This is a genomic window from Streptomyces sp. NPDC004542 (assembly GCF_040610035.1).
Lineage (GTDB): Bacteria > Actinomycetota > Actinomycetes > Streptomycetales > Streptomycetaceae > Streptomyces.
In genome coordinates, this window is record NZ_JBEXLP010000064.1 from 1 (window position 1) to 42,480 (window position 42,480).

General features: G+C 69.9%; 36 protein-coding genes and 12 pseudogenes. 22 read left to right on the forward strand and 26 right to left on the reverse strand.

Going from position 1 to position 42,480, the window contains the following annotated elements:
* Nucleotides 1-963 (forward strand): IS256 family transposase (locus ABZX30_RS27435; RefSeq protein ID WP_355938037.1); only part of this gene is annotated, 963 nt, incomplete at its 5' end.
* Here ABZX30_RS27435 and ABZX30_RS27440 read toward each other — a convergent pair.
* The 3 genes from ABZX30_RS27440 to ABZX30_RS27450 all read right to left on the reverse strand — a co-directional run bounded on the left by ABZX30_RS27440 (nt 944) and on the right by ABZX30_RS27450 (nt 3,860).
* Nucleotides 944-1,339: a transposase gene (locus ABZX30_RS27440; RefSeq protein ID WP_355938039.1), complete on the reverse strand. Its 396-nt coding sequence runs from the start codon at nt 1,337-1,339 to the stop codon at nt 944-946. The two genes, ABZX30_RS27435 and ABZX30_RS27440, sit on opposite strands and share 20 nt — an antisense overlap.
* A 161-nt stretch (nt 1,340-1,500) precedes the next feature.
* Nucleotides 1,501-2,943 carry an MFS transporter gene (locus ABZX30_RS27445; protein ID WP_355938041.1) on the reverse strand — a complete coding sequence of 481 codons (1,443 nt, stop codon included), beginning with the start codon at nt 2,941-2,943 and terminating at the stop codon, nt 1,501-1,503.
* A 155-nt stretch (nt 2,944-3,098) separates the two neighbouring features.
* Nucleotides 3,099-3,860: a glucose 1-dehydrogenase gene (locus ABZX30_RS27450; protein WP_355938043.1), complete on the reverse strand. Its 762-nt coding sequence runs from the start codon at nt 3,858-3,860 to the stop codon at nt 3,099-3,101.
* A gap of 283 nt (nt 3,861-4,143) precedes the next feature.
* Between ABZX30_RS27450 and ABZX30_RS27455 the strand changes: the two genes are divergently transcribed.
* From ABZX30_RS27455 to ABZX30_RS27465, 3 genes and pseudogenes are all read left to right on the forward strand, one after another.
* Complete coding sequence (locus tag ABZX30_RS27455; protein ID WP_355938045.1) at nt 4,144-4,716, forward strand: TetR family transcriptional regulator; 573 nt, start codon at nt 4,144-4,146, stop codon at nt 4,714-4,716.
* A gap of 505 nt (nt 4,717-5,221) precedes the next feature.
* Complete coding sequence (locus ABZX30_RS27460; protein ID WP_355938102.1) at nt 5,222-8,008, forward strand: SpoIIE family protein phosphatase; 2,787 nt, start codon at nt 5,222-5,224, stop codon at nt 8,006-8,008.
* 287 nt (nt 8,009-8,295) lie between these two features.
* A pseudogene (locus ABZX30_RS27465) lies at nt 8,296-8,429 on the forward strand (short-chain dehydrogenase); the annotation flags it as partial.
* Nucleotides 8,430-8,735: 306 nt separating this feature from the next.
* Here the strand turns inward: ABZX30_RS27465 and ABZX30_RS27470 are convergent.
* A pseudogene (locus tag ABZX30_RS27470) lies at nt 8,736-9,080 on the reverse strand (nuclear transport factor 2 family protein); the annotation flags it as partial.
* A 19-nt stretch (nt 9,081-9,099) separates the two neighbouring features.
* Here ABZX30_RS27470 and ABZX30_RS27475 point away from each other — a divergent pair.
* A pseudogene (locus ABZX30_RS27475) lies at nt 9,100-9,282 on the forward strand (hypothetical protein); the annotation flags it as partial.
* A gap of 248 nt (nt 9,283-9,530) precedes the next feature.
* Here ABZX30_RS27475 and ABZX30_RS27480 read toward each other — a convergent pair.
* The 4 genes and pseudogenes from ABZX30_RS27480 to ABZX30_RS27495 form a co-directional block, all read right to left on the reverse strand.
* A pseudogene (locus ABZX30_RS27480) lies at nt 9,531-9,761 on the reverse strand (transposase); the annotation flags it as partial.
* Nucleotides 9,762-10,085: 324 nt separating this feature from the next.
* Nucleotides 10,086-10,589: pseudogene (locus ABZX30_RS27485) on the reverse strand (DUF6207 family protein); the annotation flags it as partial.
* Between the two features lie 58 nt (nt 10,590-10,647).
* Nucleotides 10,648-11,766 (reverse strand): acyl-CoA desaturase, encoded by a 1,119-nt coding sequence (locus tag ABZX30_RS27490; protein WP_355938047.1) that lies wholly within the window; start codon nt 11,764-11,766, stop codon nt 10,648-10,650.
* Nucleotides 11,767-11,773: 7 nt separating this feature from the next.
* Complete coding sequence (locus ABZX30_RS27495) at nt 11,774-12,829, reverse strand: ferredoxin reductase (protein ID WP_355938049.1); 1,056 nt, start codon at nt 12,827-12,829, stop codon at nt 11,774-11,776.
* Between the two features lie 87 nt (nt 12,830-12,916).
* Here ABZX30_RS27495 and ABZX30_RS27500 point away from each other — a divergent pair, with 87 nt between their 5' ends.
* Both ABZX30_RS27500 and ABZX30_RS27505 read left to right on the forward strand, forming a co-directional pair.
* Complete coding sequence (locus tag ABZX30_RS27500; protein WP_355938051.1) at nt 12,917-14,056, forward strand: helix-turn-helix domain-containing protein; 1,140 nt, start codon at nt 12,917-12,919, stop codon at nt 14,054-14,056.
* Between the two features lie 347 nt (nt 14,057-14,403).
* Nucleotides 14,404-14,861 (forward strand): annotated as a pseudogene (locus ABZX30_RS27505) (ATP-binding protein); the annotation flags it as partial.
* 86 nt (nt 14,862-14,947) lie between these two features.
* On the opposite strand, the gene ABZX30_RS27510 reads toward ABZX30_RS27505, so the two are convergent.
* The 3 genes from ABZX30_RS27510 to ABZX30_RS27520 all read right to left on the reverse strand — a co-directional run bounded on the left by ABZX30_RS27510 (nt 14,948) and on the right by ABZX30_RS27520 (nt 16,965).
* Nucleotides 14,948-15,682 (reverse strand): HAD family hydrolase, encoded by a 735-nt coding sequence (locus tag ABZX30_RS27510; RefSeq protein WP_355938053.1) that lies wholly within the window; start codon nt 15,680-15,682, stop codon nt 14,948-14,950.
* A gap of 231 nt (nt 15,683-15,913) precedes the next feature.
* The gene (locus ABZX30_RS27515) at nt 15,914-16,345 is read right to left on the reverse strand and encodes a YeeE/YedE thiosulfate transporter family protein (protein WP_355938055.1); all 432 of its coding nucleotides are present in this window, start codon (nt 16,343-16,345) and stop codon (nt 15,914-15,916) included.
* Nucleotides 16,330-16,965 carry a YeeE/YedE thiosulfate transporter family protein gene (locus tag ABZX30_RS27520; RefSeq protein WP_355938057.1) on the reverse strand — a complete coding sequence of 212 codons (636 nt, stop codon included), beginning with the start codon at nt 16,963-16,965 and terminating at the stop codon, nt 16,330-16,332. Before ABZX30_RS27520 ends, ABZX30_RS27515 begins: the two co-directional genes overlap by 16 nt.
* Nucleotides 16,966-17,543: 578 nt before the next feature.
* On the opposite strand from ABZX30_RS27520, the gene ABZX30_RS27525 reads away from it, so the two are divergent.
* Complete coding sequence (locus ABZX30_RS27525) at nt 17,544-17,723, forward strand: hypothetical protein (protein ID WP_355938059.1); 180 nt, start codon at nt 17,544-17,546, stop codon at nt 17,721-17,723.
* Between the two features lie 276 nt (nt 17,724-17,999).
* A complete protein-coding gene (locus ABZX30_RS27530) occupies nt 18,000-18,533 on the forward strand; it encodes a GNAT family N-acetyltransferase (protein ID WP_355938061.1) in 534 nt (177 codons plus the stop codon).
* A gap of 274 nt (nt 18,534-18,807) precedes the next feature.
* On the opposite strand, the gene ABZX30_RS27535 is transcribed toward ABZX30_RS27530, so the two are convergent.
* From ABZX30_RS27535 to ABZX30_RS27545, 3 genes and pseudogenes are all read right to left on the reverse strand, one after another.
* Nucleotides 18,808-20,250 carry a cytochrome P450 gene (locus ABZX30_RS27535; protein ID WP_355938063.1) on the reverse strand — a complete coding sequence of 481 codons (1,443 nt, stop codon included), beginning with the start codon at nt 20,248-20,250 and terminating at the stop codon, nt 18,808-18,810.
* A 228-nt stretch (nt 20,251-20,478) separates the two neighbouring features.
* Nucleotides 20,479-21,039, reverse strand: a complete 561-nt coding sequence (locus ABZX30_RS27540) for a TetR/AcrR family transcriptional regulator (RefSeq protein ID WP_355938065.1) — start codon at nt 21,037-21,039, stop codon at nt 20,479-20,481.
* A 197-nt stretch (nt 21,040-21,236) separates the two neighbouring features.
* Nucleotides 21,237-22,139: pseudogene (locus tag ABZX30_RS27545) on the reverse strand (IS3 family transposase); the annotation flags it as partial.
* Between the two features lie 104 nt (nt 22,140-22,243).
* Here ABZX30_RS27545 and ABZX30_RS27550 point away from each other — a divergent pair.
* Nucleotides 22,244-22,378 (forward strand): annotated as a pseudogene (locus ABZX30_RS27550) (ISAzo13 family transposase); the annotation flags it as partial.
* Between the two features lie 136 nt (nt 22,379-22,514).
* Complete coding sequence (locus tag ABZX30_RS27555; protein ID WP_355938067.1) at nt 22,515-23,894, forward strand: hypothetical protein; 1,380 nt, start codon at nt 22,515-22,517, stop codon at nt 23,892-23,894.
* A gap of 343 nt (nt 23,895-24,237) precedes the next feature.
* Here the strand turns inward: ABZX30_RS27555 and ABZX30_RS27560 are convergent, their stop codons facing one another.
* Nucleotides 24,238-24,999, reverse strand: a complete 762-nt coding sequence (locus ABZX30_RS27560; RefSeq protein WP_355938069.1) for a pentapeptide repeat-containing protein — start codon at nt 24,997-24,999, stop codon at nt 24,238-24,240.
* Nucleotides 25,000-25,405: 406 nt separating this feature from the next.
* Here ABZX30_RS27560 and ABZX30_RS27565 point away from each other — a divergent pair, with 406 nt between their 5' ends.
* A complete protein-coding gene (locus ABZX30_RS27565) occupies nt 25,406-25,600 on the forward strand; it encodes a hypothetical protein (RefSeq protein ID WP_355938071.1) in 195 nt (64 codons plus the stop codon).
* 323 nt (nt 25,601-25,923) lie between these two features.
* Nucleotides 25,924-26,265 (forward strand): hypothetical protein, encoded by a 342-nt coding sequence (locus tag ABZX30_RS27570; protein ID WP_355938073.1) that lies wholly within the window; start codon nt 25,924-25,926, stop codon nt 26,263-26,265.
* A 9-nt stretch (nt 26,266-26,274) separates the two neighbouring features.
* Here ABZX30_RS27570 and ABZX30_RS27575 read toward each other — a convergent pair.
* From ABZX30_RS27575 to ABZX30_RS27590, 4 genes and pseudogenes are all read right to left on the reverse strand, one after another.
* Nucleotides 26,275-26,463, reverse strand: a pseudogene (locus ABZX30_RS27575) (transposase); the annotation flags it as partial.
* A 20-nt stretch (nt 26,464-26,483) separates the two neighbouring features.
* A pseudogene (locus ABZX30_RS27580) lies at nt 26,484-27,422 on the reverse strand (alpha/beta hydrolase); the annotation flags it as partial.
* 106 nt (nt 27,423-27,528) lie between these two features.
* Nucleotides 27,529-27,957 (reverse strand): helix-turn-helix transcriptional regulator, encoded by a 429-nt coding sequence (locus tag ABZX30_RS27585; RefSeq protein WP_355938074.1) that lies wholly within the window; start codon nt 27,955-27,957, stop codon nt 27,529-27,531.
* 34 nt (nt 27,958-27,991) lie between these two features.
* Nucleotides 27,992-28,144, reverse strand: a pseudogene (locus ABZX30_RS27590) (ATP-binding protein); the annotation flags it as partial.
* 365 nt (nt 28,145-28,509) lie between these two features.
* On the opposite strand from ABZX30_RS27590, the gene ABZX30_RS27595 reads away from it, so the two are divergent.
* A complete protein-coding gene (locus ABZX30_RS27595; protein WP_355938076.1) occupies nt 28,510-28,872 on the forward strand; it encodes a zinc-binding dehydrogenase in 363 nt (120 codons plus the stop codon).
* 239 nt (nt 28,873-29,111) lie between these two features.
* Here the strand turns inward: ABZX30_RS27595 and ABZX30_RS27600 are convergent, their stop codons facing one another.
* Nucleotides 29,112-29,714: an XRE family transcriptional regulator gene (locus ABZX30_RS27600; protein ID WP_355938078.1), complete on the reverse strand. Its 603-nt coding sequence runs from the start codon at nt 29,712-29,714 to the stop codon at nt 29,112-29,114.
* Nucleotides 29,715-29,794: 80 nt separating this feature from the next.
* On the opposite strand from ABZX30_RS27600, the gene ABZX30_RS27605 reads away from it, so the two are divergent.
* The 3 genes from ABZX30_RS27605 to ABZX30_RS27615 all read left to right on the forward strand — a co-directional run bounded on the left by ABZX30_RS27605 (nt 29,795) and on the right by ABZX30_RS27615 (nt 31,760).
* A complete protein-coding gene (locus ABZX30_RS27605) occupies nt 29,795-30,730 on the forward strand; it encodes an NAD(P)/FAD-dependent oxidoreductase (protein ID WP_355938080.1) in 936 nt (311 codons plus the stop codon).
* Nucleotides 30,731-30,819: 89 nt separating this feature from the next.
* The gene (locus tag ABZX30_RS27610) at nt 30,820-31,068 is read left to right on the forward strand and encodes a hypothetical protein (RefSeq protein ID WP_190152145.1); all 249 of its coding nucleotides are present in this window, start codon (nt 30,820-30,822) and stop codon (nt 31,066-31,068) included.
* On the forward strand, nt 31,065-31,760 hold the full coding sequence (locus ABZX30_RS27615; protein ID WP_355938082.1) for a DUF4386 domain-containing protein: 696 nt from the start codon (nt 31,065-31,067) through the stop codon (nt 31,758-31,760). The genes ABZX30_RS27610 and ABZX30_RS27615 overlap by 4 nt, the downstream gene beginning before the upstream one ends.
* Nucleotides 31,761-32,271: 511 nt before the next feature.
* Here the strand turns inward: ABZX30_RS27615 and ABZX30_RS27620 are convergent.
* The 4 genes and pseudogenes from ABZX30_RS27620 to ABZX30_RS27635 form a co-directional block, all read right to left on the reverse strand.
* Entirely contained in the window at nt 32,272-32,604 is a 333-nt protein-coding gene (locus ABZX30_RS27620) for a DUF296 domain-containing protein (RefSeq protein WP_355938084.1), read from the reverse strand.
* A 137-nt stretch (nt 32,605-32,741) separates the two neighbouring features.
* Nucleotides 32,742-33,361: pseudogene (locus tag ABZX30_RS27625) on the reverse strand (peptide deformylase).
* Nucleotides 33,362-33,473: 112 nt separating this feature from the next.
* Complete coding sequence (locus ABZX30_RS27630; RefSeq protein WP_355938086.1) at nt 33,474-33,623, reverse strand: hypothetical protein; 150 nt, start codon at nt 33,621-33,623, stop codon at nt 33,474-33,476.
* A 51-nt stretch (nt 33,624-33,674) separates the two neighbouring features.
* Nucleotides 33,675-34,298, reverse strand: a complete 624-nt coding sequence (locus ABZX30_RS27635) for a helix-turn-helix transcriptional regulator (protein ID WP_355938087.1) — start codon at nt 34,296-34,298, stop codon at nt 33,675-33,677.
* Between the two features lie 607 nt (nt 34,299-34,905).
* On the opposite strand from ABZX30_RS27635, the gene ABZX30_RS27640 reads away from it, so the two are divergent.
* The 5 genes from ABZX30_RS27640 to ABZX30_RS27660 all read left to right on the forward strand — a co-directional run bounded on the left by ABZX30_RS27640 (nt 34,906) and on the right by ABZX30_RS27660 (nt 40,618).
* Nucleotides 34,906-35,145: a hypothetical protein gene (locus ABZX30_RS27640; protein ID WP_355938089.1), complete on the forward strand. Its 240-nt coding sequence runs from the start codon at nt 34,906-34,908 to the stop codon at nt 35,143-35,145.
* Nucleotides 35,142-35,303, forward strand: a complete 162-nt coding sequence (locus ABZX30_RS27645) for a hypothetical protein (protein ID WP_355938090.1) — start codon at nt 35,142-35,144, stop codon at nt 35,301-35,303. The genes ABZX30_RS27640 and ABZX30_RS27645 overlap by 4 nt, the downstream gene beginning before the upstream one ends.
* A gap of 168 nt (nt 35,304-35,471) precedes the next feature.
* Nucleotides 35,472-35,750 carry a hypothetical protein gene (locus ABZX30_RS27650; RefSeq protein WP_355938092.1) on the forward strand — a complete coding sequence of 93 codons (279 nt, stop codon included), beginning with the start codon at nt 35,472-35,474 and terminating at the stop codon, nt 35,748-35,750.
* Nucleotides 35,751-36,035: 285 nt separating this feature from the next.
* Nucleotides 36,036-37,070: a pyridoxamine 5'-phosphate oxidase family protein gene (locus ABZX30_RS27655; protein WP_355938094.1), complete on the forward strand. Its 1,035-nt coding sequence runs from the start codon at nt 36,036-36,038 to the stop codon at nt 37,068-37,070.
* 125 nt (nt 37,071-37,195) lie between these two features.
* The gene (locus ABZX30_RS27660; protein ID WP_355938096.1) at nt 37,196-40,618 is read left to right on the forward strand and encodes a BTAD domain-containing putative transcriptional regulator; all 3,423 of its coding nucleotides are present in this window, start codon (nt 37,196-37,198) and stop codon (nt 40,616-40,618) included.
* Here the strand turns inward: ABZX30_RS27660 and ABZX30_RS27665 are convergent.
* Together ABZX30_RS27665 and ABZX30_RS27670 are read right to left on the reverse strand one after the other, a co-directional pair.
* Nucleotides 40,609-41,526: a TIGR03619 family F420-dependent LLM class oxidoreductase gene (locus ABZX30_RS27665; RefSeq protein ID WP_355938098.1), complete on the reverse strand. Its 918-nt coding sequence runs from the start codon at nt 41,524-41,526 to the stop codon at nt 40,609-40,611. The two genes, ABZX30_RS27660 and ABZX30_RS27665, sit on opposite strands and share 10 nt — an antisense overlap.
* An 86-nt stretch (nt 41,527-41,612) precedes the next feature.
* Nucleotides 41,613-42,326, reverse strand: coding sequence for a hemerythrin domain-containing protein (locus ABZX30_RS27670; RefSeq protein WP_355938100.1), 714 nt, complete (start codon nt 42,324-42,326; stop codon nt 41,613-41,615).
* Nucleotides 42,327-42,480: the final 154 nt, after the last annotated feature.

A 42,480-nucleotide genomic window follows, 5' to 3' on the forward strand; every position in this document is an offset into this window, starting at 1 on the left:
TCGTTCGAGCCCCAGCTGGTCAGGAAGCGGCAGCGGCGTCTGGGCGGGGTGGACGAGATGGTCCTGTCGCTGTCGGCGAAGGGGCTGACGCATGGGGAGATCTCCGCGCATCTGGCCGAGGTGTACGACGCGGAGATCTCCAAGTCCACGATCTCCACGATCACCGACAGCGTGATGGCCGGCATGACGGAATGGCAGAACCGTCCGCTGGACAGCGTCTACCCGGTCGTCTTCATCGACTGCCTGAACGTGAAGGCCAGGGACGGGCAGGTCGCCAACCGGCCTGTCCACATGGCGGTGGCGGTCACCGCTGAGGGGCACCGGGACATCCTGGGCCTGTGGATCGGCGACGGCGGTGAGGCCGCGAAGTACTGGCTCCAGGTCCTGACCGAGATCAAGAACCGCGGCGCGGCCGATGTCCTGATGCTGGTCTGCGACGGCCTGACCGGCCTCCCGGACGCCGTGATCACCGTCTGGCCTGCGACGATCGTCCAGACCTGCGTCGTTCACCTGCTGCGGAACAGCTTCCGTTACGCGGCCCGCCAGGACTGGGAGAAGATCGCGAAGGCGCTCAGGCCCGTCTACACCGCCCCGACCGAGGACGCCGCGCTGGAGCGGTTCGTGGAGTTCACCGATGCCTGGGGCGGGAAGTATCCGGCGATCGTCCGGCTCTGGGAGGCGGCCTGGGCGGAGTTCGTGCCCTTCCTCCGGTTCGACGTGGAGATCCGCAAGATCGTCTGCACCACCAACGCGATCGAGAGCATCAACGCACGGATCCGCAAGGCCGTCCGGGCCCGGGGACACTTCCCTACCGACCAGGCCGCCCTCAAATGCGTCTACCTGGCCGTCATGAGCCTGGACCCGACCGGCACCGGACGCAAACGCTGGACCATGCGGTGGAAAGCCGCACTCCAAGCTTTCGACATCACCTTCGACGGCCGGCTCACCGCCGGACGCCGCTGAAGAAATCCGACCGAGTTCCACCGTTCGCTACACAGACCCGTGATGCGAGTGTGACCGTTGCTTCGTAGGAGGTGGCGGTCTTGTCGTATCTGGTGGCGGTGCCGCGAGAGCCCTTGAGTCGGTTGAAGGAGCGCTCGATGATGTTGCGGTGGCGGTAGGTCTCCTGGTTGAACCCGGGTGGTCTGCCGCCTCGGCGACCCCGGTTCAGCCGATGACGCTGCTGATCGGTCTTCTCCGGGATGGTGTGGGCGATGCCGCGTGTGCGCAGGTAGGTGCGGAAGCCGCGGGAGCTGTAGGCCTTGTCGGTGATGACGTGGCCGGGTCGGCGGCGCGGTCGCTTCGTGTCGCCTGCCGTCACCGGGCGGTCGCCGGGCACGGGCCGCTCTCCGGTGCTTCCCCGCCGTTGATCACTTCCCGGAGCGCCTGGTGCGCGAGGAGTTGGGCTCCGGTTGCGTGCCATCCAAACCGCCGGGGAGCTGAACGGGCCGACTGCCGCGACAGTGCTGCGGCAGCCGGCTGTGGGCGTCGATGCATCTCTCACCCGCTCGTGGGAACGCGCTGTCGGTCTGTCCTGAGGAGCAGGGCTGTCGTGAGGCAGGCAGCCACGGTCAGAACGCCCGCGGTGAGAAACGCCGCGCGGAGGCCCGGTACGAACGCGCCGGGCACGGCTCCAGCGGCGTACACCGAGACGATTACGGCGAGTCCGATCGCCCCTCCAAGCTGCTGGGTGGTCTGCAGCAGGCCGGAGGCCGACCCTGCGTGTCCGGGCTCGACGTCGCCAACGACCAGTGAGGCGGCGGGCATGAACGTCAGTCCCGCGAACACTCCGTTGACGAGCAACGGGCCGAGTATGGCGGCGGTGTAGGAGTCACCAGTACCGATTCGCGCAAGCCACAGATAGCTGACGGTGAGCCCGAGTGTTCCGCTGATCAGCAGGGGGGCTTGACCCGACCGGACGAGGAGACGCGGCGTGATCCGGGACATCACGAAGATGCCGAGGGTCATGGGCACGAAGGCGAGTCCGGCCCGCAGCGGGCTGAAATGCAGCGCCCGCTGGAGGTACTGCACCACCAGGAAGAAGATCGACATCTGGGAGCCGAAGACCAGGGCGGTGACGGTGAGAGCGCCCAGTCGCCGCCGGCTGCGGAGCAGAACCGTCGGCAGCAGCGGGGCGGACGCCCGTCGTTCGGTCAGCACGAGCACCGCTACGCACATGGTGCCGATGACGAAGGCGATCGTCGTTCGCGGTGAGGTCCAGCCGTGGTCCGGCGCTCCGATGAGGGCCCAGACGATGGCCACCGCGGCGCCGGTAGCCGCGAGGGCGCCCACCGTGTCGAAGCGACCGGGGCGGCGTGGCGTCTCCGTGACGAAGCGCCGGGCGAGGGCGAGCACGACCAGGCCGAGGGGAACGTTGATGAACAGTGTCCAGCGCCATGTGCCGTATTCGGTGACGAGCCCGCCGAGGACGAGGCCCAGGGTGCTTCCGCCGATACTCACGGCGGAGAAGAGTGCCAGCGCACGGTGCCGGGCGCCCTCGTCGGGGGCGTTCGTGGTGAGGAGGGCGAGGACACCCGGCGCGGCGAGGGCGGCGCCGACGCCTTGGGCGGTCCGGGCGGTGATCAGCAGCCCCGGGGTGTCGGCGACGCCTCCGGCGAGTGACGGGGCAGTGAAGAGGGCGAGGCCGGTCTCGAAGACGCGGAGTCGGCCGAACGTGTCACCGAGGCGTCCGCCCAGCAGGAGCAGGCCGCCGAAGGCGAGCGTGTAGGCGTTGAGTACCCAGGACAGTCCGGTGGGGCTGAAGTGAAGACCGGAGCCGATGCGTGGCAGAGCCACGTTCACGATGGTCGTGTCCAGCGCGAGCATGAGCTGCACGACGAGTACGACGCCGATGCCGATCGCCGAGGAACGGGCGCGGCGCGGCTTGGAGGTGCTGGACGGCGGGCCTGCGGACGGGACGGAGACAGGGCGGGTGGAGGGCATGGACAGTCCGGTTTCTGTGGTGAAGGAGCGAGCAGGTCCGGGGGTGGTGGCTGCGGAGCGGGGGCGGGACGGGTGAGGGGCGCCCGCGTCTCGTGCCGCCGACCCGAGGAGCGGCGGCGGGGTGGCCTTGTGCTGTGCCGATGTCGGGAACGGAGTCACACCTGCGCTGTGCCTCCGTCTACGAACAGTTCGACACCGGTGACGAAGTCGGCGGCGTCACTGGCCAGGAAGACTGCGGCCTTCCCGATCTCACGTGGGTCGGCGATGCGACCCGTGGGGTTCCCTTCTCCCATGGCCCGTATGAGCGGGACCACCGCGTCGGTCCCTTGGGCCTGCTCGGCGGCCCGGCGCAGGGAAGGGGTGTCGACGGCTCCCGGACTGAGCACGTTCATCCGGATGCCTGAGCCCTTGAGATCCTGAATCCAGGCGCGTACGAGACAGCGGACGGCGGCCTTGGAACCGCCGTAGAGACTCATCCCGGCGGGCGGCTGAATGGAGCCGGTCGAGCCGATGACGACGACGGCTCCGCCGTCCGGCATGAGCGGCACCGCGGGTTGGACGGTGAAGAGCACGCCCTTGACGTTGACGTCGAAGGTCCGGTCGAACTGGTCCTCAGTGATGTGTCCCAGCGGAGCGTGCGCGCCGATCCCCGCGTTGGCGACCACGACGTCCAGGCGGCCGTGACCCGTCTTGACCTCGTGGTACATGCGTTCCATGGCCGCCATGTCGGTCACGTCGGCCACGATGCCGGTAGAGGCGCTGCCGATCTGACGGACTGCCCGGTCGAGGTCCGACCGATCGAGGTCGGTGATGACGACCTGGGCGCCGTGGGCGGCGAATTCTTGAGCGATGCCGAGGCCCACCCCGGACGCACCACCGGTGATGACCGCGACCTTGCCGTCAAGTGACATGCTCATGATTACTCCTGTGATGTGAGGTGCCGGCCGTGGGGCGGCCGGCCCCGTCGTGTGGGTGGGGGTTTCTTGCGCAGGGCATCTCGGTGGGAGGTGTGAAGAGTCGCGCGGTCGCACGCTTCAGGGTGCGGACCAGGCCATACGCTGCGGAAACCGAATGCTCTAGACTGGAAGTGGAGGAGTCGCCGGTTAATAAGTGGAGGAGCCCCCACTTCGAGCCACTGTAACTGGAGGCGTCTCCGCTTTGCAAGCCGTGCAGTGTTCAGCGATCGACGGGAGTCCGCTCATGACGAGGGAAACGGGACGCCTCTTGCGGGCGGACGCTCAGCGCAACAGGGACAAGATCCTCGCCGCAGCGGTACGGGTGTTCGCCGAGGACGGGCTCGACGCAGGCCTGGAACGCATCGCGAGGGAAGCCGGCGTCGGCTCGGGCACCCTCTACCGCAACTTCCCCACCAGAGAGGTCCTCATCGAGGCCGCCTATCGCAACGAGCTCGCCAAGCTCTGCGACGCCGCGCCCGACCTCGCCTCCACCCTCCCGCCGCGGGAAGCGTTGCGCGCGTGGATGGGCCGCTTCATCGATTACGCCACCGCGAAGCTGGGCATGGCTGATGCCCTGCGCGCCTTGGTCGCCTCAGGAGTCAACCCCTACGCACAGAGCCACGACATGATCCTCACGGCGCTCACCTCACTGCTCGACGCCGGCGTCGAATCCGGCGTCGTCCGCAGGGACATCGGAGCAACCGACATGTTTGCGGCCCTGACCGGCATCGCCCTGGCCTCCGGACGGCCCGAACAACGGGAACAAGCCGAACGTCTCCTCGACCTCACTCTTGACGGCCTCGGCGTTGGCACCTGAGCGGCCGATGGCGCGGCTCCTCGGCTCCCGCGGAACCACGTCGAGAGGTCGGTTCCGCCACTCGCCCATGCCCTGGAGGACCGTGTCCTGATCGTGGAGATGGTCTGCCGGGAGACCTCTGCTCTGGGGCATTTGGAGAGTGGCCCGTGGGGGAGTGGCCCGGTCGGGCGGCGGTTTCACGGCCCGCACGGAGGGGGGACGGCTTCCCGGTGAGTGGGGCGTTCGGGGGTACGGCCGGTCAGGCGTCCCGGGCCGTGCGGATGGCCTCGTCACCAGCACTCCGGAAGTTGCCCGCAGGAGGCACACACCGTACCCATTCAGGGAAAAATATCTGACATATTAAGTTGAGTGTTAAATTACCAAAACTAAGCGCCTGTGCATACAGTCAGTGTGCGTCGATCCCTTTATCCACGCCGGGATCGACGCTTGATCGGGTTTGCATTTCATCATTCCAGGCGCAGACTGAGAGATACGACGCACCGGCTGAGGATGGGCGCAAGTGTCGATGAAGTGGGACGACGCCGTCGTCCTCTGCAAGGCTTACGACCAACTGCAGGCGGGCGGGCCCGTGGGGCCGTCCGTGCGTGATCCGGTCCTGGCCGCCTGGCGCAGATGTCACTCCCAGGGGCTTGCCGAGAAACACCTGGGAGATCTCCCCTACCAGGGAGATCTGGGCGACGCTCGGAACCTCGCGGAGGCCGCCCAGCCCGTGCTCGATGTTCTGGAGTCCAGACTGTCAGGCCTCCAGACGACGGTGTTCCTCAGCGACGATCGCGCACGGCTGCTCGACCGGAGAGCAGGCGAGCACGCCCTGCTCGGGCGTCTTGACGCGATGCAGCTCGCGCCGGGGTTCAGCGTCCCCGAGGGCCTGATCGGGAACAACGGCATCGGTACCGTCCTGGTGACACGGCGGCCCGTCTTCATCTGCGGCCGCGAGCACTACGGTGACGACTTGACCGGGCTCGCCTGTGCAGGCGCACCGGTGCGCGACCCGCTGAGCGGTCACGTCGTCGGCGCACTCGATCTGACCGGCTCACGCGTCGATGCCCACCCCACCATGCTCAGCACGGCACTCGAGGCGGCCCGTGCCATCGAGCAGCGGCTGCTGGATCAGGTCTCGTCCCGCGAGCGGGCCCTGCTCCAGGCGTTCTGGGCCGCCCATCCGCCGGGGAACGGCGGTCCGGGCAGCGTGACCACCGTGCCGGACGAGTTGCTCAACCGCCACGACCGGCTCTTCCTCGAGGCCGCTGCGACCGAGTTGATCTCCTCGGGCCGCACCGGACTTGTGGAGCTGCGGCTGTCCGGCGGACGCACGGCCATCCTGCGCAGCCGACCGGTCACGGCTCCGTCCGGTGTCACGGGAATCGCCGTGGAGGCGGCTCTTCCCTCCGGTCTCCGTCAGGACCTTGCCGTACTGACGGCCGCCGCCGGCACTCCATCGGGTCTCACCTCCCGACCCATGAGCCACGCCGCGAAGCGCCCGTCACCGCCGCAGCTGCCCCGCCTCCTGCCTCCCGCTCCGGAGCCCGAGCCACGACCGGGCGCAGAACCGCACGACGGCCGGAGCGAGGAATGGCTGGTCGCCGTCGGCGAGCCGTTGATGGGTACGCTGGCACTGCAGGCTCGGCAGCGCCTGGGGCTGCTGTATGACGCCTCCGCGTGTGTGGGCACCACGCTCGACGTGGTACGGACCGCCCAGGAGCTGACCGAGGTGGCCGTCCCCCGGTTCGCCGACTTCACCGCCGTCGACGTTCCGGAAGCCGTACCGACCGGTGAGGAACCGGTCCGGGTGGACGGTGCGCTGCGTCGCGTCGCACTCACCGGTGTGCGCGAGGAGCCCGCGCTGCATGCGGCCGGTGACCTGATCGCCTATGCACCGTCCACGCCTCAGGCCAGATGCCTGGCGTCCGAGAGGCCGGCCCTGGAACCGGAGCTGGCGATGGCTCATGGCTGGCAGCTCCAGGACCCGGCGCGGTGCGAGCGGATCCTGAAAGCCGGTGTCCACTCGCTCATCACGGTGCCGATGCGGGCCCGGGGCTTGCTTCTGGGTGTGGTCAGCTTCTACCGCTCCCAGCGCCAGGAGCCGTTCTCGGAGGACGACCTGTTGCTCGCCGAGGAACTGGTCGGCCGCGCCGCGCTGAGCATCGACAACGCCCGCCGGTTCACCCATGAGCACAAGGTGGCGCTGACGCTCCAGCGCAGTCTGCTGCCACGCGGTCTCCCCGCGCAGGAAGCGGTCGAGGTGTCCCATCGCTACCTGTCGGCGCGTTCGGGAGTCGGGGGCGACTGGTTCGACGTGATCCCGTTGTCCGGCGCACGGGTGGCACTGGTGGTCGGGGACGTGGTCGGCCATGGACTGCACGCTGCCGCCACCATGGGCAGGCTGCGCACAGCGGTCCACAACTTCTCCGCCCTCGACCTCCCCGCCGAGGAAGTCCTCGCCCATCTCGACGACCTCGTCGCCCGGCTGGACATCGAGCAGGAGCAGGCGGAGACCGGCACCGGGGAGATCAACGGCGCCACCTGTCTCTACGCCGTCTACGACCCGGTCGCACGAAGCTGCACCATAGCGCGGGCCGGGCATCCTCCACCCGCGCTGGTGAGGCCGGACGGCACCGTGGATTATCCGGACCTGCCCGGGGGGCCACCGCTGGGTGTGAGCGGCCATCCCTTCGAAACCGCCGAGCTGGAGATCCCCGAGGGCAGTCTGCTCGTCCTCTACACCGACGGGCTGATCGAACACCTCGGCCACCGGGATGTCGGCCTCGGCATGGACAGGCTGCGCGGTGTCCTCGCCCGGTCCCAGAGGACTCCCGACCACATCTGCCGAGCGCTGGATGCCCTGTTGCCCCGGCTTCCGGATCATCCCGCCGACGATGTCGCGCTCCTCGTCGCCCGTACCCGGGCACTGGACGACGACCGCATCGCCACCTGGGAGCTGGCGGCCGACCCCGCCGAGGTCTCACGGGTCCGCACGGAGGTCACCGCGCAGCTGACCCGATGGGGTCTCGACGAGTTGCTCTTCTCCACCGAGCTCACGGTCAGCGAGCTGTTGACGAACGCGCTCCGCCACGGCAGTGAACCCATCTCGCTGCGTCTGCTGCGCGACCGCACGCTGATCTGCGAGGTCTCCGACGGCAGCAACACCTCCCCGCACCCGCGCCGGGCGGCGGCCACCGACGAGGGCGGTCGCGGCCTGTTCCTGGTCGCCCAGCTCGTCCAGCGCTGGGGGACCCGGTACACATCACAGGGAAAGATCATCTGGACGGAGCAGCCGCTGACGCCCGTGTGAGTGGTGTGAACACGCCAGGCGCGAAGTCTCCGCCCCTGCGCTCGGCCTTCCTGGCCCGGCGAGTCGACGTGCTCGGCCCGGCCGGCCGGAGAAGACCTGCCATTGCCGCTGGTGCGGCCCTCGCCACGGCCAAGGAGTTCCACGTGCTGACAGCCACGCTTCCGGCGGCGGCCAGCACAGACCAACGGGCGCGAGCGGCGCTGATCCGACCGCGGGCGCGCCGGGGGCAGGGCGAGTCGCCGAGCCGGGGCTTGATGCGACGCACTGGAAGCTGGAGGGCGTCCGCTGCGCTCAACAGCCTCACCGAGACCGCCGCGGTGACCTGGGCCCACGAGAACATCGGGTCAACGACATCACCCCCGGCGGCACCTCCACCGAGATGATCGACACCTGGGAAGCGGCGACTTCCGGCATCGTCGACGGGCAGCCCGACGCAGCGGATGCTGTGGTCCCGAAAGACGGCCCCCTGGCTCGGGCCGCTGCCGTGCACCGCCTCCACGGGGAGCGGCCCGAGCCAGTCGCGGACCTGGCCTGGGGTGATGCCCGGGCCGAGGATCTGCCCGGATGCGGTCGTGGCGACCGTGATCGTGGAGCCGATGCCAACGCGGAGGTCGGCGCCGAGGGGTCTTCACGAGTGCATGTGACGTGCGGCGACAAGAGGCTCTGAAGATCGTTTCCCGTGGGCGTGGTGATCGTTCCCCGAGCGCACGGATCGGTTCCCGCTCTCTCAGGAGTGGCGGTGATAAGCCTTGTTGGCGATGCGCCATCTGTCGTCGACGCGGGCCAGCAGGAAGATGTCGGTGAACGTGTCTGCGCCATGCGAGAGCGTCATAGTGGCGGTCGCGACGGTCCCGTGGACATCGATGGCGTCGATGCGGCGGGAGCGGGTGGGTTCGTCCGGGGCGGGCTGGCCCTGGAAGAGGGCGCAGTATTCGTCCAGGGGCCAGGAGACGAATGCGCCGTCCCGGGTCCCTTCGACGTGGGCGGTGGGAAGGAACGCGCTGCGGAAGTGGGCGGCGTCGCCCGTGGCGTGTCCGCGAATATAGGCGCGGAGCGGTTCGAGTACGGCGTCCCGCAACTACTCACACCCGGATCCCCCGACCCGTGGGATCTACACGATCACGCTGCGCCGCGACCTCCACCCCTGCGTACTGCCCCTGCGGGACCAGCTCGCCACAGCCTTCGCTTCGGTCCGTTCCGCTCAAGTCGCGTACCAGGGAACCGAGTCGAACAACGATGCCACTGCGTTCGGCGCTTCACGACGCCATGGGTGAAACGCCCCACGACGGACCCAGCAGCGGGACTGAGTGGGGGTTGGTCAGCCGGTGCAGACAGGTGCCGGGATCTGGCAGTTCTCAGTACGGCCGTGGCCTGTTTCTGAATGACTGTCAGGGTTGATCCCGTTGGTGGTCCTCGTCAGGCAGGCTGGCTCGGAGCTGTTCGAGGGTCCGGGCGGGCGACCCGGGCAGCGGTGTAACGGGGATGCGGTGCGGGTCCAGGAGCCGGTGCCCGTCTTGGGATTGAACAGGCGGAACCGCAGTCGGCGGGGTTCCCAGAGACGGGCCTGGCAGGTCAGGGCGAGCATGGGCATCCAGGCCAGCAGGTCGAGAGCGATCTGGACGATCTCCAGCCAGACTTTGCTCTGCGCGGTGTGGTGCAGGGGCAGGTTGCACAGGCCGGTGGACCGGACAGCCCGGATCCGGTCCTCGGCGCGGGCCCGCAGCCGGTGACGGAGCTCGAGCTCGGCGATCGGGAGCCGTACGGCGAGGGCCTTCGGATGCCGGGCCGTGCCGGTGAAGCCGACCACGGTGGCGTCGACTGTCTTCTGCGTGCCTGACCGCGTCTCGTACCAGAGCAGGGCCTCGTCCAGGCCCGTGGTCGACCACACCGGCACGATCGGCGGACCGACTTCGGCGAGCACGTCCAGGAGGACCCGGTGGCGCTCCACGTACGGGCGCGGCCGAAGGTCAGGGAGGCCCGTCGCCGGGGGGCGAGGATGCCGAACGCGACCTACGGGGGCGGGGTGTTGGTCGGCGAGTTCCCTCGCACGGCGGGGTCGGGACAGCGCCCGGGACTGTGCCGCGGCGAAGCTGATGTGCACGGTGCCGTCATCGGCTGCGACGTACACCACGGCCTCGCCGTCCAGGACCACGCCGGGCGGCAGGGGCATGGCGACCACGGCCAGGACCATCCAGAGCGCGGTGACATCGCGACCGGTCCGGGACTGCAGCCGGACGCCGTCCTCGGTGCGCCACAGCACGGTCCGGTGGCCGTCGGCCTTCGGCTCATCCGCCCGGCCCGGCAGCAGAGCCGGGTCGGACACAGGGGTGGCGAGCATCGGTTCGGGCAGCGCCCGCGTCACAGCCCCATGCCTTCCGCCCGGCCCGCCCGTCGGCAAAGCGAGCGCGCGCCCCCGACTATGGGCCTGGCCATGGACAGGTCTGCACACTGCAACACCTCGCGGGGGCTGTGCGTTCAGCTCCTGGCACACGTTGAGGCAGCAGTGCAGCCGGACACCGGGCTGTCCCGGATCCCGTGTCGTACGGTCTGATGTCGCGGCTGCCCACCGTCCGCAACGGATCTCACCGAACCCGGCGGTGCCGCCGGTACGGCCGAAAGATCTCGACCAATACTGGGAATCAGGCGGCGACGAGCTCCTGCTCGTGGGCCGGCGTTTCGACCCTGGGCTTCTTGTTCGGTAGCGAGAGCCGGAAGACCTTGCGCCACGCGGAGAACACCTGCTTGGGCAGCGGCCCGGTGACGTACTCCAGCTCGTACTTTTCGAACAACGCGCGCACCTTCACCGCGACCTCGGCGTACCGGTTGCTCGGCAGGTCCGGGAACAGGTGGTGCTCGATCTGGTGCGACAGGTTGCCGGTCATGAAGTGCATGGCCTTGCTGCCGCTGATGTTCGCCGAGCCCATCATCTGGCGCAGGTACCACTGGCCGGGCGTCTCGCCCTTGATCGACCGGCGCTCGAAGACCTGTACGCCCTCGGGGAAGTGCCCGCACATGATGACCGAGTGGGACCAGATGTTGCGGACCAGGTTCGCGGTGAACGTGGCGGCGAGCGTGGTGAGGAAGGACGGGCCCGACAGAAGCGGGTGGATCACGTAGTCCTTGAGCACCTGCTTGCGGATCTTGCGGCCCACGGCCTTGGCCCGCGCGCGGAACTCCGGGTCCCTGCGGCGGCGCTTGTGCAGGTTCTTGCCGAGCTCCAGGTCGTACGCTGCGATGCCGTACTCGAAGAAGCAGGCGTTGATGAAGTTCCACAGCGGCTGGCCGAGGTGGAACGGGTGCCACTTCTGGTCCTCGTCGACGCGCATGATGCCGTAGCCGAGGTCGTTGTCCTTGCCGATCACGTTGGTGTACGTGTGGTGCAGCTCGTTGTGTGAGTGCTTCCACTGCTCGGACGGCGAGACGTGGTCCCACTCCCAGGTGGTGGAGTGGATCTTCGGGTCCCGCATCCAGTCCCACTGGCCGTGCAGGACGTTGTGGCCGATCTCCATGTTGTCCATGATCTTCGCCACGGACAGACCGGCGGTGCCGACCAGCCACGCGGGCGGGAAGATCGAGAACAGCAGCACGCCCCTGCTGGCCAGCTCGAGCTTGCGCTGCGCCGAGATGACCTTGCGGATGTAGGCGGCGTCTTTCTCGCCGCGGCTGGCGATCACCTCGTCGCGGATCGCGTCCAGCTCGCGGCCAAGCTCCTCGATCTGCTCCGCGGTCAGGTGGGCGGTGGGGTCGATGGCGGTCAAAGTGCTCCTACCGTTCGATGTCGCAGGGGCCCGCCGCGGCGGACACGCAGGTCTGGATGCGGACGCCCGGCTCGGCCTCGGTGATCTCGCCGGTGCGCAGGTCGCGGACGGCGCCCGCCTTGAGCGGCGTGACGCAGCCGAAGCAGATGCCCATGCGGCACCCGGAGGGCATGAGCACGCCGGCCTCCTCGCCGACGTCCAGCAACGGCGTGGCGCCGTCCGCGTCGACGGTCTTGCCGGTGGCGCTGAACGTGACCTCGCCGCCGTCACCAGCGACGACGATGCTGGGGCGGAAGCGTTCGGTGTGCAGACGCTCTGGGACGCCGTGCTCGCTCCAGTGCTCTTCGGCGGCGTCCAGCAGGCCCGCGGGCCCGCAAGCCCAGGTCTCGCGCTCGGCCCAGTCGGGCACGAGTTCGTCGAGACGGGCGATGTCGAGCATGCCGTCGGTGTCGGTGTGCACCTCGGTGAGCCGCAGCTTCTTGTCCGCGACCAGGTCGTGCAGTTCGTCGCGGAAGATCACGTCTTGCGGCTGTGGCGCGCAGTGGACCATGACGACGTCGCCGAACTCGATGTCGCGCAGCATGCCCATCACGGGCGTGATGCCGCTGCCGGCCGTCAGGTAGAGCACCTTGGCGGGCTTGGCCTGCGGCAGCACGAAGTCACCGGTCGCCTGGTCGAGCTGGATCAGCGTGCCCGGTTTCGCCCTGCGGACCAGGTGATTGCTGACCTTGCCGTCCGGGATCGCCTTCACGGTGATCGTGACGCGGCCGTCCTGGCGGTCTGTCGGCGAGGTGATGGAGTAGGCACGCCACAGGCGCACCCCGTCGACGTCGACCCCGATCCGCACGTACTGACCGGCCGTGTGGCCGCGCCAGCCCCGTCCCGGCCTGATCACGACAGTCGCGGCGTCACTCGTCTCGGGGTGCACGGCCTCGATGCGCCCACGCAAGTCAGCGCCCGCACGCAGCGGGCTGACCAGGTCGAGGTAGTCCGACGGCAGCAGTGGCGTCGTGACCATCTCCAGCAGTTTCCACGCCCTGCTGCGGAGGGCTGTACTCGTCATGACTCCAGCTTGCTGCGCCTGAAGGCGTAAAGTCCTGACCGCAGGACGTAAAGTTGGTCGGCTGAATTGTTCGCAGGGAACAAAAACGTGAGTCATGCAATCCAAAGGGCCAGCGAACTGGCCCTGGATGAGACGACGGTCACCGCACTGCGGGCCGCGCTGAAGAGCACCGCAGACGAGGTCGTCCAAGCGATCATCGACGAGGTCCCTCCCTACGCCAACGCCCTGTCGGGCCACATGGGCGCCACCATCCGCCGAGCCGTCCGCACCGCCCTGGGGCACTACCTGGACCTCGCGAGCGGGAACGCAACAGGCGGCGACGCCGGTGACGCAGCCTACGAGCTGGGCCGCGGCGAGGTGCGCGACGGCCGTTCGATGGACGCCCTGCTCAGCGCCTATCGCGTCGGCGCCCGCGTGGCCTGGCGATGCCTGGCAGCGGGTGCCGTACCCGCAGGTCTGCCGGCCGCCGAGGTCGCCAAGTTCGCCGAGCTGACCTTCGCCTACATCGACGAACTCTCCGCCGCGAGCGCCGCGGGCCACGCCGACGAACTGGCCGCCCGGGGCAGGGCCCACGAGCGCCACCTGGAACACCTGGCGCGCGACCTCCTCGCCGGCGCGAGCCCGGACGTGCTGCTGGCCTCTGCTCAACGGGCCGGGTGGCAGCCTCCCGTTTCGCTGACCGCGGTCCTGCTGCCCGCCGCCCAGGCCCGGCCTGCCTACCGCTCGTTCGAGCCAGGCACCCTCGTCCTCGACGATCTGCCGGACGCCACCGGTGTGCTGCTCGTCCCCGATGCCGACCGATCGCATCTCTTGCGGCAGCTGACCGACCGCACCGCCGTGGTCGGCCCGGCCCGGCCATGGACTCGTGCGTCCGCCTCGTACGCACGAGCCGTACGCGCGCGCTCCCTCTCCTCCGATATTCGCGACACCGAGGACCACCTGCCCGAGCTGGTGCTGAGCGCCGACGCGGACGCTATCGCAGACCTGCGTGTCCGAGCCCTCGCACCGTTGCGGACCTTGCCTGTCGCAACCGCACGGCGACTGGAGGAGACGTTGCGGGCGTGGCTGCTGCACCAGGGCAGGCGGGATGAAGTGGCGGCGGCGTTGTTCGTCCATCCCCAGACCGTCCGGTACCGGATGTCGCAGCTGCGGGACCTGTTTCCGGATCTCGCATCGCCGCACCGGGTCCTTGAACTGACGCTGGCGGTCGGTCTTCGGGTCAGCTGACGCGTTCTTGGACCGTCCTGGACCGCATCCGCGAGCGCTCCAGGAAGCACGCGGACGTGCTGGCGGGCCTGCGGGCCGCCCTCGGCCCGGGTACCTGCAGCGACGATGTGGTCGTCCTGGAGGCCTGCAACGCCGCCCAGGCAGCCGACTGAGCCCCCACCGCCACCGCCACACCGGCGGCGGACCAGACGGAACTGCTGATCCGCAGTTGCCGCAGGTCAGCCATCTCACTCCGCGTCGTCTGGTCAGGTCACTGCCCGAGGACGCCCGCCCGCTGCCCCGTCTGGAGCAGTGGGACGAACTGCTGAACCTGCGAGGGAAGGATTCGTCATGACACCGTCTGCCGGATGCTGCGGCTGCCCACCATGCGGGTGCAAGCCGCCGACACCATCGCCCGAGCTGAGCGCGAGGGGCTCTCCTGCGCCGGATTTCTCGCCGAGTGCGAGGACCGCGACCGCCGCCGAGCCGAACGACGCATCCGCGCCGCCCACTTCCCGCGCGAGATGTCGCTGCGCGAGTTCGACTATGCTGTCAACCGCAACGTCGGCCCCGCCGTCATCCACAGCCTCGCCACCTGCGACTGACCGCCGCCGCCTACCTGGTGAACGAGTTCATCGAGGCCGCCGACGACAAGCAGCTGGGCAAGACCGTCGCCCGCTACGAACGCGTCGACTTGCTCGAGATCGACGAACTCGGCTACCTCGCACTCGACCGGCGCGGGGCAGAGATGCTCTTCCAAGTCCTCACGGAGCGCGGAAAGAAGAACAGCATCGCGATCGCCTCCAACGAGATGTTCACCAAAACGCACTTGTTCCGGCGAACCTGTGTGAGGTGGCGGCGATTTTTTACGGGTTCGGTCTTGCGGAGTCGATGAAGAGGGTTGGTCGTGCCTTATCTCGCCGCGCTGATGACGTGGTCGATCGCGGTGGCGATGTCCTCGGCGACATGGGTGGGCTGGTAGGAGTCCTGGGCCCAGGGCTGCCCGTTCGACACCCAGATGCTTCGAAGCCCGAGCGCGATGGCGCCAGCGATGTCGGCATGCGGGGAATCGCCGATGACCCATGCGCCGGTGAGAGGCACTCCGACGGTATCCGCGGCAGCATGGAAGATCTCCGAATCGGGCTTCTTGCGGCCGACCGTCTCGGAGATCACCCACCCCTGGACGAGCTGGTCGAGTCCGGTATGGCGGATCTTGGTTTCCTGCTGGGTTGTGCGGCCGTTGGTGACGATCACGCAGGTCCAGCCGTCGGCCCGGGCCTTGTCCAGGGCTTCGCGGGAGGAGTCCGTCAGCACGACGCGATCGGCGGCGCCACGGTCAAGCAGGGCATGGATGGCCGTGGCGGGCACGTTGTTCTGGTATCGGTCGGTCATGGCCGCGGCGACCTCGTGGCGGGCGGTATAGCCGCTGGCGTAGACGGTCATCAGCCACGCCAGGTCCGTGTCGGGCAGGCGGTGCTCTGTGAGGAATGCGGTGACGGCGTCGCGGAAGGCTGCGTCGCGGTCGACCAGGGTGTTGTCGAGGTCCAGCATCAGCAACGGCATGATCGGCAGTAGATCACGGGCGGTGATCTCGGGGGCAGGCGAACCGTCCCAAGCCCGTTGCGTGGCAATGGATTGGGGCGTCACGAGCCCACTCTGACCGGTTGGGAGCGAGTTCGGTGGGAATTTGCAGGCGGGGGTGTTTCCCGCCGGCGAGGTGCGGGCAGCGTCACGGGTCCGGATCGTAGTGGAATCCGGTAGTGCGGGCAGGCGCGACGTACCCGTTCTGCGGTGGCCCGAACGCTGAGCGTCATCTCGACCCGGCGGAGGCCGACGTCGCAGGGCCCCGCGCAGGGTCCCGCGCTGGGCCCGCCGCGTTCACCCTTCGCAGGAGCCCCTGTCGATGAAGAAGTACCGGCCGCTGGTCCAACGGCACAGCTTGACCCCGACGACGATGCCCGCGATGGTGATCACGGCGGGCAGGTAACCACTGGCGACCTGAATGATAGGGATCGCCGGGCAGCCGCCGGAGATCGCCCAGCCGATACCGAACAGGACCGCGCCGGGGACCACGCCGGCGTGGAGACGCCCTCCACCCCGGCGCACCCGAAGCAGGGCGAACACACTCGCGATAATCACGACGGCGCCGAAGAAGGAGAGGAACATCCGCAGGTCCTGGAAGGTGAACATGCGGTTCAACTCGGCATAGTCACCGAACCCGATACGGGTCACGGTGAAACCGAGAGCCAGCCCGGTCAGGAGGTTGGCCAGCAGGAGTCCGCCCCGAGTGCGCATCAGATCACCTTCCACAGGAGGAATGACATCGCGACAGCGGTGCCGAAAAACGTGGCTGTGGCGACGAGACTGACGGGGCTGAGCCGACCGCAGCCGTTGAGACCATGCCCCGAACTGCAGCCACCGGCCAGCCGGGTGCCGAAGCCGACCAGCATGCCTCCCGAAAACAGCAGGGCGATCATGACGACCGGGTTGCCGGTCACCAGGTGCCGGTAGCTCGCGCCCATGTCGAAGCGGAGGTCAAAGCGCCCGGAGGTCACGGCAGCGGTCAATCCGCCCACGAAGATCGATATCAGCAGGACGGCCTGGGTGACCAGCGGAGCAGGGCGCGAGTGTGCGCCTCGACGTCCCCCCGGGGCCGGCGCGGCCGGCCCCGGGGGGACAGCCCCGGTGGGAACGGACGCGGCGGGCACGGTGCCGAAATGCTCGGCGGTGGCAGCGCCGAGGGCGGCGACGAGAGCCCGTTCGTCCGCCAACTCGACTTCCATCCGCTCCACTTCGGCTTCGCGCCGCCAGTGCAGCACTCGCTCCCAGGCCGTAGACACCCCGAACGACCGGTCGGTCGCGAGAGTGTAGCCGATGGTCAGTAGAGCGAGTCCGAGAGCACCCGCCCACCATGGCCAGTAAGTGCTCATGCGTTACCTTTCATCCACTCTGCCAAGCGGGCCCACCAGCCCCGTTCGGGTATTTCGGGAGCCGTCGGCGGTTGTTCGGCGAGGCCGCGACCGCGCTTCACGGAAGCGGTGGGCGCTGTCCTCGGCGCCAGATGACGGGCGTGCCGCCCGTTGGGCAGCAGGGTGATCGGCACCCGCTCGCCGGTGAGTGAGACTTGGTAGCGTGCGCAACCGCGCCAGTTGGCCTCGTTGTCGCAGTAATAGGTGCGCCAGCCCGCCAGGCTCTCGTTGAGATGAGGGAAGAGAGGGCACGTCGAAGAATGTAAGCAACCCACGGGAGGATCAAATCATCATTCGCATCGGCCAACAAGGCACGTTAAAGCGTCGCCCTGCGCTGCGTCGCGACGATGAGTTGGCCGGCCTCAGCCGCGGTCAGGAGTGGGCGGTGGCGACCCACTGGCGGCCGCCGTCGGAGAAGCCCAGGTTCTGCCCGGAACGCAGGCACGACGGGGCCTGTTGATCAGCAGTTCCGGCGCACCGCATGACCAGTGGGGGAGTTGACGCTCGGGGCGGTGCCGGCCTGGTAGGTGTGCGAGGCGATGGAACTGCAGATCGCGCCCGACACCATCAACAACACCCGCCTGGAACTCAAGCGGGTTGGCGAGCGCGGGACCCTCGAGGCTGAGCGGGGCTTGTTCACCCGGCCGCCGCAGCAGGGCGCCCGGCGCCGCCGCTACCCTGCCCGCTCATCCCCGACGAAGCAATCAATCGGACATTAAGTCTCATACCGTCCTCTCGTTGTCAAGAGGCTCATTGATCGCTGCCGCTCTGGCCGCGATTCCGTGAATGATCTTGGTCCTGCTGCAGGCTGCTCCGGGTCGAGATCACCTTGCGACCGCGCTGGTGAAGTGGCACGTCGTCTGCCAGGCTGTCGGTCCTGCGTTTGCCGGTCACGGTGTGTGGTGCAGGTGGCTTGACACCTGGTGGTTGCGGAGCCGCAGTGCGGGCGAGCACCGGATTACCCGTGAGGCGCTTGCCTTCGGCAGGATGGGCGCATGACCGAGATCCGCACACCCCGTCTCCTCCTCCGCAGCTGGCACGACGACGACCTCGTGCCCATGACGGACATCAACGCGGACCCGCGGGTCATGCACTGGACCGACGACGGCTCGGTGCGGGACCTGGACCACACGGCCGGGGCCATCGAGCGATGGCAAGAGGAGTGGGACGAGGAGGGCTTCGGACTCTTCGCCGTCGAACTGCTGGCCTCGGGTGAACTGATCGGTTTCACGGGACTGTCCGTACCCGAGTTCCTGCCGGAGGTGATGCCCGCCGTGGCGATCAGCTGGCGGCTCGGTTCACAGTTCTGGGGCCAGGGATACGCGTCCGAAGCCGCGCACGCCACGCTGGAGTTTGCGCTCCAGGACCGCGGCCTGGAGCGCGTCGTCAGCATCAACCGGGTGGGGGACAACGCCTCCGAGAAAGTCATCCGCAAGCTCGGCATGGTGCCCGAGAGGGAGACGACACACCCGGTGTACGGCTACCCGCTGCGCGTTCATGCCATCGATCTCACCGAGTTCCAGGCGTGAATCGACCGCGCCGTCGATCATCACAAGAGGGCCGACCACTGTCCCTACGCCCCTGATCACATTGATCGCGACGGAACGGGCACCGAAGGACGGATGGTGTCTTCCTGTCGCTGACCTGCGCTCTCACGCAATTGAAGTCAGAGCCGTGACCTGCGGCGTTGTCGCACGATCGAGGGGCGGTCTCCGTGAGACCGCCCCCGCACGATCGAAGCCCCGCTACATTCCCGCCACCCGGCGAAAAGACCAGGTCAGACAGCGAAATCCTGCTGGAGTACTAGGCGTCGGCGCCCGCGTTCCGGCGGTTTAGGCGGTGGTGTTCTGCCGGGTGCAGCCGAATACCCAGGTTCGTGGGCATCATCGCGAAGGTCACACGTTCCCCGACCGGGCCGGTCGTCGTGTCCGCCTCCAGCACGAAGTGGCGGCACGCCATCGCGACGACCATCGTCACCTCGATGAGGGCGAGGTTGCGTCCGGGGCAGAAGCGAGGCCCTCCGCCGAAGGGCAGGAACGGCGAGGCGTCGTTCGGCTGCGGGGCGGACGGGGACAGCCAGCGGTCGGGCTCGAACGCTCCGGGGTCCGGGTACCTGTAGTCGTCGACGTCCGAGGCGTGCGTCATGAGCGGCATGACGAGGGTTCCGGCCTCCAGACGCAGGGCGTCCGCGCCGTCGGGGATCGTGATGTCGTGCGCCGCCTGCATGATCAGGAAGGGGGTCGTGGGCCGCAGGCGGATCGATTCGTTGACCACCGCCTCGGCATACCGCAGCCTGGACAGGGCCGCCGGGTCGGACGGAAATCCGTCGTCCCCCAGCACCTCATCCGCCTCCTCCCGCACCTTCCGCTGCGCCTCGGGGTGGATCGCGAGGTAGTGCATCGCCCATGCCGCGGCGGCGGCGGTGTTGTCCTCCCCTGCGACGATCATGTTGACCACGGCACTGACGACGTCCTGCTCGCTCAGTTTCGCGGCGTCGTCCATGCTCGCCTCGGCAAGCGCCTCGAGATACGTGACCGGCGCCTGTCCTTCGGCCACGCGGCGCCGGACGTGGACGTATTGCTCCTTGATCAGGTCACGTAGTTCCGCGACGGTGGCATCCAGCCTGCGGTCGGCGGGCAGGCGGACCCATCGCCAGTACGGGACCGGGCTGGCGATCCTGCGTCCCAGCTTCTCGAAGACCAGCGGCAGACGCCGGGGCAGACCGTCGCCGTCCCGCTGCCTCACGGCGTCCAGGTCGTGGCCCGCCAACAGGGCCGTGGAGACTTCGAGCGTGTAGCGCATCAGGTCGTCGAGAACGTCCACCCGCTCGCCCCCGGTGGTGGCCCAGAGCTCCCGCAGCCGCTCGATGGACCGGGTGATCACGGAGAAGGAGTCCCGCAGGGTCCCCGCGTTCAGGCCCCGCATCGCGATCCGGCGCATCCGGCGCCAGTCCTCGCCTTCCGCGTCGAACAGCCCCGAAGCGCCCATCTCGTCGATCAGGCGTGCCAGCATCGGAGCCCGCCGGAACGCCTCCGGCCGCTCGCGCAGCACCGTCTGGACGACCTCCGGCGACGAGGTGACGACCAGGGGGGTGCGGCCGAACCGGATCCGGTAGGTCGGGCCGTACACGTCCCGCCAGTTGTGGAGCACTCTGTGCATGGCCACGCCGCGCCCCAGTGCCGGGAGGTGGCCCAGCAGCGGTACCTTCGGCGGCTCCGGCAGGTCGGTGACGGTGACGGTGAGCATTTCTCGGTCCTCTCCACGGACGGCCGGGCCTGCAACACACAGGTTGACACCTGTTAACCCTGAGAGAAGTTAACAGGTGTCAACTGGTCGTGTCGAATGCCGTCGGACTTCCGTCCAGCACAGCGGGAACTCTCACCATCCCGCCACGGACAGGCGAAGACGGGAGGTGAGGAGAACGAGGAAAGAAGAGGAAGAAGAGGAAGAAGAGAGACAGTCCGGAGCCGGTGCTCAGTTCGCGAAGCCCCACAGCGCGAAGAGCCGGTCGACCTGTGTCTCGATGTCCGGCCACGCCATGTGCGGCTTGTGGATACGCAGGGAGACCACCCCGTGCATGCCGACCCAGAGGTCCTCGGCCGCGACCCGCTCGTCCGCGCCCGCCGCCCGGGCGAGCCGACCGATGCCCCCCAGCACGTCGTCGGCCGCGCCGCTGTACACGTAGTCCGCACCCAGCTGGCCGGCGCTCTCGAAGCGCAACTGATAGAGCCCCGGGTGGGCCACGCCCCACTCGAGGTAGGCGACGGCAAGGCGGCGGAGTCGTTCGACCGGCGGCAGCCGGGGGTCGTCAGCCTCCGTCATCGCGGCGACGAAGGCGGCGTCGATGCGCAGGAGGATGGCCCGGTTGAGGTCGCCCTGCGAGGCGAAGTAGCGGTACACCGCGGTAGCGGACACCCCGCAGGCGCGAGCCGCCGCCCGCAGGGACGGGATGGCGAGGGTCAGGCCGGGAGAGGCCAGTTCGAGGGCCGTGTCCAGCAGCCGGTCACGCAGCCCTTCGCCAGGCACCTGCCCCACCCCTAACACCTCGGCTTCCTCCGTAGGACTCGAATCTAACCCGGTAGGCCCCCCGGTACCGTCCCCTTCGTTCCCGGGTTCGGCGTCACGGGACGCCGAACCCTTCGAGCGCCGCGCCCATGAGCCGGGCGGCCCGGCCTGCGGCGTTGTTCCACTCGCGAGCGAGAGGTGACCCCCCGGAGTGTGGACATGGGGTTCTATGCCGCGCGTGTGAGCCTACGTTCTGTTTGGTGCTGCTGTTCGAACTCGACGGGTGAGAGGTAGCCGAGCGAGCTGTGGCACGTTCGCGCGTTGTAGTACGTCAACCACTGGAAGAGTTCCAGCCTGGCCTGGTGCGTCGTCGTGAAGAACCTCTGGTGCATGGTCTCCCTCTTCAGCTCCTGCCAGAAACTCTCGGCGAGGGCGTTGTCGTAACTCGACCCGACGCGGCCCATGCTCCGGCGGATCCCAAAACCTTGGCAGACCTGGGCGAACACGTCTGAGGTATATTACGATCCCCTGTCCCGTGGAAGATCACCCCGGCCACGCCGCCGCCTCGGGTTGCCACCGCCATCTTCAGCGCGTCGACGACCAGTTCGGTCCGTATGTGGGTGGCCATCGACCAGCCGAGCACCCGGCGTGAACAGATGTCCAGAACGCAGGCCAGATACAGCCACGTGCCACCGACCTGCACGTATGTGTTGTCGCCGCACCACTTCTCGTCGAGCTGCCCGGCATGGAACACGCGGTTGATCAGGTCCGGGGCCGGCGGTGCCAGCCGGTGGGGGACGGTGGTGCGTTTGCGCCGCCTCAGATGGCGGCCCTCGATCGAGTTTGACACGCATCAGCCGTTCCACGCGCTTGCGGTTGACGGTGTGTCCGAAGCCCCGCAGCTCGGCATGAACGCGGCGGACTCCGTACGTGCCCTTGTGATCGGCGTGGATCTCCTCGACCAGGGCGTCGTCGGCCGCCCGACGGGCCTGCCGGGCCTCCGCGCCGGCAAGCCACCGGTAGTGGCCCGAGCGCGAGACCTCAAGGACCCGGCATATCCGCTGCACGCCGAAGTCGGCGCGGTGAGCGGAGATGAAGCCCCAGCGGCCGGTCATGGCTTCATCTCCTTGGAGAGCTTGCAAGCGGCCCTGCTGTCCGGGGGGAAGCGTTCGCGGAGGCGTCACGCTTCCGGGGCGAGTTCTACGAGTGTCTGACCGCTCGGCGTGATGAGTCGGGTGACCCGGTCCGGGTCGATGACCACAGCTTCTTCTCCGGGCCGACGGGCGAAGCCGCCATCCCTTATGGAATCTACGATCTTTCGGCGGACACCGGCCGGGTCAACGTTGGCGTGGATCGCGGCACGTCTTCCCTTGACCAGTGGCCGACGCCGTGGCCGGCCTCATGGCCTCGTCGGCTGCGTTGTCAGTGGTCTGCAGCATGATGCGAGGCAGGTGACGGCCTGCCCGACAGGGGGCTTTCGAGGCCGTCCTGGACAAGGGGGTGCTGTGCGCAGGCCGGTCACGGGCGAGGTGCAGGTTCACTACGGTCAGATCTACGTCGAGAGCGATCCGGCCGGCACGAAGCCGGGTCTCTCGGAGGCGTTCGCGGGGCAGAGCGGCGGGTTGTGCGGGGCCGCGGTCCCGGGCGCGCTCTGGCTGAGTACCGGACTGCACACGGGCCGGGTCGGCTTCGTCGTGGAAGTCCACGACGTACCCCCGGCAGTGGACCCGGACTGGGAGGAGGTGGTGGAGGTGTCCTTCCGGCCGCTGACGGAACGCACCAGTTTGGTGCAGTGGGCGGGCGAGGCCGCGTGGGACCTGGACCTCACCCGGACCGACCACCGGGTGAGGTACTGCGCCCGGGGGATGGACCGGGGACGAGAACGCGACACCAGAGTCCACGGGGAGCCACAGGCGGACAGCTACCTCCTGCAGTTCTGGCCCGCGCCGCCCCGCCCGGACCGGGTGATCCGCCGGACCTCGCAGATCGCCGCCTACTGGCACCGCTACGCCCGCGCACTTCCGCCACCGCCCACACCCCAGCAGCGCGCCGAGACCGAGCGCCTGGCCCGCCGGGCGCAGGAGCGGGCCGCCGAGGAGCGCCGAGCGCACTACGAGCGGTGGCAGTGGGGCGGGCGACTGCCGAGCCAGGCACTGCGCGATGCCCGCCGCAGTAATGTCCTCGGCCTGCTCCGCTTCGACAGCGACCTGGTGCACGCCCTTGATGCCGCAAGCCCCCGGGTCCAGCGTGCGGTGGCGCTGCTGGCCGCGCGGCGGGCCTGCGAGGCGGCAGGCCTGACCGATCTGCCGTGGGTAGCCGAGGCGCTCACCGCGTTGGTGCACAAGCGTCCGCTGCCGCCGCCGTTCGATGACCGGGCCCTGCTGTCGCAGACCCTTCGCTCCGATCCACGCGTACCGGAGCGGTCGGTGCCCGAGGCGATACCTCCGGAGCGACCGCCGTACCGGCCGCCGACCCCTGCGGACCGACCGCTGCACCAGCAGCAGGCCCTTCCGGCGGCGGCCGGAGGGAAGCGGGTCTCGGCCACGGAGTCGGGGGCGGACGTACCGAGCCTGCCGGGCCTCGGCCGGGCACCGGGCAAACTCGCGCCGACGGCGCCCGCCGACCGGAGCACGGCACCGACCGCAGGCACGGGAGACGATGCCGCCGTGGTGGTCCACACCTGCAGCACCCCGCGCGAACTCTCGCGGATCTCACAGCCGCACTTCGCCCTCCCCGCCGTACTCGCTGCCGCCGAGCCCGTCCCGCTCAAGGCGGCACTGGACGCGGTATGGCATGCCGTGAACACATATGGCGAGCACTACCCGGAACTGCTGGAAGAGATCCGGTCGGCGTGCGCCCAGGGGATGGGGCGGATGGGGGAGTAGACCACCACCGCAGGAGGCGCTGTAGAGCGATTCCCGTCAATGAAACCCGTGCATCGTGAAACGTGCAGGTGAGGTGGGCTGGTGTGCGGGTGGGTTGCTGTGTACGAAACTCAGGGCAGCTCAGCCGCCCGGATGATCGTCAGCTCGTCGTGGTTGTATCTCAGATGATCACCAGGGGTCTCGGGTGGCATGCGGGCGGAGTCGTTTTACGGCCGTAAGGCAGTCGGGGCGCCAGCAAGGGAGTGGCGGTACCTCCGTGGGATTCCATCGTGACTCCCACGGGGACCAGGACGGCGGCGTCGGCAGCGGGCTGGGCACGGCGGTGTCCGGGCGCCGCGGACCCTCAGTGGGCTGAGGACGGACTGGGCTGCGGAGTCTTCGAGGAGGGAGGCTTGTAGCCCTTCGCGCGGTTCAGTATCGCGCCGCCCAGGTTCGCGTGACTCAGGTCTGCGCCGGTCAGGTTCGCGCCGGTCAGGTTCGCCAAGGTCAGATCCGTTGAGAAGAAGGACGCGCCGTACCGCTGCACCCCGGCCAGGGGCGTCTTCTGGCCCATGCCCAGGACGGCGCCGTGCAGGTTTGCGCCCCGCAGGTCCGCGCTACCCAGGTTCGCGCCGGTCAGGATCGCGCCGTCCAAGCCCGCGCCGCGCAGGTTCGCGTTCGTCAGATTCGTGCCGTCCAGGTTCGCGCCATCCAAGTGGGCGTCGGGCAGGACCGCACCGTGTAGGTCCGCGCTGTGCAGGTCCACTGGCGTGTTCTCGGCGAGGGGTGCGGCGAGGATGGTCAGAGCGGCTTGAACATCGTTGGCCGGTTGACCGTCCCCTAGAGTGCCTGGCCGGGCCTTGGGTGAGTGACTGCGGACGTAGGCGGCCAGGACTTGGACGACGGTGGGGGCGTCACGGGGGGAGTCCTGGGCGATGCGCTCAAGCGCGTACATGCCGCCGATCCGCACCTCTTCCGCGGTGTCGCCCAGGTTAGCGACCGCGGCGGTATACCGGTCGGTGACCTGTCCGTCCCGGGCCAGTTGTTGCTCGGTGCTGGCCTGTCGGATCGTCATCCAGGTGAACCCCGCAGCGGCCAGAGTGGAAAAGCTCACCAGAAGGGACATCGAGCGCTCCATCCGCGTCCACCACCGGCCGCCGTCCGCCCCTGCCGCAGTATCTGGCTGGCCGCCGCTGACGGGCGGCGGAGCAGTCCCGCCAGCAGCAGTGGCGTCTGCCGGCGTCGTGGAGGTTACGGTCGGCTGCGTCCCGGCACCGAAGTCGGCTGCGGCTGACCTTGCGGGTGGCACGGAGGCGGGGGTCGGGGCTGGTGCTGAGGTCGGCCACCGAAGGCGCAGGCGCTCGGCGATCCGGTGCAACTGCGCGCGGCGCGCACCAGTTCCAGGGCTGGGCGTGGTCATGACGCAATTTCAGCAAGTCCCCCCACAGTACTGGTTCGTATCGTTCTATACGTGACAATCCTGAGACCGCGGCTGTTCCTGCTGCCTCGTCAGGCACGGCGCGGGAAGTGGCTTGGCGATCCGGCGGAAGACCAGCCACTACCTCGAAGCCGTCAAGCTGCTGCGGAAACCGGAGCACGACCGCCGCGGCGCCACCGCCGAGGAGAAGCGCGTCCTGGCCCGCTGGTCGGGCTGGGGCTCGGTCCCGACCGTGTTCCTGGACGGGCCGGACCCCGATGAGCCGGTCCACCGGCCCGGCGGGGAGTGAGAGGGCAGGTTCGAGACGGATCACGCCCGCTGGGAGTTGTACTCCCGGGTGCGTGGCGAGCTCCGGGACCCACCGCGCGCGAGGTCCGCGGCCGGCTCTCCGGGCTGCACACCGCCTACACCGCGGCGTACGGGCCGCTGTGACGGCCCCGGCAGACCCGGACGGCACTGCCGACCGACGAGGCCAGGGCCGCCGCCCGCGACGCCGGCCTCGACCTGGACGGCGAGGAACGGCTGCCCACGGGCTGGGGCTGGTTCCGTCAGGACCCGCACGCCGCCGTCGTCCTGGGGTTGGAGCGCTGGGACCGGGCGAACGACCGGCCGGTGCCCTCCGAGGTCCTCACCCGGCGGCCGGGCGCCCGCCGCGGCGACCTGGAGCCCACCGACGACCCGAAGACGGCGCTGACGGCCGTGATGGGCGCCACCGGCGGCGTCGACCTGCCGCTCATCGCCTCACTGCTGGGCACCACGCCCGAAGAAGCCCGCCGCCTGGGCACCGAGCTCTTCGACAACCCGGTCACCAAGAAGCAAGAAGCTGGAGCACGTCGGCGCCTACCTGTCCGGGCCGGTACGGCAGAAACCGGACCAGGCGCGCGAGGCTGCGGCCACCGACCCGGCGTACACGGTGAACATCGCCGCGCTGGAAGCGGTGCAGCCGCCGCCTAACTGATCGTTTCAGAATGAGGTTCGCAGGCGGCGGAGGCATATGAGGCTGCAGGCCAGTTCAAGCAGTCCCTGATGGAGATCCGCGCGTCGCTCGTAGCGAATGCGGAGTCGTTTGAACCGGTGCAGCCAGGCGAAGGCGCGCTCGACCACCCAACGGACCTTGCCCAGTCCCGAGCCGTGGGCGACGCCGCGTCGAGCGTGGGCAGGAGGGACAGGCCGCGCTTCATCAGCGCGTACTGCGCGGGGTAGGCCGGCATGTCGGCGAACTGGCGCGGGCTGGAGCTGTCGAGGAGCACCATGCCGGCGACGTCCCCGGGGTACCGGGCGGCGTACGTCAATGCGTACGGGCCTCCGGTGGAGTGCCCGACGAGCACATAGGGTCCGTGCTCACCCGCCGCGGCGAGCAGGGCGTGCAGGTCGGCCGCCGCGGTGACGCCGTCCTGGGGCCCGTCGGCGTCGTCGCTCCAGCCCTGGCCCGCGCGGTCGTAGGCGCACACCCGTGTGGTGTCGCCGACCCGGTCGGTGATCCGGGCCCAGGAGGCGGAGAACTCGCCCAGGCCGTTGAAGAGGACGACCGTCGGTCCGCCCGCGCCTCGGCAGTCGATGTGCAGCCGGTGGTCGCCCACCGTGAACGTCCTGCCCGGAGCAGCGTGGTCGTGCCGGACCAGGGGGAAGGTGACGTCCTGGACCAAGGCTCCGGCGGCGGTCGCGGCCAGGGTGACGAACACCGGGGCCAGCAGCAGACGCGCCCGCGTAGGCAGGGCCCGACGGGCTTGGACGAACATCCAGGCCACCAGGGCCAGCATGGGCGGGGGCCACACCCAGTTCAGCACCGAGAGAGCGGAGTCGTCCGGAGCGAAGGCGACCAGACCCGCTCCGGTGGCCGACATGGCGACCGCGGGGACACGCGCCCAGCGCTGCGGCCGGCGGGCCTTGCGGGCCGAGACGAAGGCGAGCGCGACCCAGCCGGCACCGAAGCCGCACAGCAGCGAACCGGTGACGACCGCCTCGTTGGCTCCGGGGAAGACCAGCATGGTCAGGACCAGAGCGCTCACAGCTCCTCCGAGCAGTGAACCGAGGACGACGCGGGTGACGGGCCAGGCACCCGTACTGCGGTGCGGCTCCGTTGCACGGCTGGGGTCGGTGTGGACGGTCATGGCGGTCTCGCTCTCGCAGTGGGGTGCCGGTGACGGCGTGGTGCACTGCGTCCGAGCGTGGCGCCGATGCCGGGCGCTCGCCCCGGTCAGATGGCCGGGATCGGTGTCAGGCCAGGTCGAGCCGGGCGAGCTCGCTCCGGGAGGTGACCTGGGCCTTGGCGAAGACGTTGCGGAGGTGGAAGGCGACCGTCCGGGGAGAGATCCAGCACTGGGCCGCGACGTCCTTGTTGGACAGGCCGGAGCTCACCAGTCGTGCGATCTGCAGCTCCGTCGGGGTGAGCTTGACCGGTGTGGCGGGGTCGCGCCTGCGCGCGGTCTCCCCGGAGGCACGAAGCTCCTGGTCGGCCCGGGTGGCCAGGGACTCGGCGCGCAGGTCCTGGAAGGTCTCGACGGCCCGGCGCAGGTGCTGCCGGGCGTCGACCCGCCGCTGGACCCGGCGCAGCCACTCCCCGTAGGCAAGTCGGGCCCGCGCCGCGTCGAGCGGTCGGCCGGCGTCCGCATGGTGGGCCGAACGCCAGCGGCGCCTCGGCCTCAAGACCCCGGGTGCGCAGCAAGGTGGCGTCACCGGCACCCGCCACGACCTCGTCGAGCAGCGCCGACTTGCCGACGCCGGGCTCCCCACGGACGACCAGCGCCCCCGCTGTGCCGCCGCACGCCCCCTCGACAAGCTCGGCCAGGAGCTGCCGCTCCGGCCCGCGACCGACCATCACGCCACGAAACATACACCTCGCCCCGCGCGCCGCAGTCCGGGCGCGAACCCCGGCCGTTTGACCGGGGCGACCGGGGCCGCACGCGGTGAGGATTCATTCCATGAACGACCACCACGACCATGTGAACGGCGACCCGGCACCGGGCGACGGACGGCGGCGCCGGATCGGGATCCTGCTCTTCGACGGGGTTGAGGAGCTGGACGCCGTCGGCCCCTGGGAGGTGCTGTCCGCCTGGACGCGGCAGCACCCCGAGGACGGCTGGGACGCCTTCTGCCTCTCGTCCGACGGCCGGCCCGTCCGCGGTGCCAAGACCCTGGTGCTCGGCGCGCACCACTCGATCGACGACGCGCCGGCCATGGACGTCCTGGTCCACCCCGGTGTCCCGCCGGTACGACCTCGTCCTCGACATCGCGGGCAACCCCTCCCTGAGACGGCTGCGGCGAGCCCTCCGGCCCCGAGGGACCGCCGTGTTCGTCGGGGGCGAGGACGCCGGTGCGCTGATCGGCATGGGACGGCAGCTGCGGGGTGCGCTGCTCTCCGTCTTCCTCAGGCAGCGCCTCGCGCTGCTGGTCGCCGAGGAGCGCGCCGCCGACTACGACCGGCTCACGGGATTGATCGAGGCCGGCCGGCTCGTCCCCAGCATCGACCGGGTCCATCCGCTCGAGGACGCGCCGCTCGCCGTGCGGGAGCTGGCGGCGGGGAGCGTCCGCGGCAAGATCGCCATCACCGTGGACCGATGACAGGCCCCGCGCAGCGGCCCGGCTGCCTCACAGGAACGGACACGGATCCACCGATCCGGAACACCGCGCCACTGTTCGATCGGTACGGCGTCCCGGGCCCGCCCCCGCGCCACACCCCTCCGGGGAGCACCGCGAGCGTGCGGTGCGGACGAGAGCCCCGGCCCCGGCGAGCGGGCAGGCTCGGCAGCGGTTCAGGCCCGGCCGACGACGGTACCGCCGTGACCGAGACGGTTCAGGGGTCAGTGTCCGTCACCGCCGGGGCCCTTGGGCCGGGCACGCACATGCATCCGTTCGCCCTGCCGGCCCAGCACGGACAGCACCTCGCACGGCGCCTCGCCGGTGCTGCCGAACCAGTGCGGAACCCGCGTGTCGAACTCCGCGACCTCGCTCGTGCCGAGGACGAGGTCATGCTCACCGATGACGATGCGCAGCTTCCCGGAGATGACGTAGAGCCATTCGTAGCCCTCGTGCGTCTTCAGTTCGACCTTGTTCTTCGTCGTGGGTATGACGATCTTCCACACCTGAACGGCACCCGGCTGACGCGACAGCGGAATGACGGTACGGCCGTGCACCCGATGCGCCTTCAGCCTCACCCGTGGGTCGCCCACCTCAGGGGCCCCGACAAGTTCGTCCAGCGGCACTCCGTACACGTGTGCCAGGGGCAGCAGCAGTTCCAGGTTCGGTTTGCGCTGGCCGGTCTCCAGCCGGGACAGGGTGCTCTTCGAGATGCCGGTCGCGTCGGCCAGCTCCGCGAGGCTGATGTCGCGCTGCGCGCGGATCCGCTTCAGCCGCGGTCCCACCTCGCCGAGCGCGGCGGTGATGCGTTCGTTCGGGTCGTCCATGTCCCCCAGCGAACCGCGCGCGTCCCGGTTTCGGCAACAAAAGTCGTTGCTCACAGGACGGCGGTCGCATGCTCCCAGGCATGAACACCTACGACATCGCAGTCATCGGCGGCGGAGCCGCCGGACTCTCCGCGGCCCTGGTTTTGGCCCGCGCCCGCCGGGAGGTCGTCGTCATCGACGACGGCCGGCCCCGCAACGCCCCGGCCACGCACATGCAGGGCTATCTCTCCCGTGACGGCATGCCGCCGGCCGACCTGCTCGCGGTCGGCCGGGCCGAGGTGGCCGGTTACGGCGGACAGTTCGTCGACCAGACGGTCAGCGGCCTCATGCCGTCGCCGAACGGAACGTTCGGAGTCCTGCTCAAGGACGGCGGCACCCTGCTGGCCCGACGGGTGCTGGTAACCACCGGCCTGAGCGACCGGCTCCCCGACGTCCCGGGCGTGGCCGAGCGGTGGGGCCGCGATCTGCTGCACTGCCCCTACTGCCACGGCCACGAGGTCCGTGACCAGCCCCTAGGTGTCCTCGGGGGGACCCCGGGTGCCGTCCAGCACGCGCTCCTGATCCGGCAGTGGAGTGCGGACGTCGTCTTCTTCGCCCACACCACGCGGCTCACCGACTCCGACCGCGAACGGCTCACCGCCCGCGCCATCGGCATCGTCGAGGGCGCGGTGGCCCGCCTGGTCGTCGAGGACGACCGGCTCGGCGCGGTGGAACTCGCCGACGGCCACCGCGTCCCGCGCACCGCCGTGTTCGTGCGGCCCGAGTTCGTCGGCAACAACGCCCTCGTCCGGGGTCTCGGCGCCCGGACCGACGACGCCGGATGGCCGCTCGTCGACGCCGGCGGCCTCACCTCGGTACCCGGCCTCTGGGTGGCGGGGAACGCCGTGAACTCGCGGGCGCAGGTCATCACCGCCGCGGGCGAGGGCTCCGCCGCCGCCATCGCGATCAACAACGACCTCACCGAGGAGGACGTACAGGACGCCGTCGAGGCGTTCCGCACGGTCCGACCGACCTGATCCGGCGACGCGGCCCACGCGATCCCATCACGCGGCCCACCTGATCCGACACCGTCCGACACCGACGCTCCGAACGAGAGGCACCACCCATGTCCGACAAGAACACCCCCCGGGTCGGACCGCCGACCAAGCACCAGCTCGCGCTGATGATCTGGCTCTGCGTGTTCCCCACCCTGGCTCTGCTCAACGTGACGCTCGCCGGATGGCTGAGCCCCATGTCCACGCTGCTGCGCACCTTCGTGCTCGCCACCATCGCCGTCCCGATCGTCATCTACGGCCTCATGCCGCAACTGCACAAGATCCGCGTCAGAGTCCTGTCCGCACGGAGCACGTCATGAGCAAGGAACGCCGCGTCGCTCTCCTCGGCGGCATCGCCTACCTGATCACCTTCGCGGCGTCGATCCCGGCGCTGCCGCTGCTCGAACCCGTCACCGACCACGCCGACTACGTCCTGGGCGCCGGCCAGGACACCCAGGTGGTCCTCGGCGGCGTCATGGAACTGGTCACCGCCTTCGCCTGTGTCGCCACCGCCCTCGCCCTCTACCCGGTGACCCGGAGGGTCAGCAGGACCGCGGCGCTCGGGTTCGTCTCCTCCCGCCTGGTCGAAGCCGGTCTCATCCTCGTCGGCGTCGTCAGCGTCCTGTCGGTCGTCACCCTCCGTCAGGACCTCGGCGGCACCGACGCACCGGCCGGCCTGACCACCGTCGCCCAGGCCCTGGTCGACGTCCGCGACTGGACCTTCCTCTTCGGCCCCGGGATCATGTCCGCGATCAACGCCCTGTTCCTCGGAACCATGCTGTACCGCGCGGGCCTGGTCCCCCGCTCGCTTCCCGTCCTCGGGCTCATCGGCGCACCGCTCATGGTGGCGAAGTGCATGGTGGTCGCCTTCGGCGGCATGGACGACCTCTCCGTCGTCAGCCTGCTGCTCACCCTCCCCATCGCGGCCTGGGAGTTCGGGCTCGGCCTCTGGCTGACGTTCAAGGGCTTCCGTCCCTCGCCCGTCCTGACCCGCGACTCCGTGCCGGCGTGAAGCCGGGGTTCCGGCCCCGGCGCTCCTGCCCCGCACGAAGTGAACCGACGAACGGATCCGCACCGCCCCCCCTCGCGGAACTCGGCGTCGTAGATGCGCTTGCTGGATGCCATGACCCTCAACTATCCCTCTGGTCAAGGTCTCCACAGTAGGAGGGGATGTGCAGTGGCCAGTCCGAGTGGCCGACGGCCGTCATCTCAAGCGACGCCGAAGGCCCTCTTGACGGGTCGTTCCGGCTCTCATCATGTCCGAACGGGCGGCCTTGCGGCGCCCGAGTGACATCAAAAGTCACTGACATTGATCACGACGCTCGCTCCAGAACGACTCCCGCAGAAACCGACACAGCCCAAAGCCAACCTGAAGCATGTCATCGAGCTGCTCGTCAAAATCGACCTGTCAGGCCCAACAGCCCAATAGGCCCTGAGCAGGCGAGGAAGAAGCCCCGGCGGGGCTGGTACAGGAGCGGCCGCCGGGGGCTTCGGTGCGCCCGTCCCCGGTCACACACGCGCGGTCAGGTGATGGGGACGACGTAGGCGCGGGCGAAGTGGGTGCCGATGTGGGCCTCGTGCAGGTGTCCGGCGATCGCGCGGTCGCCTTCGACGCCCATGACGACGTGGAGGTGGACGAAGCCATTGCGGATCTCGCCGGTGCCGGTCATCTCGCCGGGCAGGTCGTACGTGGTGATGGTGTCCTTGAGAGCGTCGCCTTCGGGCATGGTCGAGACGGTGAAGGAGTCAGCGGCTCCGATCAGGGAGACGATCGCCGCGTCGGTGATGCCGGCCTCGGCGGCCTGGCGGTTCAGCTCGTCGACGAGCTCACCGGAGGGGACTTCAAAGACGATCATGCGGGACTCCGTCCGGTCATGGGGCTCAGCGGCGCAGGTCCGTGGTGGACGCCTTGTCCACCAGCGGCGCGGTGACGATGTCCGAGCCGTGGGTCCTCGGCGTGCGGGTCCTCCACGCCCGTCACGGCAGATCCCGGTCAGGCGTCGTACGCCCAGGCGCGCCCGGTCTGCCGGTACTGCTCGACGGGAACGAGGTCGACGCCGGGCCGCATCCGGCTGAGGTACAGCAGCCCGTCGAGGTGGTCGATCTCGTGGGCGACGAGTCGGGCAAGCCCCCGTTCATAGGCCGTGGTCACGGTGGTGCCGTCCAGTGCGGTGGTCTCGACGGTGATCGGGAGCGGGCGGGGAACAAGGCCGCGGACGTCGAAGAAGGACAGGCATCCCTCGTACTGTTCGCCGGTCTCCTCGGAGGCGGCGGTGATGCGGGGGTTGAGCAGCACGATGGCGCCGGTACCTTCTTCGGGGGCTGGACGACGGCCGCCGCCCGGCCGATGCCGATCTGCGGGGCGGCGATGCCCATGCCCTTGGCGAAGGTGTGGACGCGGGCGATGTGCTCGATGGAGGCGAACAGCATCTCCACGGCCTGCTCGGCGGCCTCCCGCTCGGCGGGCAGGTCGAAGGGGCGGGTCGGTTCGGTCAGGGCGGGGGCGCCGTGCTGGACGACCCGGAGGTCGCGCATCTGCTGGCTGGGCCGCACCTCGGTCACCTGAACTCCCCTGACGTAGCGTCCTGTTCGGGCCGGGCCCGGAATCTCCATTCCAGACGATATCGGGCGTGCTGCGCCGGCTGGGTGGTCGTCCAAGTGAAGGCGCGCATCCCGTTCTCCTCGCGCCGGCTGGGGGCGGAGCGGAGCGGGGACGCCTCGGCGGTCATCGAGGTCTCGGTCCCCACACCATCGGATCGAGCGCGGCGGGGAAGGCGAACTCGACCTCCAGGTGCTCGGTGGGCAGCCGGACGGCGCGCTGGAACCAGCGGCCCCACTTGGTGTCGCTGACGGTGTAGGCGTACGCGATCCACACCGACTCGCCGGGGTAGAGCGGGAAGCGGCCCTGGTCGTTGTCGAACAGCAGTCAGACCTCTCTGAACGCGTCCCGGTCGTGCTTGGTCTGCCACCGCATGGCCTCCCCGCGGCAGGTCGCCGTGAGCGCGAGTTCGTCCCAGGTCAGCGGGTTGGCCCGGTAGTGGGCGTTGGAGCGTTCCGGGTCGCCGGGGTAGCGGTCGACGGAGATGCGGATCAGGTAGCGGGTGATGGGGTCGCTGCCGGTGTTTCGCAGCAGGCGGCGCATGGTGAGCCGGTAGAGGCTGCCGTCGTAGTCGAGACGGGCGGCGTCGTGCTCGACGACGATCGCCGAGCCGGTGGCGTACGGCTGCTCGCTCCGCCTCGGCGTCGGCACGCCGGTCGCGGCCGCTTTTGTCTCTCGGGCCTTCGCCTCCCGGGCTCTGGCCGTCTCGTACTCGCACCAGCGTCTCCAGACGGCCTTGCCCGTGTTCAGCGTCTCGTCCGCGCGGCGGGCGAAGTCCTCGGTCGGCTTGTGCCGACCGGATTCCATGTGGCTGACGTAGGAGGGGTGGAAGCACATCAGCTCTGCGAGGGCCTTCTTCGGCATCCCGCGTACCTCGCGCCAGTAGGCGATCTCGGCCGCGAAGTCCGCCGCGGCCTGTTCCACGGTGACCGCGTCGCCCTGCGCGTCCATCAAAGCCCCTCGCTCGATCGGCTGACTTGAGTGCGTGAGTGAACCGTGAGTGAGGACGGTTCACCATTCTGTCGCCGTCCTTGCCGCCGGTTTCCTTCCTTCACCGGCCCGGTTCGACCCCCGCGGCCGACGAGGGGTGTGCGATGCGCCTGCTGTATCTGCTCAACGTCTCCAACCCGAACCGGCTGTCGGCGGACTCCGGCTTCACCTTCGCCGACCTGCTCGCCCCGGCTCTGACCGATGCCGGGGCCGAGGTGACCGTGGCCGCCCCGGTCGCTGCCGGGGACGCCCGGGTGGGCTTCGAGCCCACCGAGGTGCCGGCCACGAAGTACCGGGCCCGCTTCGTCCCGGGCCTGGACGCCCTGGTCGACCTCGTCCGCCGTACGCGGCCGGAGGTAGTGGTGGCCAACCAGGTCGAGGCCGCCCCGGCGATCCGGGCCGCGCTGCTGGAAGCACACGTCGACGCACTGATCGCCGGGTACTGCCACTACCTGCCGTTCTCCTTCGCCGGCGACGGATGCCTTCGGCCGGACCCGTCGCCGGACGACGGCGGGCTCGGCCGGAGCGTGCTGCTGGCCTTCGCCGCCGCGGTTTCCGCGAGTGCGCGATGCTGTCCCGCGGCAGCGAGTACGGCATGGACGACGCCGAGGCCGCCGAACGCATCGCCGCCTGGACGGCCGGCGGCGAGGGCGAGTTCGCGCAGTTCGCCGTCTCCGGGGCCCGCGAAGGCGTCGCCTTCGCCCACGGGGCGGCCCGGGCCCCGGCCCTGTTCGACCAGCTCAACGACCCGGCATGGCTGTACGCCCGGTTCACCGCCGGACACGGTGAGCAGGCCGTCGCCGGATGACCGCCCCGGCCCTGGTGCTCGTCGAGCCGGGCGCCCACCGCCTCGGCGGGCACCGGCACCGCACCCTGACCGCGCTCTGGCCGTCCCACGTTCCCTCACTCACTCGGCAGTGCCGTCTTTTCTCCCCGACACTCGCGAGCCGGCTGATCGACAACTGACTCCAGAACCGGTCGAAATCGCTGTTCCTGGAGATGAACGAAGCCACTTCGTCACCACCGAATGTGAGACAAGGCCGTTGACCAGACACTTCCTTCACTTCAGCCGTCAGCGTCCGCGCGGATCGGCCGACGGCTGTATGGGTGCACCTGACAGCCCCTCTCATCGGTTTGGAGAGCCTGCTGGTCGCGGCGGGGGCAGGCCAGCGTCTCGTGTCGGACGAGCCGGGGGAGGTGTTCCAGCGGGCGGTGCCGGAGCGGCAACTCGATCAGGGCGACGGCCGGTGTCGAAGTGATGACCGGAAGCTGCCGGCCGCGATCGCGCGCGTTGTGATCTGGGCGGCACAGGCGTGTAGGGCGGTGGTGAGTGTCGCTGCCGTCTTCTCGGGCGGCTCGTGTCCGTCGGTGGATGTCGTCGGGTACGCGCTGAACCGGGGGCGGTCGGCGTAGGTGCCGGGGTAGGGGGTCAGGCCGCCGTGGTTGCGGGTGCGGCTGCGGATGAGCCGCGGTAGGTGTCGGGGGCGGCGGTCCGATCAGGCGTTGACGGGGCCGATGCAGGCGCCTACGGCGCTGAACTGGTCCCAGTGGTGGGGGCGGTGCCGCGAACGTGCGCACATCCGTCCCCTGTCGGCCAGGTCCTGCCGCTCACCGGGCAAGTCAGCGGCAAGTGCCTGGCAAGAGGGAGAGGCCACGGTGTCGTAACCGCTGTCGGTATCGATCCTGGAGCAATTGAGCGTGTCTCCCAGCAGTACCTCCCAAGGCCTTCCCGACCACGACACGGTCGCGGCCCACCGCATCTCCCGGTCGGGGCTCGGCTCCGCGACCTCCGCCATCCTCGACGCCTACCGCACCTGCGAGTTCGCTACTCTGGGGCGGGACGGAACTCCGCTGGCCTGGCCCACGGCGGTCGCGCGTCGCGACGACGGGACCCTGCTGGTGACCACTTGCCTGGCATTCGCGCAGAAGGCGTTGAACGTACGGCGCGACGGCCGGGTCGCCCTGCTCTTCTCCGATCCGACGGGCAGCGGCCTCGGCCACGCGCCGCAGGTGTTCATCAGCGGCCGCGCCGAGTGTCCCGACACGATCATGACGGGTCCCCAGGGCGCCGAGGACTACTGGCGCAGGCTCTTCGAGCGGCAGCCGCACAGCCGCTCGTACCTGACACATCCCATGAGGCCGCTCATGTCGTGGTACTACCTGCGCCTGCTCATCACCATCGAGCCGGAACACGTCATCGTACGGGCGCCGTCGAAAGACCTGACGCACTGCGGAGCATCAGCGTCCGTGCCGGGTACGCGGTCACTGCCCGGAGTGGCGCAACTGCGGCGCGCGCCCTCGGCCGTGCTGGCCGCACGGGACGCCTCGGGGGCTCCGGTCCTGGCCCGCACCGTGCCGCGGCCGACTCCATCGGGCTACCTGGTCGACGTGCCGGCTGACTGCCCTGTCGAGGACGGGCCGGCCGGCCTGCTGGTCCACCGGCACGACGAACGACTCAACCACATGTACAACGCCTTCGTGCGCGGCACCGTGGAGCGGACCGAGGCGGGCTGGCTGCTGGTGCCTTCCACCGTGATCGAACCCATGGGCTCGGGGCGCGCGAGGGACGCCCTGCGGGTCCTTCGCCAAACAAAGCGGTCGACCGACCGCTACCTCGCACGCCGGGGGCTGAGCCGCCCGAAGGTCGAGTGGGACCGGTTCCACACCCTCGCGCGGTCGGCACCGGTCACGCAGGCCGCTTCGTTGCCGGTGAAGGGCTCCCCCCACCACTGACGGCGGACGACACCATTGAGGACGGATGCCCCGCGGCGTCCCGGGCGGGCGAGGCCACTCGTCCGTTCCAGGCGCGAGCAGTGAGGATGTTCCGTCACGCTGGCATCACTTACGATGTTCTTGGCATGGTCACATTTAAAGTGCTCGGTCCGTTGCGGGTGGAGGTCGACGGACAGCTGACGGACACGCGGGGCCGGCTCGCCCGCATGGTCCTGGTCCAACTGCTGCTCGCCCAAGGCACGGTCGTGCCCACGGACCGCATCGTGGAGAGGCTGTGGCCGAGCCGCGTCCCGCCGAGCGCACAGGCATCGCTCCATGCCTACATCGCGCGTCTGCGGCGAACCCTGGAACCACGGCGGGCGCCGCGGACTCCTGCCCGGATCCTGGTCAGCGCACCCTACGGCTACGCCCTCGCCGTGGAGCGGGACGCGGTGGACGCGTGGGTGTTCGAGGACCGGGTGGCGGCTGGTTCCGCGACGGGGCTGCCCGCCCACCTTGCTGCCGACTGCCTGTCCCGGGCACTCGCCGGCTGGGACGGGCAGCCGTACGCCGAGTTCGCGGACGAGCCGTGGACCGCGGGTGAGCGCACCCGGCTGGAGGAGGTACGCCGCACCGCACGCGAGCGGCTCACCGCGGCACAGCTGCGCTGCGGTCAGGCCGTGCAAGCGCTCACCGAGGCACGGGCACTGACCAGGGAACAGCCCCTGCACGAGGAGGGGTGGCGGCTGCTGGCGCTGGCGCTGTGGGCTCGCGACCGCCAAGGAGAGGCACTGACGGTGCTGCGCCAGGCCCGGCGCGTCCTCGGCGAGGAACTCGGCGTCGACCCCGGCCCCGCCCTGCTGGAGACGGAGCAGGCACTGCTGCACCAGCGGCTCGATCTCCTGCACAGGGAGACCGCTGTGCCCGCCGCGGTCTGCGGGCGCCCCGGCGCGGCTCGAGCCGCGCACGCCGCGCAGGAGCCGGCCGCGGCCGAGGAACACCAACCGCCTTCCAGTCCCACGATGCTGACGGCGGGCCCCCTGCTGGGCCGCGACGAGGACCTGGCCCGGCTGGCTCGTGCCGCCGACCGGGCCCGGACCGGTCGGTCACAGGTGGTCCTTGTCTCCGGCGAAGCAGGCATCGGCAAGTCGAGCCTCCTGGAAGCCGCCCTTGGTCAACTGCCGGCGCAGGGCTGGCTGTCCGCCATCGGGCAGTGCCCGGAGAGCGAGGGCGCCCCGCCCGGCCGTGCTTGGTTCGACTTGCTGCCGTGCCTCGCGCAGGCCGCCCCGCCGGGCCCGTACGCCGACGAACTCGCCGCGCTGCTCGCTCCGGGCACCGAGAGCGGCCCCGGGCAGCCGGACGGCAGCCCAGCGCGACGCTTCCGTCTCCACAAGGCGTTGCTCGGCTGGCTCCGAAACGCCGCTCGGCGCCAGCCCCTGGCGATCTTCGTGGACGACCTGCACCGGGGCGACCAGGAGAGCGTGGAGCTGTTCCTGCTGTGCGCCGAACAACTGCGTGACGTCCCTGTGCTCCTGGTCGGCTCGTTCCGTACCGGAGAGGGCGATCTGACCGCGGTTCTGGCCCGTCTGGCTGCCTGCGCTCCCGTACGGCTGGCCCTGGGCGGACTGTCGGACACCGAGGCGAAGGCATTCTTGAGACGCGCTGCGGCCGGCATGACCGAGCGGGCCGCCGTGGCCCTGGCCGAGCGGGCCGGCGGAAACCCCTTCTACCTGCGCGAGAGTTGCCTGCTGCTGGCCGGCGAGGGCGAGGAGCGGGCACTGGCCAGCATCCCGCAGGGAGTCCAGGACGTGCTGCGGCGCCGGCTGGCCCTGCTCGCGCCGACTGCCACGGCCGGACTGCGCCTGGCCGCCGTCGCGGGACGCGAGGCACCGGTCCCGCTCCTGATCCACGCCGCGGACCACGATGCCGACCAGCTCCTCGACGCCCTGGACGCCGGTATCGCCGCGGGACTGCTCACCGAACCCAGACCCGGCACGGTCCGCTTCACTCACGCCCTCGTACGGGACGCGCTGGAAGCCGACCTCACTCGCCTTCGACTGGCCCGCATGCACTCCAGGCTGGGCCGGAGCCTGATCGCCCTGGGCTCCGACGACGTCGCCGCCATCGCCCACCACCTCCTCGAGGCGGCCACGGTGCTGACCGACGACGCCGAGCCCGCGGTCCACCACGCCCGCCTCGCGGGTGAGCAGGCCGTACGCCGCTACGCCCCGCGGAACGCCGAAACCCTCCTCGACGCGGCGCTGGGCCTGCTGGCCGCTCACCCGGCCGCCTTCGCGGGCCAGGACGTCGCGCTGCTGCGGGTCCGGCTACTGGGCCAGCTGGTCGACTGCCGGATCAGGATGGGCGCCGTCGTCCCCGCACGCGAAGCCCAGCAGCAAGCCGTGCGGATCGCCCGCGCCGAAGGCCGGGACGACCTGCTGACCGCGGCCTACACGACCTGGACCGAACCGACCCCCTGGCGCGTCCGCGCCTACGCGGACTCCGACCCAGAAGCCGTCGAGGAGCTCGGCAGGCTGCTTGAGACCGGGAGCCCCGACGACCGGCAGCGGTGCCTGCTCCTCGACCAGCTCGCCGACGCGCTCGACGACAGTGATCCGCGGGCCGTGGCCGTCGCACACCAGGCGGTCGAACTCGCCCGTGCCCTCGGCGAGCCCCGGCTGCGGGGCCTGACCCTCACCTCGCTGCTGCGCCGGATCGACTGCGAACTCGATACCGCGGCCTACCGGCCACTCCACGAGGAACTCACCGAGGTCGCCGACTCCCAGGACAACCCCGAGTTCTCCTGGATGAGCGCCTACACCGCCGCCCGCCTCGCAGCTGCGGACAACGAGCCCCAACGCATGGAGCAGTGCCTCGTACGGGCCGACGAGATCGCCCGTACCTACGAACTCCACGGCGCCTTCGCGGTGGCCAGGCTGCGCCGCCCCATGCTCGCCATGGCGCAGGGCCGTTTCGAGGAGGCGGAGCAGGAACTGGGCGCGGCGGTGGCGGACCTACGGGCGGCCGGAGCGGTGGACCTCAGCGGACTCGCGGGCCTGGCCGTCGGGTGCATCCGGCTCCAGCAGGGCCGCCTCGCCGAAGTCCTCCCCATGATCCTCGCGGTGTGGGAGCAGTACCAGCCGCACAACGAAGCCCTCACGGCCCTGGCCCTGCTCGCCGCCGACCGCCCAAAAGAGGCCGGGGAGGTCTTCGACCGACGCGCGCCGCTCCTGCGTGACTTCGCCTATCCGATCCTCGCCGGCCTGCGCGGCGCGGCCGCCATCGCCTTCGACGATCGGGAGGCCGCCGCCGAGGTCTACACGGACTTGCTGCCCCTCCAGGGGCTGGCAGGCGGCGCGAGCAGCCTCAGCATCGTCTACCGGCCCGTCGCCCAGACGTTGGGCGACCTCGCCCGGTTCCTGGGCAGCCCGGCCCGGGCCAGGCGCCACTACCTCGACGCCGTACGGGTGGCCGCCGCATGGGAGTCGCCCCATTGGGAGGCCGCCGCCCGAGCCGCCCTGGCCGCTCTGCCGGCGGCGCCCACCTCGGCACGCCGACGCTACGGTTGACCACCCCCCAGTTCGACCATGAACTCCGCCGCCAGATCGAGGTACTCCCCAGGCGAGTCCGCCGTCAGCTGGAGGTCCACCAGTACCTCGTCAGTATCCGCCCGGCACATCGTCCTCACATGGTCACAAAGCTGGCGCACGGTCCCCCGGTGGTAGGTCTCAGCCGGATCCGCCTCGGCCGGGGTGACATGGGCGTTGACTCGAAACACCCGGCGCAGCGCATCCGCATCGCGCCCCGCCCGCTCGGCCGCTTCGCGGGCCACCGCCCACAGGCCGTCGAAGTACGGCAGCGGCATCGAGGCCGCGAGCCAGCCGTCCGCACGCCTGCCTACCCGCTCCAGGGCGACCGGGGTGAAGCCACCCAGCAGAAGGGGCGGCCGCGGCCTCTGAACGGGCTGAGGCAGGACGGTCGACGAAGGGATCGTCCACAGCGGGCCCGTGTGCGCGACCGTGCCGGACCGCCACACGGCCTCGAGGACGTCCAGCGTCTCCTCCAGCCGGCCCCCGCGCCCCTGCCACGGCACTCCGACGGCGTCGTACTCCTCACGCATCCAGCCCAGCCCGAGGCCCACGTCCAGACGCCCGCGGCTGATCAGGTCCAGTGTCGTCAGTGCCCGGGCCAGGACGAGGGGCGGCTGCCACAGCGCGTTGAGCGTGCTGCTGCCCAGGCGCACCCGCTCGGTCACCGAGGCCGCCACGCCCAGCGCGAGCAACGGATCGAGGTGCGTGCCGTACCGGACCGGCATCGTGCCGCCCGGGTAGCCCTCGGGCGGAGTCAGCGGCGCCAGCAGCCGGTCGGCCACCCACAGGCTGTGACAGCCCAAGGCCTCCAGGGCCGCACACATCACGGCAGTGTGATCGGGGTCGGCGAAGGGGCCGAACTGGGGGACAGAAAATCCGATGCGCATCGATTAGGGGGTTCCTCAAGCGGTTCGGTCGGTACAGGACGGACGGCGGGCCGGACATCCGGGCCCCGCCGCAGAGGGGCCGCGGCTCACACGGACGCGTGCCGACCGCGGATCCGACGGATCTCGCGCCGGTACTGCCACTGCCCGAGCACCTTCCACACCACCCGCGCGGCGACCGGCAGGCGGGCGAGAAACTCCCGGCGCTCATCGGGCGGACAGTCCTCCAGGATGGCACCCAGCGCGATCATCAGACGGTTCCTGGGCGTCTCGGCCAGACCCCGCTCCCCGACCGCACGCCACTCCTTCTCGTTCACGTGGCGCACGACCAGCGGCATGACCTCCCGCTCCTCCTCATCGAGATGAGCACTCAACTGGCGGTGGTGTCGGCGCAGCACCTCGGCCAGCTCGTCACGGTCGGCTGCCAGCGCCTGTGCCCGCCACCGCTCCATGAGCACCTCGACCTCGTCCATCCCAGCGCTGAGCTCGTGGTGCTGCGCCTCCATCGCCAGCACCTGCTCGGCATCCAGATCAAGGTGGGGGAGCAGTGCAGGCCAGAGCATCTCGTCCTCCCCGGTGTGATGGGCGTGCAGCCCGACGGTGTACTCCCGCCAGTGCTCGGCGAGGACCCCCGCGCGGGCGGTGTCCGAGGCCGAAACGTCCTGCACGAGCTCGGACAGCAAGCGCGACTCGCGGCGGAACACCCGGTGGATCATCACCATCTCGCGGATGTAGGGATGGTCGGTGAAGTGTGAAGCGTTACTCGTCGTCATGCCCGCAAGCCTGCTGACGACGGTTGCCACCCACTTGCACCCCACTTGCCGTCCCCACCCCGCACCTAGCGCTGCGAACCAGTACCGATGGGTGTGTCAATTTAACGGCTGATCTTGGTTGTTGAGGTTCAGTTGTTGGCCGGGGTGAGCCGGCCCTCGAAGGCGATCTGGAACGCGTTGAGGG

Coding starts and splice junctions, on each gene's coding strand:
- ABZX30_RS27600 (WP_355938078.1), bottom strand. CDS start 29,714: ATGGACGACCCGAACGAACGCATCACCGCCGCGCTCGGCGAGGTGGGA.
- ABZX30_RS27640 (WP_355938089.1), top strand. CDS start 34,906: ATGCTGTCCCGCGGCAGCGAGTACGGCATGGACGACGCCGAGGCCGCC.
- ABZX30_RS27610 (WP_190152145.1), top strand. CDS start 30,820: ATGTCCGACAAGAACACCCCCCGGGTCGGACCGCCGACCAAGCACCAG.
- ABZX30_RS27645 (WP_355938090.1), top strand. CDS start 35,142: ATGACCGCCCCGGCCCTGGTGCTCGTCGAGCCGGGCGCCCACCGCCTC.
- ABZX30_RS27665 (WP_355938098.1), bottom strand. CDS start 41,526: ATGCGCATCGGATTTTCTGTCCCCCAGTTCGGCCCCTTCGCCGACCCC.
- ABZX30_RS27615 (WP_355938082.1), top strand. CDS start 31,065: ATGAGCAAGGAACGCCGCGTCGCTCTCCTCGGCGGCATCGCCTACCTG.
- ABZX30_RS27530 (WP_355938061.1), top strand. CDS start 18,000: ATGACCGAGATCCGCACACCCCGTCTCCTCCTCCGCAGCTGGCACGAC.
- ABZX30_RS27605 (WP_355938080.1), top strand. CDS start 29,795: ATGAACACCTACGACATCGCAGTCATCGGCGGCGGAGCCGCCGGACTC.
- ABZX30_RS27660 (WP_355938096.1), top strand. CDS start 37,196: ATGGTCACATTTAAAGTGCTCGGTCCGTTGCGGGTGGAGGTCGACGGA.
- ABZX30_RS27635 (WP_355938087.1), bottom strand. CDS start 34,298: ATGGACGCGCAGGGCGACGCGGTCACCGTGGAACAGGCCGCGGCGGAC.
- ABZX30_RS27455 (WP_355938045.1), top strand. CDS start 4,144: ATGACGAGGGAAACGGGACGCCTCTTGCGGGCGGACGCTCAGCGCAAC.
- ABZX30_RS27495 (WP_355938049.1), bottom strand. CDS start 12,829: ATGACGAGTACAGCCCTCCGCAGCAGGGCGTGGAAACTGCTGGAGATG.
- ABZX30_RS27445 (WP_355938041.1), bottom strand. CDS start 2,943: ATGCCCTCCACCCGCCCTGTCTCCGTCCCGTCCGCAGGCCCGCCGTCC.
- ABZX30_RS27525 (WP_355938059.1), top strand. CDS start 17,544: ATGGAACTGCAGATCGCGCCCGACACCATCAACAACACCCGCCTGGAA.
- ABZX30_RS27535 (WP_355938063.1), bottom strand. CDS start 20,250: ATGCTCACCGTCACCGTCACCGACCTGCCGGAGCCGCCGAAGGTACCG.
- ABZX30_RS27560 (WP_355938069.1), bottom strand. CDS start 24,999: ATGTCCCTTCTGGTGAGCTTTTCCACTCTGGCCGCTGCGGGGTTCACC.
- ABZX30_RS27450 (WP_355938043.1), bottom strand. CDS start 3,860: ATGAGCATGTCACTTGACGGCAAGGTCGCGGTCATCACCGGTGGTGCG.
- ABZX30_RS27620 (WP_355938084.1), bottom strand. CDS start 32,604: ATGATCGTCTTTGAAGTCCCCTCCGGTGAGCTCGTCGACGAGCTGAAC.
- ABZX30_RS27520 (WP_355938057.1), bottom strand. CDS start 16,965: ATGAGCACTTACTGGCCATGGTGGGCGGGTGCTCTCGGACTCGCTCTA.
- ABZX30_RS27460 (WP_355938102.1), top strand. CDS start 5,222: ATGAAGTGGGACGACGCCGTCGTCCTCTGCAAGGCTTACGACCAACTG.